At 56.9% G+C, this 57,671-nt stretch carries 52 protein-coding genes (2 of these 52 cut by a window edge); 21 read left to right on the forward strand and 31 right to left on the reverse strand.

The features are described from left to right. The 3 genes in view from AC4OVS_RS22530 to AC4OVS_RS22540 are tightly spaced (at most 19 nt apart) and all read left to right on the forward strand, a layout consistent with a single transcriptional unit that may run on beyond the window. On the forward strand, nt 1-1,463 hold the 3' portion of the coding sequence (locus AC4OVS_RS22530; RefSeq protein WP_491922728.1) for a fimbria/pilus outer membrane usher protein. Its footprint begins 1,060 nt before the window's first position; 1,463 of the gene's 2,523 nt are visible here — the last part of the coding sequence; its start codon lies beyond the left edge, outside the window; the stop codon is at nt 1,461-1,463. 19 nt (nt 1,464-1,482) lie between these two features. After that, nucleotides 1,483-2,787, forward strand: coding sequence for a fimbrial protein (locus AC4OVS_RS22535; protein WP_491922729.1), 1,305 nt, complete (start codon nt 1,483-1,485; stop codon nt 2,785-2,787). After that, entirely contained in the window at nt 2,784-3,488 is a 705-nt protein-coding gene (locus tag AC4OVS_RS22540) for a fimbrial biogenesis chaperone (protein WP_022649825.1), read from the forward strand. The genes AC4OVS_RS22535 and AC4OVS_RS22540 overlap by 4 nt, the downstream gene beginning before the upstream one ends. A gap of 31 nt (nt 3,489-3,519) precedes the next feature. Here AC4OVS_RS22540 and rhaM read toward each other — a convergent pair whose 3' ends face one another. From rhaM to rhaB, 9 genes are all read right to left on the reverse strand, one after another. Next, nucleotides 3,520-3,834 carry an L-rhamnose mutarotase gene (rhaM, locus tag AC4OVS_RS22545; protein WP_022649824.1) on the reverse strand — a complete coding sequence of 105 codons (315 nt, stop codon included), beginning with the start codon at nt 3,832-3,834 and terminating at the stop codon, nt 3,520-3,522. Then, entirely contained in the window at nt 3,831-4,979 is a 1,149-nt protein-coding gene (gene fucO / locus AC4OVS_RS22550) for a lactaldehyde reductase (RefSeq protein WP_048965901.1), read from the reverse strand. The genes rhaM and fucO overlap by 4 nt, the downstream gene beginning before the upstream one ends. 135 nt (nt 4,980-5,114) lie before the next feature. Next, on the reverse strand, nt 5,115-6,116 hold the full coding sequence (locus AC4OVS_RS22555; protein WP_271074922.1) for an ABC transporter permease: 1,002 nt from the start codon (nt 6,114-6,116) through the stop codon (nt 5,115-5,117). Beyond that, entirely contained in the window at nt 6,113-7,117 is a 1,005-nt protein-coding gene (locus AC4OVS_RS22560) for an ABC transporter permease (protein ID WP_023305096.1), read from the reverse strand. The genes AC4OVS_RS22555 and AC4OVS_RS22560 overlap by 4 nt, the downstream gene beginning before the upstream one ends. Further along, nucleotides 7,117-8,619 carry a sugar ABC transporter ATP-binding protein gene (locus tag AC4OVS_RS22565; protein ID WP_491922730.1) on the reverse strand — a complete coding sequence of 501 codons (1,503 nt, stop codon included), beginning with the start codon at nt 8,617-8,619 and terminating at the stop codon, nt 7,117-7,119. The genes AC4OVS_RS22560 and AC4OVS_RS22565 overlap by 1 nt, the downstream gene beginning before the upstream one ends. A gap of 99 nt (nt 8,620-8,718) precedes the next feature. Next, nucleotides 8,719-9,705 carry a rhamnose ABC transporter substrate-binding protein gene (rhaS, locus tag AC4OVS_RS22570; protein WP_023298909.1) on the reverse strand — a complete coding sequence of 329 codons (987 nt, stop codon included), beginning with the start codon at nt 9,703-9,705 and terminating at the stop codon, nt 8,719-8,721. Between the two features lie 82 nt (nt 9,706-9,787). Beyond that, nucleotides 9,788-10,618, reverse strand: coding sequence for a rhamnulose-1-phosphate aldolase (gene rhaD / locus AC4OVS_RS22575; protein ID WP_063148347.1), 831 nt, complete (start codon nt 10,616-10,618; stop codon nt 9,788-9,790). Between the two features lie 121 nt (nt 10,619-10,739). After that, nucleotides 10,740-11,999 carry an L-rhamnose isomerase gene (gene rhaA, locus AC4OVS_RS22580; protein WP_022649817.1) on the reverse strand — a complete coding sequence of 420 codons (1,260 nt, stop codon included), beginning with the start codon at nt 11,997-11,999 and terminating at the stop codon, nt 10,740-10,742. Next, nucleotides 11,996-13,465, reverse strand: coding sequence for a rhamnulokinase (gene rhaB / locus AC4OVS_RS22585; protein ID WP_491922731.1), 1,470 nt, complete (start codon nt 13,463-13,465; stop codon nt 11,996-11,998). The genes rhaA and rhaB overlap by 4 nt, the downstream gene beginning before the upstream one ends. Nucleotides 13,466-13,766: 301 nt before the next feature. On the opposite strand from rhaB, the gene rhaS (AC4OVS_RS22590) reads away from it, so the two are divergent. Together rhaS (AC4OVS_RS22590) and rhaR are read left to right on the forward strand one after the other, a co-directional pair. Next, nucleotides 13,767-14,603, forward strand: coding sequence for an HTH-type transcriptional activator RhaS (gene rhaS, locus AC4OVS_RS22590; protein ID WP_022649815.1), 837 nt, complete (start codon nt 13,767-13,769; stop codon nt 14,601-14,603). 73 nt (nt 14,604-14,676) lie between these two features. Continuing rightward, entirely contained in the window at nt 14,677-15,525 is an 849-nt protein-coding gene (gene rhaR, locus AC4OVS_RS22595) for an HTH-type transcriptional activator RhaR (protein ID WP_022649814.1), read from the forward strand. On the opposite strand, the gene rhaT is transcribed toward rhaR, so the two are convergent. Then, nucleotides 15,526-16,560 (reverse strand): L-rhamnose/proton symporter RhaT, encoded by a 1,035-nt coding sequence (gene rhaT / locus AC4OVS_RS22600; RefSeq protein WP_491922732.1) that lies wholly within the window; start codon nt 16,558-16,560, stop codon nt 15,526-15,528. Between the two features lie 288 nt (nt 16,561-16,848). On the opposite strand from rhaT, the gene sodA reads away from it, so the two are divergent. Both sodA and yiiM read left to right on the forward strand, forming a co-directional pair. After that, a complete protein-coding gene (sodA, locus tag AC4OVS_RS22605; RefSeq protein ID WP_003861999.1) occupies nt 16,849-17,469 on the forward strand; it encodes a superoxide dismutase [Mn] in 621 nt (206 codons plus the stop codon). A gap of 66 nt (nt 17,470-17,535) precedes the next feature. After that, the gene (gene yiiM / locus AC4OVS_RS22610; protein WP_165716208.1) at nt 17,536-18,210 is read left to right on the forward strand and encodes a 6-hydroxyaminopurine reductase; all 675 of its coding nucleotides are present in this window, start codon (nt 17,536-17,538) and stop codon (nt 18,208-18,210) included. A gap of 99 nt (nt 18,211-18,309) precedes the next feature. On the opposite strand, the gene cpxA is transcribed toward yiiM, so the two are convergent. Together cpxA and cpxR are read right to left on the reverse strand one after the other, a co-directional pair. Beyond that, nucleotides 18,310-19,683 carry an envelope stress sensor histidine kinase CpxA gene (cpxA, locus tag AC4OVS_RS22615; protein WP_022649811.1) on the reverse strand — a complete coding sequence of 458 codons (1,374 nt, stop codon included), beginning with the start codon at nt 19,681-19,683 and terminating at the stop codon, nt 18,310-18,312. After that, nucleotides 19,680-20,378 carry an envelope stress response regulator transcription factor CpxR gene (gene cpxR, locus AC4OVS_RS22620; RefSeq protein WP_003862004.1) on the reverse strand — a complete coding sequence of 233 codons (699 nt, stop codon included), beginning with the start codon at nt 20,376-20,378 and terminating at the stop codon, nt 19,680-19,682. The genes cpxA and cpxR overlap by 4 nt, the downstream gene beginning before the upstream one ends. A 150-nt stretch (nt 20,379-20,528) precedes the next feature. Here cpxR and cpxP point away from each other — a divergent pair, with 150 nt between their 5' ends. The 6 genes from cpxP to AC4OVS_RS22650 all read left to right on the forward strand — a co-directional run bounded on the left by cpxP (nt 20,529) and on the right by AC4OVS_RS22650 (nt 26,674). Continuing rightward, on the forward strand, nt 20,529-21,035 hold the full coding sequence (gene cpxP / locus AC4OVS_RS22625) for a cell-envelope stress modulator CpxP (RefSeq protein WP_023305089.1): 507 nt from the start codon (nt 20,529-20,531) through the stop codon (nt 21,033-21,035). 153 nt (nt 21,036-21,188) lie between these two features. Beyond that, the gene (gene fieF, locus AC4OVS_RS22630) at nt 21,189-22,073 is read left to right on the forward strand and encodes a CDF family cation-efflux transporter FieF (RefSeq protein WP_023298903.1); all 885 of its coding nucleotides are present in this window, start codon (nt 21,189-21,191) and stop codon (nt 22,071-22,073) included. Nucleotides 22,074-22,257: 184 nt separating this feature from the next. Further along, complete coding sequence (gene pfkA / locus AC4OVS_RS22635; RefSeq protein ID WP_003862009.1) at nt 22,258-23,220, forward strand: 6-phosphofructokinase; 963 nt, start codon at nt 22,258-22,260, stop codon at nt 23,218-23,220. 231 nt (nt 23,221-23,451) lie between these two features. Further along, nucleotides 23,452-24,441: a sulfate ABC transporter substrate-binding protein gene (locus AC4OVS_RS22640; protein WP_003862012.1), complete on the forward strand. Its 990-nt coding sequence runs from the start codon at nt 23,452-23,454 to the stop codon at nt 24,439-24,441. A 111-nt stretch (nt 24,442-24,552) separates the two neighbouring features. After that, complete coding sequence (locus AC4OVS_RS22645; protein WP_063853151.1) at nt 24,553-25,296, forward strand: CDP-diacylglycerol diphosphatase; 744 nt, start codon at nt 24,553-24,555, stop codon at nt 25,294-25,296. A 73-nt stretch (nt 25,297-25,369) separates the two neighbouring features. Further along, complete coding sequence (locus AC4OVS_RS22650) at nt 25,370-26,674, forward strand: SLC13 family permease (RefSeq protein WP_491922733.1); 1,305 nt, start codon at nt 25,370-25,372, stop codon at nt 26,672-26,674. Nucleotides 26,675-26,721: 47 nt separating this feature from the next. On the opposite strand, the gene tpiA is transcribed toward AC4OVS_RS22650, so the two are convergent. Together tpiA and AC4OVS_RS22660 are read right to left on the reverse strand one after the other, a co-directional pair. Continuing rightward, entirely contained in the window at nt 26,722-27,489 is a 768-nt protein-coding gene (tpiA, locus tag AC4OVS_RS22655; RefSeq protein WP_003862019.1) for a triose-phosphate isomerase, read from the reverse strand. A gap of 111 nt (nt 27,490-27,600) precedes the next feature. Further along, on the reverse strand, nt 27,601-28,197 hold the full coding sequence (locus AC4OVS_RS22660; RefSeq protein WP_022649805.1) for a DUF1454 family protein: 597 nt from the start codon (nt 28,195-28,197) through the stop codon (nt 27,601-27,603). Between the two features lie 112 nt (nt 28,198-28,309). On the opposite strand from AC4OVS_RS22660, the gene AC4OVS_RS22665 reads away from it, so the two are divergent. Continuing rightward, nucleotides 28,310-28,729 carry a DUF805 domain-containing protein gene (locus AC4OVS_RS22665; protein ID WP_022649804.1) on the forward strand — a complete coding sequence of 140 codons (420 nt, stop codon included), beginning with the start codon at nt 28,310-28,312 and terminating at the stop codon, nt 28,727-28,729. Here the strand turns inward: AC4OVS_RS22665 and fpr are convergent, their stop codons facing one another. The 4 genes from fpr to AC4OVS_RS22685 form a co-directional block, all read right to left on the reverse strand. Then, entirely contained in the window at nt 28,730-29,476 is a 747-nt protein-coding gene (gene fpr / locus AC4OVS_RS22670) for a ferredoxin--NADP(+) reductase (RefSeq protein ID WP_022649803.1), read from the reverse strand. Between the two features lie 96 nt (nt 29,477-29,572). Then, nucleotides 29,573-30,583 carry a class II fructose-bisphosphatase gene (gene glpX / locus AC4OVS_RS22675; RefSeq protein ID WP_023307187.1) on the reverse strand — a complete coding sequence of 337 codons (1,011 nt, stop codon included), beginning with the start codon at nt 30,581-30,583 and terminating at the stop codon, nt 29,573-29,575. Nucleotides 30,584-30,753: 170 nt separating this feature from the next. Continuing rightward, the gene (gene glpK, locus AC4OVS_RS22680; RefSeq protein ID WP_022649801.1) at nt 30,754-32,262 is read right to left on the reverse strand and encodes a glycerol kinase GlpK; all 1,509 of its coding nucleotides are present in this window, start codon (nt 32,260-32,262) and stop codon (nt 30,754-30,756) included. 21 nt (nt 32,263-32,283) lie between these two features. Next, nucleotides 32,284-33,129, reverse strand: a complete 846-nt coding sequence (locus AC4OVS_RS22685) for an MIP/aquaporin family protein (RefSeq protein ID WP_427178768.1) — start codon at nt 33,127-33,129, stop codon at nt 32,284-32,286. A gap of 400 nt (nt 33,130-33,529) precedes the next feature. Between AC4OVS_RS22685 and zapB the strand changes: the two genes are divergently transcribed. Further along, nucleotides 33,530-33,769 carry a septal ring assembly protein ZapB gene (zapB, locus tag AC4OVS_RS22690; RefSeq protein WP_022649799.1) on the forward strand — a complete coding sequence of 80 codons (240 nt, stop codon included), beginning with the start codon at nt 33,530-33,532 and terminating at the stop codon, nt 33,767-33,769. 583 nt (nt 33,770-34,352) lie between these two features. Here zapB and rraA read toward each other — a convergent pair. The 7 genes from rraA to priA form a co-directional block, all read right to left on the reverse strand. Then, entirely contained in the window at nt 34,353-34,838 is a 486-nt protein-coding gene (gene rraA, locus AC4OVS_RS22695) for a ribonuclease E activity regulator RraA (protein ID WP_022649798.1), read from the reverse strand. 92 nt (nt 34,839-34,930) lie between these two features. After that, nucleotides 34,931-35,857 (reverse strand): 1,4-dihydroxy-2-naphthoate polyprenyltransferase, encoded by a 927-nt coding sequence (menA, locus tag AC4OVS_RS22700; protein ID WP_114138782.1) that lies wholly within the window; start codon nt 35,855-35,857, stop codon nt 34,931-34,933. 62 nt (nt 35,858-35,919) lie between these two features. Continuing rightward, nucleotides 35,920-37,254: an ATP-dependent protease ATPase subunit HslU gene (hslU, locus tag AC4OVS_RS22705; protein WP_022649796.1), complete on the reverse strand. Its 1,335-nt coding sequence runs from the start codon at nt 37,252-37,254 to the stop codon at nt 35,920-35,922. A gap of 9 nt (nt 37,255-37,263) precedes the next feature. Continuing rightward, nucleotides 37,264-37,794: an ATP-dependent protease subunit HslV gene (gene hslV / locus AC4OVS_RS22710; protein ID WP_022649795.1), complete on the reverse strand. Its 531-nt coding sequence runs from the start codon at nt 37,792-37,794 to the stop codon at nt 37,264-37,266. 94 nt (nt 37,795-37,888) lie between these two features. Then, entirely contained in the window at nt 37,889-38,857 is a 969-nt protein-coding gene (gene ftsN / locus AC4OVS_RS22715; RefSeq protein WP_017383099.1) for a cell division protein FtsN, read from the reverse strand. Between the two features lie 92 nt (nt 38,858-38,949). Next, nucleotides 38,950-39,975: a DNA-binding transcriptional regulator CytR gene (gene cytR / locus AC4OVS_RS22720; RefSeq protein ID WP_491922734.1), complete on the reverse strand. Its 1,026-nt coding sequence runs from the start codon at nt 39,973-39,975 to the stop codon at nt 38,950-38,952. A gap of 119 nt (nt 39,976-40,094) precedes the next feature. Further along, complete coding sequence (priA, locus tag AC4OVS_RS22725; protein ID WP_491922735.1) at nt 40,095-42,290, reverse strand: primosomal protein N'; 2,196 nt, start codon at nt 42,288-42,290, stop codon at nt 40,095-40,097. 200 nt (nt 42,291-42,490) lie between these two features. Between priA and rpmE the strand changes: the two genes are divergently transcribed. Continuing rightward, nucleotides 42,491-42,703, forward strand: a complete 213-nt coding sequence (rpmE, locus tag AC4OVS_RS22730) for a 50S ribosomal protein L31 (RefSeq protein WP_003862040.1) — start codon at nt 42,491-42,493, stop codon at nt 42,701-42,703. 48 nt (nt 42,704-42,751) lie between these two features. On the opposite strand, the gene metJ is transcribed toward rpmE, so the two are convergent. Next, the gene (metJ, locus tag AC4OVS_RS22735) at nt 42,752-43,069 is read right to left on the reverse strand and encodes a met regulon transcriptional regulator MetJ (RefSeq protein ID WP_006179183.1); all 318 of its coding nucleotides are present in this window, start codon (nt 43,067-43,069) and stop codon (nt 42,752-42,754) included. Nucleotides 43,070-43,344: 275 nt separating this feature from the next. On the opposite strand from metJ, the gene metB reads away from it, so the two are divergent. From metB to katG, 4 genes are all read left to right on the forward strand, one after another. Beyond that, on the forward strand, nt 43,345-44,505 hold the full coding sequence (gene metB / locus AC4OVS_RS22740) for a cystathionine gamma-synthase (protein WP_045623070.1): 1,161 nt from the start codon (nt 43,345-43,347) through the stop codon (nt 44,503-44,505). 2 nt (nt 44,506-44,507) lie between these two features. Then, nucleotides 44,508-46,940, forward strand: coding sequence for a bifunctional aspartate kinase/homoserine dehydrogenase II (locus AC4OVS_RS22745; protein ID WP_023298896.1), 2,433 nt, complete (start codon nt 44,508-44,510; stop codon nt 46,938-46,940). A gap of 270 nt (nt 46,941-47,210) precedes the next feature. Then, nucleotides 47,211-48,101: a methylenetetrahydrofolate reductase gene (gene metF / locus AC4OVS_RS22750; RefSeq protein WP_022649792.1), complete on the forward strand. Its 891-nt coding sequence runs from the start codon at nt 47,211-47,213 to the stop codon at nt 48,099-48,101. A 144-nt stretch (nt 48,102-48,245) separates the two neighbouring features. Continuing rightward, a complete protein-coding gene (gene katG / locus AC4OVS_RS22755; protein WP_058677363.1) occupies nt 48,246-50,426 on the forward strand; it encodes a catalase/peroxidase HPI in 2,181 nt (726 codons plus the stop codon). Nucleotides 50,427-50,517: 91 nt separating this feature from the next. Here katG and gldA read toward each other — a convergent pair whose 3' ends face one another. The 5 genes from gldA to argE form a co-directional block, all read right to left on the reverse strand. Beyond that, a complete protein-coding gene (gene gldA / locus AC4OVS_RS22760; protein WP_046621342.1) occupies nt 50,518-51,621 on the reverse strand; it encodes a bifunctional L-1,2-propanediol dehydrogenase/glycerol dehydrogenase in 1,104 nt (367 codons plus the stop codon). A 12-nt stretch (nt 51,622-51,633) separates the two neighbouring features. Beyond that, complete coding sequence (gene fsa / locus AC4OVS_RS22765; protein WP_038416924.1) at nt 51,634-52,296, reverse strand: fructose-6-phosphate aldolase; 663 nt, start codon at nt 52,294-52,296, stop codon at nt 51,634-51,636. 128 nt (nt 52,297-52,424) lie between these two features. Next, nucleotides 52,425-53,189: a helix-turn-helix transcriptional regulator gene (locus tag AC4OVS_RS22770; protein WP_023298892.1), complete on the reverse strand. Its 765-nt coding sequence runs from the start codon at nt 53,187-53,189 to the stop codon at nt 52,425-52,427. A 102-nt stretch (nt 53,190-53,291) separates the two neighbouring features. Continuing rightward, nucleotides 53,292-55,943 (reverse strand): phosphoenolpyruvate carboxylase, encoded by a 2,652-nt coding sequence (ppc, locus tag AC4OVS_RS22775; protein ID WP_022649787.1) that lies wholly within the window; start codon nt 55,941-55,943, stop codon nt 53,292-53,294. A gap of 306 nt (nt 55,944-56,249) precedes the next feature. Then, on the reverse strand, nt 56,250-57,401 hold the full coding sequence (argE, locus tag AC4OVS_RS22780) for an acetylornithine deacetylase (protein WP_015569956.1): 1,152 nt from the start codon (nt 57,399-57,401) through the stop codon (nt 56,250-56,252). Between the two features lie 88 nt (nt 57,402-57,489). Here argE and argC point away from each other — a divergent pair, with 88 nt between their 5' ends. Then, nucleotides 57,490-57,671 carry the start of an N-acetyl-gamma-glutamyl-phosphate reductase gene (gene argC, locus AC4OVS_RS22785; RefSeq protein ID WP_063135888.1) on the forward strand. It continues 823 nt past the right edge of the window, so only the first 182 of its 1,005 coding nucleotides appear in the window; the start codon lies at nt 57,490-57,492; its stop codon lies beyond the right edge, outside the window.

Below are 57,671 nucleotides of genomic sequence, written 5' to 3' on the forward strand. Positions count from 1 at the left end.
CAGTGGGGCGCGTGCGGGACGTGGGCAACAATGACGAATTCAGTGAAATTGTCTGGCAGCACGGGGTAACGAATGCGCTCACTATCAATGCGGGCAATCAACTGGCAAACGGCTATCAGGCGTTTATGCTCGGCGGCGTTTACAGTTCCACGCTGGGCGCATGGGGGATGGACAGCACTTTCTCGCGCGCACGGCTGAACAGCGACGATTACCAAACCGGCTGGATGTCCAGGCTCAACTACAGTAAACATTTTCCACAGACGGGGACGTCGGTTGCGTTGGCGGGCTACCGCTACTCTACAGGCGGCTATGCTGAGCTGTACGATGTGCTCGGTTCACGCGCTGCGCATAATGAGGAGTGGCAATCCTCCACCTGGCGGCAGCGCTCCAGGGTTGAGCTTTCGGCCAGCCAGGCGCTGGACTGGTTGGGTAATATTAATCTTTCCTTCTCTTCACAGGACTATCGCGACCAGAAAAGCCGCGATAAGCAGCTTCAGGCCAGCTGGAGTAAGGCATTTGCCTACGGCATATCGGTGAACCTTACGGCGGCGCGCACCCGACGAATCACCCCATCTTCACAAAACGGCATGGGGAACGCCGTCGACTGGAGCGACGCCTGGCAGGCAAAAACGCAAACGCTGTGGTCATTATCGTTTTCTATTCCGCTTGGGCAGAGTCGCTACTCGCCAATGCTTTCGATTAGCGCTAACCATAGTGATGATGACGGCGGAGATTATCAGTCGACGCTTAGCGGGGTGATGGGTGAGCGCGATCCGCTGAGCTACAGCCTCAACTACGCCACAAACGATCGCGGGGAGCAGTCCGTCTGGGGAGCAAATTTTCAGAAGAATTTCCCTTGGGCCAGCGGCGGCGCGTCGTGGTCTTCCTCCAGCGATTACTGGCAGGCGTCGGCATCGTTACAGGGGGCACTGGTATTGCATCGTGGAGGTATCACGCCGGGACCGTATCTTGGTGACACCTTCGCATTGATTGAAGCACCCGGTGCGGATGGCGCACGGATATCCGGCGGGCAAGGGGCAAAGGTGAACGCGTTTGGCTATGCGCTTGCACCATCGTTGGTGCCTTATCAGTTCAATACTGTCAGCCTGGACCCGCAAGACATGGCCGACGATGTGGAACTCCAGACATCGGTTCAGCGTGTTGCGCCATTCGCCGGGGCGATGGTTCGCCTGCGCTACACCACGCTTCAGGGACAGGCCATGTTGATCACTGCGCAGAGGCTGAAAGGTGAGGTTATCCCGATGGGGGCCGCCGTTTACGATGAGTATGACAACAGCATTGGCATGATGGGGCAGGCGAGTCAGCTTTATTTTCGCGCCAGCGACGAGAAAGGCATATTGCGGATTAAGTGGGGGGAGGCCCAGCAGGAAAGCTGTCGGATAGCCTGGCAAAATACGCAGCCGTCGGAACCGTTACGGGTATTAACGTTGCCTTGCCGTTAAGCCCACCAGGGAGGAAATCATGAACAGACTACGTTTTGTCGTCGCGGCATTTTGCCTGATGAGCGTGGCGGCGTTTGCCCAGTGCGAAAAAGGGCCAAAATTCGAGCACACCGAAGAGGACGGAATGGGGACAGGGCTTGCGCTGGGGCGTATCAATGTCAGCAGCATTGACGTTCAGCCGGAAGGTACAGTTTTGGCTAGTAGCGTGGTGCGCTTCTCTGATAATCCGCTCTATAGCAGCCCCGATAATATTTTGTGGGTCTGCGATATTAGCGATAAAAATAACATCTTCGAAATCATTGCCACTAACGGAGATGACCGTTACGGCGGCTACTGGGATTTGGGGCAGGCAAGCGGTAATCCGAATGTTTACGGCACCTTATTTAAAAAAGTCGGGGTGCGTTTAACGCACCTTAACTCAGGCACTGTGTTTACCCGAAATTATCAACGGATACCGATGACCCGTTACGCGGTCTCAGACGATGGCAAAAAAATTTATATTCGGGTCAAGGATTTTAGCCCCATTCGCGCCGAGGCGATTCGTCTCAGCGCAGATGTTCCCACCAACACGGGAGCCGGAACCTGGTGTGGCGCTCCGGTGAGTAGCGGCAGCTATAGCTGTAATCAGCCCAATGGCTACGTCAGTTTTTGTTCGCCGGGCAGTAAAAATAACGATGCTTACTGTGATTCCGGAGACTCGGCAACCAGTTACACCGGGTGGGGTTACGATAACTGGATGGCGTTAAACATGGGAACGGCACCTGTCTCAACGCTGACCACCATCGCTACGTGCGTGGCGAAAAACGTCACGCCTGTGGTCGTGTTCCCTTCTATTTCGCGAACTGAGCTGGAAAGCGGCAAAGCGGCGCAAGCCAATTTCAGCGTGACGGTTCGTTGTGAAAATACAGCCGTCGGCGGTGTGGCGCAAAACCAGACGGCGCTGGGGTTACAGGTGCCTTACGAAAGCTTTCTCGCCGCGCAAACTCTTGGGCTGGTCAACAGCAGCGGCGGGGTGAGCCATCTCCTTTCCGAGAATTACGGACAAACCGGTATGGCAAGGGGAGTGGGGATACAGATTGCTAATGCCAGCGACGGTATAGTTCGCCAGTTCCTCGGTTGGGATCGCTGTATGACCACCAGTTGCGCAACGGGCAATAGCGGTGGCTGGTATCCCGTCAATGTAGGGGCAACCCGAATTGCAGGATCAGGGAATACCCAGGACTACCTGATTAACTTTAATGCTTCACTGGTGCGTTTACCTGACGAGGCGATCGCTGCCGGTAAGGTAGATGCCAGGGCGTATGTTTGGGTGAAAGTGCAATGATGCGTATTTCTCTGTTATTGCTATGGATGCTTGTGTCCTGGCCCTGCGCAGCGGGCATTATTGCCTCCGCAACGCGTGTGATTTTTCATGAAGGCGAAGCGCAACAGAGTCTGATGCTGGTGAATACCAATCCGTGGCCGGTAGTCGTGCAAACCTGGGTGGATGATGGCGATATCAATCGCGAACCGGGAAGTGTTAAAACGCCGTTTGTTGCGGTGCCGCCGTTGTTTCGTCTGGAGCCTAAGGGCGTACAAGGGCTACGTATCATGCACAACAAAGCGCGTATGCCCACTGACCGGGAATCGGCATTCTGGCTGAACATCTATGAAATCCCGCCTACCGGAAGTGTTGCCACACAACAACAAAGCATGGTGCTGACGATGAATACACAGATGAAAATATTCTGGCGTCCGGCGTCGCTCAACAATCCAGAAAGCGCGTGGGCGCGATTAACCTTTCATCGCGAGGGTTCTGTGCTGGTTTGTCATAATGATTCGCCTTACTTTGTCTCTTTTGCGGGCATTAACTTTAAGGCAGGCGAAAAGCTGTATCCGGTGACACAACTACCCGACATGATGGTTGCCCCCTTCGGGGAGAAGCGCTACGCCTTTGCCGCCAATGCCCCCTTCTCCGGGCAGGTGCAGGGGGAGTTAATCGACGACAACGGTAATAGCGCTGTTTATAACTGGCCGGTTAAATAACGCGACCCGACACAATATGCCGGGCCATGGCTCAGTCCAGGTAAAACACCTCGTTCAGCTCCGCACTCACCGGGCTGTTGTCCGGGTTAGACGGCATAACGTCAGCCATATGTTTCCACCAGCGCTGGCAGACGTCGGTGTTTGCCACCGCGTTCCAGCGCTCTTCCGATTCAATCTCCACTGTCGCAAACAGCAGGTTGCGGGCTTTGTCGAGGTAAATGGCGTAGTGGTGCGCGCCGTGGGCTTTCAGTACCGCTTCCAGCTCAGGCCAGATCGGGTTGTGGCGGCGCGCATACTCCTCGTGCGCATCCGGGTTTACCTGCATCACAAACGCTTTGCGGATCATAATGCCTCCAGGTACAGCTCGCGGACCTCATCGCGGCTGGCGGTGCGCGGGTTGCACGGCGCGCACGGGTCAGCGAGCGCTTTATCCAGCCAGCCTTCAATATCGGCTTTGGTCACGCCGAGCTGGCTAAATCCGGACGGAATGCCGACCCGGGCGCTCAGATCGCGAATCGCCTGAATGGCGGACATGCTGGCCGCTTCGTCGCTCATGCTGCGCGTGTCAACGCCCATCGCCTGTGCCACACGGGCGAATCGGGCGACCGCGTTCGGGCGGTTAAAGTTTTCGATGATCGGCAGCAGGATGGCGTTGCAGACGCCGTGCGGCAGGTTGTGCGTCGCGCCCGGCTGGTGCGCCAGAGCATGCACCAGCCCCAACCCGGCGCTGTTAAACGCCATGCCCGCCAGATACTGCCCAAAAGCCATCTGCTCGCGCGCTTCCAGGTTGTGACCGTCGTCGACCGCTTTCGGCAGCCAGAGGTTGATCAGACGAATGGCTTCCAGCGCGTTGGCATCGGTCAGCGGGTGTGCACCTACGGACACGTAAGCTTCAATGGCGTGGGTTAGCGCGTCCATGCCGGTTGCGGCGGTTACGGAGGCCGGAATATCGAGCATCACGCTGGCATCGTCCACGGCGATATCCGGGATGATGTTCGGGTCGATGATCACCTCTTTCACCTGACGCGCGGCGTCGATGATCACCGCGTTGCTGGTCATCTCCGCTGCCGTGCCTGCGGTGGTGTTGATCGCTACCAGCGGCACGCCCGCGTTTTTCACCTTGCCGACGCCGGAATAATCGGTTGACGGACCGGGGTTGGCGGTGAGGATTTTGATTGCCTTGGCGGTATCAATCGGGCTGCCGCCGCCAAAGGCAATCAGGTAATCACACTCTGCATCCTGATATGCCGCATAGCCTTTTTGCACCAGCGCTTCCGTCGGATTCGGGAATACTTCATCGAACAGGTGATACGACATCTGATGGGCGTCCAGCGCGGAAAACAAACTGTCGAGCAGGCCCAGCTTCACCAACTGGCCGTCGGTGACAATCAGCGCTTTTCCCCACTGTTTGTTTGCCACCAGATTGACCATATCGCCGATCGCGCCCGCGCCGTGCAGGCTGATTTTGGGGAGTGCCAACATAAAGCTCATGATAATTCTCCTTAATATGCTTTTGAGGTAATCCGTTCCCCTCACCCTAACCCTCTCCCCGGAGGGGAGAGGGGACTGCTTGGTGCGGCTTTTCACCCTCTCCCCTCAGGGGAGAGGGCAGGGGTGAGGGGCAATTTAATTCCGTCTTCGCAGCATCATCCGGCGGGTAATAATCGGCAGCGAAATCACCACGATCAGCATCGCGCCGATAATCACCGACATCACAATGCCGGGCACGTTGAGCAGGCTTAGGCCGAAGGTCACCAGCCCCATCAGGAAGGCGGCGATAATCACGCCCACCATGCTGCCGGACCCACCGAGAATATTGACGCCGCCGAGCACCGCCATCGTCACCACCGCCAGCTCCCAGCCCATCGCGATGGTCGGGCGGGTGCTGCCCAGACGCGAGGTAAGCAGCACCGACGCCAGGCCGGACATCAGCCCAACCAGCGCGAAGAGGATCAGGTTGTGGCGCTTCACGTTGATGCCGGAGTACCACGCGCCGGTCGGGTTGTTGCCGATGGCGTAGGTGCGGCGGCCAAAGTTCGTGCGGTGCAGCACAAAGGCAAACAGAGCGGCCAGCACGATAAACAGCGCAAACTCAAACGACAACGCGCCCCAGACGTAGCCCTGGCCGAACCAGGCGAAGCTCTCCGGGTAGCTGTTCAGCGCCTGGTCCCCGAGCAGGATGTAGGTGATCCCGCGGTACAGGCTCATGGTGCCGATGGTGATGACGATGGACGACAGGTTAAAGCGCGTCACCAGAATGCCGTTGAACAGCCCGCACAGTAGCCCGACGCCTAATCCGACGCAGACCAGCAGCGGCGTATCGACGCCCGCCGCAGCGCAAAAGCCCATCACCGTGGAGCTGAGCGCGATGGTGGAGGCTACCGACAGGTCAATTTCCCTGGCGATAATCAGCATCGCCATCGGCAACACGATGATCGCTTTTTCGGTGAAGTTGAACGTCGCGTCGGAGAGGTTCCAGATATTGAGGAAGTAGGGTGAGGCGAGCGCGTTCACCACAAACACCGCCAGCGTCACCGCCAGCAGGAAGCCCTCCCAGCACAGCAGACGCTGGAAGAAGCCCGGCGCAGAAGTGGGTTTGATTGCTTCAGATGTCATCATTTTGCTCATGATTTCACCGCCAGTTTCTGACGTGCCAGCGCCGCATCGCGCAGTATCAATCGGCCTTTACGTTTATTGCCGCGCTCGTTCAGCAGCACCGCTATCACAATTACCGTGCCGGAAATCGCCATCTGCCAGAACGGGGAGACGCCGATCACCGGCAGGGCGTTGTTAATCACCCCGAGGAACAGTGCGCCAAACAGACAGCCGAGCACGCGCCCGGTGCCGCCCATGGTGCTGATCCCCCCAATCACACAGGCTGCCACCACCTGCAATTCAAAACCGTTAGCGACGTCAACATACGCAACGGCAAAGCGCGATATCCACAGGTAGCCGCAGAACCCGGCCAGCAGACCGGAAAGGCAGAAACTAATGAACTGCATTTTTCCGGCGTTGATCCCGGTGTAGTACGCTGCCGTGGCATTACCGCCTGCGGTGTAGAGCGCTCGTCCGGTGCGGCTGTAGCGCAGGAAGTAGCCCACCAGCAGCAGCGCGGCGATGGCGCACCAGCTCAGCACCGGCAAGCCCAGCACTGACGCACGTGGCAGGCCGAGGAAATCTGTACCCATCTGGTTTGAGTTCACCCAGCCGCCGCCGGAGAGCAAAAAGATCATTCCACGGTAGATGCTCATAGTACCGAGCGTTACCACAATCGCCGGAATGCCCAGCTTCCACACCAGCAGGCCGTTTATCGCGCCCATCAGCAGCCCAAGCACGCTGGCAAGGATCAGCAGCGCCCAGACGGGCACGTCCGGGTAATGGAAATTAATCAGGGCGACAATCATCCCGGTCAGGGCCAGATTGGCCGCCATCGACAGGTCGATGCCTTTCGTGAGAAGCACCATCATCTGCCCGAGCGCGAGGACGATCAGAATGGCGGTGTCGTTAAACATCTCCACCAGGTTGCCCGGCGCGATAAACGATGGCACGCGGCTACCAATGGCGACGATCATCAGGATAATCACCGCGCCCAGCAGGGCTTCGCGGTGTTTTAAGAGTGAGCTAAGCATTATGCCGCCTCCTGTTTTGCACCGCTGGCGGCGCTGACGATGGTTTCCGCCGTCGCGTCTCCCGCCTGGTACTCGGCCACCATCAGCCCCTCGTGCATGACGATAATGCGATCCGCCATGCCCATCACTTCCGGCAGTTCGGACGAGACCATAATTACCGCCAGCCCCTGACTGACCAGCTCGGACATAAACTGATGCACGGCTGCTTTTGAGCCGATATCGATGCCTTTTGTCGGCTCATCGAGGATAATCACGTCAGGGTGCGTCGCCAGCCATTTGCCGATCACGACCTTTTGCTGGTTGCCGCCAGAGAGGGTCTCCACCGCCTGCTTCCAACTGAAGGCTTTCACTTGCAGGCGTTTGGCGTACTCGTCCGCCAGCTTCCATTCACGGTCGTCATGCAGCACACCGTTCGGATTGAGCTTGCTGAGCTGAGGCAGGCTGATGTTCTGGGCAATCGGCAGGGCGATAATCGCCCCCTGTTTCTGTCTTTCTTCCGGCACGCAGACGATACCGGCTTTGATCGCATCCGCAGGCTGGCGGAAGCGCCGGGGCTGTCCGTTGAGGATAATTTTCCCGGACGATGGCCGCGTGACGCCGGAAAGCGCCTGCATCAGCTCGGTACGCCCGGCCCCCACCAGCCCGTAAAAGCCGAGGATTTCCCCTTTACGCAGGGAGAACGAGATATGCGCAAACTCGGTCGGATGGCAGAGGTTTTTCACCTCCAGCACCGTCTCGCCTTTTTCGCAGTCGATGTTAGGGAAAGTTTGGGTAATGGCGCGCCCGACCATCATCGACACCATGCGCTCCTCGGTGATCTCATTTATTGCACCTGCACCGACGAACGCGCCGTCGCGCAAAATAGTGTAGTGATCGGCCAGCTCAAAAATCTCGTCGAACTTGTGGGAAATAAACAGGATGGCTTTGCCCTCCTGCTTTAAGCGCTCCACAATCTGGTAAAACTCGAGGATTTCATGCTGCGACAGCGCCGCCGTCGGTTCATCGAGGATCACCACCTGCGCCTCAAACGACAGCGCGCGGGCAATCGCCACCATGTGACGCTGGGCGATGCTCAGGGTTTTCAGCGTCGCGCGCGGGTCGATTTGCACTTCCAGCCGCGTGAGGATCGCCTGCGCCCGGCGGTGCATTTCCGGCCAGTCGAGCTTTTTCAGGAAGCCTTTGTGAAGGTACTGACCGACAAAAATATTCTCGGTGACCGAGAGTTCATCAAACAGCACGGTTTCCTGGTGAATGGCGGTGATGCCCATTTTATGCGCCGACTCCGGCGTCGGGAGATGAACGGGGATCGCTTTATAGAGAATTTCGCCCTCGTCGGGCTGGTAAATGCCGGTCATCACTTTGACCAGCGTCGACTTGCCCGCGCCGTTTTCGCCGATAAGCGCCGTCACTTTGCCGGGCCACAGCGCAAGCTGCACGTTCTCAAGAGCACGCACGCCGGGGAACACCTTGGTGATGCCAGAAAGCTGTAGCAATGGGGTCATGATAGTTCTCCTGGACAGAGGAATTTGTAGGGCGGGTAAGCGGCAGCGCCACCCGCCTTTTGCCGGATGGCGCTACGCTTATCCGGCCTACAAATTGCATCAAAAGATTTTCGAGAACTTATCAATATTGCTGGCATCGTAGACGAACGGCTCGGCCATCGCGCCGTTGCCGTCAGCATCCAGCTTCACTTTGCCCAGTCTGCCCATGCTGGCCTCGCCTTTCGTGGCCGTGCCTTTCACCAGGTCATCCGCCAGGTAGGTTGCCGCATAGCCGAGGTCGATCGGGTTCCAGATGGCAAAGCTCTTGCTCGCGCCGGACTTCACCGCGCCCGCCATCTCGGACGGCAGGCCTAAACCGGTGACGTACACTTTGCCAATCTTGCCCTGGTCCTTCACCGCCTGCGCAGCGGCCACAATGCCCACGGACGATGGCGAAACAATCACTTTCAGTTCGGGGTAGGTTTTCAGCAAGCCGACCGCTTCGCGGTAGCTTTTGTCAGAGAGATCGTCTCCGTAGGCCACGGTCACCAGATTGACGGACGGGTACTTCGGCAGCACCTTTTTCATCTCCGCAATCCATGTATTCTGGTTGGTGGAGGTTGGCGTGGCGCTCAGCACCGCCACGTCGCCCTTCTCCACGTTCAGCGCTTTCAGCGCGTCGGCGGCGAGCTTCACGTTGGTTTCGCCAATCAGGGCATTATTGGACGGGTTGAGGTGGATCTGGCGTCCGGCTTTCGCCACCCCGGAGTCCCACGACACAACCTTAATGCCGCGCTGCATCGCTTTTTTCAGCACCGGCACGACGGCGTCCGGATCGTTCGCGGAAATCGCGATCGCATCCACGCCCTGGGCGATCAACCCGTTCAGCACCTCGATCTGCGCTTCCGCCGTGGTGGTAGTCGGGCCGGTATAAATCACTTTTACATCGCCTAACTCTTTGGCCGCCTCCTGCGCGCCGACGTTCGCTGCCTCGAAGAATCCATTTCCTAAGGACTTCGCCACCAGGGCGATTTTCACTTCTGCTAAAGCGGAACCGGACAACGCCAGAGCGGCAACGGTGAGGATCAAGCTTGCTTTTATTTTCATTGCTTTTACTCCACTGACTTGAGTTAGTTGTAGGGATTGCAGGTGGTTTTCGCCCCGTCTCAATGAGCGGGGCGCGATGTTGTTATTGGTACAGATCTAACGCCGACTGCATGGGGGTGACGCCAAAGCGTTTGCCCAGGGCGATCAGCTCTTCCCGGGTGATGGTCTGCTTCATGCCGCCCATGGAATAGACCTTCACCAGCACTTCCGCGGATTTCTCGGCGGTGTCGATCAGGCCGAAGGTTTCATCCAGCGTCGGGCCGCTGCCGAAGACGCCGTGGAACGGCCACAGCACCAGTGAGTGCTTCTGCATGTCCGCTGCGGTTGCCTGACCGATTTCGTCGGTGCCCGGCACCATCCACGGCAGAATGCCGACGCCGTCCGGGAACACCACCAGACACTCGGTACTGCCTTCCCACAGTTTGCGAGTGAAGAAATCAGAATTATTTTCCAGCACGTAGGTCAGGGCGATCAGGTTGGTGGCGTGGCAGTGCATGATCACGCGGTCCTTGCCATTGGTCGCCTTGATGCGCTCGCAGTGGGAGAGGAAGTGCGCCGGCAGTTCAGAGGTAGGCACCGCGTCGTCCGTTAGCCCCCACAGAATGTGGTAGCCCGCGCCGTCGCTGTCCACTTTCACCACGCCAAGGTTGGCCTGCGGATCGAGCTGGACGTTGCGGAAGAACTTCCCGGAACCGGTGACGATAAACGGCGTGTTGGCGAGCAGCGGCATCGGCTGGCTCAGGGCGATATAGCGCGGCTTCTGGTGGAAATCGGCGGCAAATGGCTCGATATCCGCGTCGTCCAGGCGTAGCGTTAGGTTGCCGCCGTTGCGCTCATCCCAGCCTTTGAGCCAGGCGTCAGAGGTGGCTTTGATCATGCCCTGGACGAACCAGGAAGTGGTGATGGTCTGCATAGTTTTCATTTCCAGTTATCGCGGTGAGGTTGAACCCCTCACCCTAACCCTCTCCCCAAAGGGGAGAGGGGATGGTTTGCTCCCTCTCCCCTTTGGGGAGAGGGCAGGGGTGAGGGGGCAGTTACCCGCGCTGACTCAACACGTCTTCCTCATATGCCCGCACGTTGTCCAGCCACTGGCTGCCCGCAGGCGCATCGTGACGCTGGCAGTACATCTCCCACACCGCCTGCCACGGCAGGGATTTCTGCTCTTCCAGCAGCGCCAGGCGCGCGGTGTAGTCGCCGTTTTCTTCCAGCTGTTTCAGGGCGGCGACAGGCTCCAGCAGCGCGCGCAGCAGGGCTTTCTTCATGTTGCGGGTGCCGATAACCCACGCCGCGATGCGGTTGATGGAGGCGTCGAAGAAGTCGAGGCCAATGTGTACGCGGTCAAAGAGGTCGTGGCGGATGATTTCGCTGGCAATGGCCTGGGTTTCGTCATCCAGCAGCACCACGTGGTCGCTGTCCCAGCGCACCGGGCGGCTGACGTGCAGCAGCAGGCGCGGCACGTAGAGCATGGCGGCGGAGATTTTGTCGGAGATCACCTCGGTTGGGTGGAAGTGGCCGGCATCCAGGCACAGCGCGGTCTGGCGGCTGGTGGCGTAACCCATGTAGAACTCGTTTGAGCCCACGGTGTAGCTCTCTGCGCCAATGCCGAACAGCTTGCTCTCGACGGCGTCGATGTGGTGCGCCGGGTCCAGTTTTTCGCTGATAGCTTCATCCAGCGCGGCCAGCAGACGCTGACGCGGGGCCAGTCGGTCTACGGTGATGTCTTTCATGCCGTCCGGGATCCAGATATTCATTACCGATGGCGTGCCAAGCTGCTCGCCGAAATACGCCGAGACCCGGCGGCTGGCTTTGACATGGTCGATCCAGAACTGGCGGATTTCGTCGTTGGCGTGCGCAAGGGTAAACCCGTCCGCGCTCAGCGGGTGCGAGAAGCAGGACGGGTTAAAATCCAGACCCAGCCGGTTGGCCTTCGCCCACTCCACCCAGTTCTTAAAGTGTTCCGGTTTGATTTCGTTACGCGCGACCGGCTCGTCGGATTCGAGATAAATGGCGTGCAGGTTCAGGCGCTTTGGCCCGGGGATCAGGCTCAGCGCCAGTTCCAGATCCGCACGCAGTTCGGTGGCGTTGCGCGCTTTGCCCGGGTAGTTACCCGTGGCCTGAATACCCCCCGTCAGGGAACCGCCCGGGTTCTCGAAACCGGCGACGTCATCACCCTGCCAGCAGTGCATGGAGACGGGCAGACGGTCGAGCTGGCGCAGCGCCTCTTCGACATCCACGCCGACGGCGGCGAAACGCTGTTTAGCCAGGTCCCAGGCTTGTTCAAGTTGAGTGGTCATGCGCAAAGCTCCTTAGTCAGTCGTTTTTGCTGAAACTGCGCCCGGTAGCGGGCAATTTCATGGCAGGGATGGGGGGTGAAGGTGGTCAGGCTGTTATTCGCCGTCACCACCGAACGGAAATCGTCGACGTTTGAAAGTTCGTCCAGGGTCATCAGCTGAATGCCGATATTGCCGAGCGTGGAGGCTTCAATCGGACCTGCCACCACGGTAATGCCGCAGGCATCCGCGCAGAGCTGGTTCAGCAGCTGGTTCTGGCAGCCGCCGCCCACGATATGCAGTTGTGTGAACGGTTTGCCGCGAAGGTCAGCCAGCTCGCTCAGGATGTCGGCATACAGCAGGGCGAGGCTGTCAAAAATGCAGCGTGCCAGCTCGGCGGGGCGGGAAGGTACCGGCTGCCCCGCTTCAAAACAGGCGGCCTGGATTTCGGCGCTCATGTGCACCGGGTTGATAAAGCGATCGTCGTTCGGGTTGATCAGGAAGGTGCAGGCCTTCAGCGTTTCGGTTTCCGCGATAAGCGCGGGCAGGTCGGTGATGTTCTGCTCTTTCAGCACCCGCTGGAGCAGCCACAGCCCCATGATGTTCTTCAGCACCCGGTAGCGGCCTTCGGCACCGCCTTCGTTGGTGATGTTCGCCGCCATCGCGGCATCGCTGGTGTACGGGGTTTTGCTCTCGAAGCCCATCAGCGACCAGGTGCCGGAAGAGAGATAGGCCGCATCTTTGTCGGCGAGCGGCGAGGCAATGATCGCGCTCGCGGTGTCGTGACTGGCGACGGCGACAACAGGGATTTCATTCCCCTGCGGGCAAAGCCAGTGACCGATCACATTGCCCGGATGGGTTGGCGCGCCGAACCAGGACGGCGAGGCGCCCGTCCAGGCCAGCAGATGTTCATCCCAGTTATCGGTGTTGATGTTGACCAGCTGCGTGGTGGTGGCGTTGGTGTATTCCCAGTTCATATTGCCGGTCAGACGGTAGCTTAAGTAGTCCGGGATCAGCAGCGCATGCGCCACCTTTTCGACCAGCTCAGGCTGTTGCTCAACCAGCGCACGTAGCTGATACAGCGTGTTAAACGGCAGAAACTGGATGCCACTGCGACCATAGATGTTCTCCTTGCCAAGCTGCGCGATGGCGTGCACCATCAGCCCATCGGTGCGGCTGTCGCGGTAGGAGACCGGCAGGCCGACGCGTTCGCCGTGACTGTCCAGCAGCACGTAATCCACACCCCAGGTATCAATGCCGATACTGTCGATGCGAATACCGTCTTCGCAGACGTTGTGAAGTCCGGTGCGGATCTCTGCTTCCAGGGCGTCGATATCCCAGGTAACAAAACCGTCCTGTTTTTGCAGACAATTGGCGAAACGGTGCATTTCGCGAAGCGTAAGGGTGTGCAGGTCGCAGTCCCATGTGGCGAGCATTACACGGCCGCTGGATGCGCCTAAATCGACAGCCACACAATGGCGAAAAGTCATGGTCGGGTCCTTTCTTAAGTCATTAGCGAGGAGTGTAAGAAAGGGAAGAAATAGCCACCTTCTCGCCACTGACAGCCCAAATCTCGCGCTGGCAAGAAAGCAAAGATGAACGTGAGGGAGTTCACAGTTTCCAGTAATCGCGGGGTTTGCAGGCAGTGTGACGCTGACCGCATTTCCCGATCTTTCCGCCTGTTTCTTGAAAAACCGGCAGCTTTTGCGCGGTTTGCTGTCAAAAATTTAAGGTGAGCGGGGAAGGCCTTAATTACTATTTTGAGAACTTTTCTCATTGGTAGAGGCCGTTATGACCGTACTGCACAGCGTCGATTTTTTTCCTTCGGGGGCTTCGCCGGTTGCGATTGAGCCACGGCTGCCTCAGGCTGCGTTCCCGGAACATCATCATGATTTTCATGAAATTGTGATCGTTGAGCACGGAACGGGCATCCACGTGTTTAATGGTCAGCCGTATACCATCAGCGGCGGTACGGTGTGCTTCGTGCGCGATCACGACAGGCACCTGTATGAACATACCGATAACCTGTGCCTGACCAATGTGCTCTATCGTTCTCCGGATGCGTTTCAGTTTCTCTCCGGGCTGAATCAGCTGTTGCCGCAGGAGAAGGACGGCCATTATCCGTCGCACTGGCGGGTGAATCAGTCCACGTTGCAGCAGGTGCGTCAGCTGGTAAGCCAGATGGAGCAGAGCGAGGATGGACAGGAGACGCACGCCATTGCTACCCGCGAGATGCTGTTTATGCAGCTGCTGGTGCTACTGCGGCGCAGCAGCCTGGTGGAAGGGCTGGAAAATAACGACGCGCGCCTGAATCAGCTGATGGCCTGGCTGGAAGATCATTTTGCCGAAGATGTCTGCTGGGAAACGCTGGCGGATGACTTTTCGCTCTCGCTGCGCACGCTGCATCGTCAGCTCAAGCAGCATACCGGGCTGACGCCGCAGCGCTACCTCAACCGTCTGCGCCTGATCAAAGCGCGTCACCTATTAAGGCACACGGATGAAAGCGTCACGGATATCGCCTATCGCTGCGGTTTCGGCGACAGTAACCACTTTTCAACGCTGTTTCGTCGGGAATTTAGCTGGTCGCCGCGCGATATCCGTCAGGGGAAAGACGCGTTGCTTCAGTAACGCGAGGGCAGTCACCGTTTTTTTACCGCAGAAAGGCTAATAATGTCCGGTTATTCGCCGTCGAGGTTGTGGTGTGGCTGCTCAGTTAATTCTTCGTAAAGATGATTTTTTTGCCTCCGCGAGTCAGGCCGTTGCGGTGGCGGACCGCTATCCGCAAAACGTCTTTGCCGAGCATACCCACGAGTTCTGCGAGCTGGTGCTGGTGTGGCGGGGCAACGGCCTGCACGTCCTCAACGACCGTCCCTACCGCATCACGCGCGGAGACCTGTTCTACATCCGCGCCGAAGATAAACACTCTTACGCCTCGGTTAACGATCTGGTGTTGCAGAACGTCATCTACTGCCCTGACAGGCTTAAACTGAATGTCGACTGGGCGGGCAATATCCCCGGTTTACATGATGCCAGAGGCGAACCGCACTGGCGCTTAAGCAGCAACGGCATGGCTCAGGTGCGCCAGACGATTTCCCAGCTGGAGCAGGAGAGCCAGAAGAGCGATCCGGTGGCAAACCAGATGTCGGAGCTGCTTTTTGCCCAGCTGGTGATGACCCTGAAGCGCCATCGTTACGCTACGGATAATCCCTCTGCCACCACGCAGGAAGCGCTGCTGGATAAGCTCATCACCCGGCTTGCGGGCAGTCTTAACAAGAGTTTCGTGCTGGAAAAATTCTGCGAGCAGGAGCAGTGCAGCGAGCGCGCGCTGCGCCAGCAGTTCCGCACCCAGACGGGGATGACGGTCAACCACTATCTGCGCCAGCTGCGCATCTGCCACGCCCAGTACCTGTTACAGCATACGGAGCTGATGGTGAGTGAAGTGGCGATGCGCTGCGGCTTTGAGGACAGTAACTACTTTTCGGTGGTGTTTAACCGTGAGGTGGGGATGACGCCGGTTCAGTGGCGTCATCGCAGTCGAAAGGCAGCGTAATCAGTTCGCCATGCCGAGGCCGACGATATTGGCCGCAATAATAATCACCACACAGCCCAGGCTCAGCACGCTAACCGGACGACGCCCGGCATTGTTCCACTCTTTCAGCACCAGCCCAACCAGCCCGCCGCACAGCACGTAGAAGCTCATGTGCAGCATCCAGCTCATGTAGTCATACTGCGCCGGAATACTGGCGTGACCCCAGGCGTAGAAGAAGAATTGCAGATACCACATCAGACCGCCGAGGGCGGAGAGCAGGACGTTGGTGACGATCAGCGGTTTTGCCAGCGAGAAGTCGGCTTTTACCGACAGGTTGTTCACTTTTGCCAGACGAATAAAGCAGAATCCGAGGTTTACCAGCGCGCCGCCGCCCATGATCACCACGTAGCCTGGCAGGGCAACGTACAGCGGGTCGACGCCCAGCGCCGCAGCGGCGTCGTGCATCGGTTTGGCGGCGTTCATCGCGAACGACATGCCCGCCGAGAAGACGCCGCACATCACCGCCAGTAGCAGCCCTTTCTTCAGGTTGAACTCTTCGGCTTTGATGCCCATCTTGCGTTCTTTCAACTGGCCCGCGCGGGTGACAATTCCCACGCCGATCACCGCTACCAGCACGCCCAGCAGCGTCATTCGCCCACCCTGGGTGTTGATCAGCACATCGAAGTTGCCGTTGAGGATTGGCGTCATCAGGGTGCCAACAATCAGCGTAATGCCGATCGCGATGCCAATCCCCATCGACATTCCGAGGTAGCGCATGGTGAGGCCGTAGTTGATATTACCGATACCCCACATCGCGCCGAACAGGAATACCGGCAGCAGGGTGGAGGCGTTGAAGGAGGAGAAGTAGCCCCAGAAATCGGGCAGCAGCATGGCGCTGATTGTCCACGGCAAAATCAGCCAGGACACGGTACCGCCAACGGACCACATGGTTTCCCATGACCAGCCTTTCACCTTTTTAAACGGGGCATAGAAACAGGCTGCACTGGCCGCGCCTATCAAATGCCAGAAAATACCCATCGTAATCGCATGATTCATTTTTACATCCTCATCGTTTTTATAGCCGGAGGCTTCCCGCCGACTTGATGAGTGTAAAAATTAGGCGGTTTGGGAACCTTCAGAAGGTTGCCGCACTTTTGTTTTGAATGGCAATCAGCACGTTAACCACGTGAGCAGACTCACAATTCCTTCATTTCTCAAAAACCGAATAACCTTATAAAAACTACGGCATTGATAATCATTTTCAATATCATTTAATTAACTATAATGAACCAACTGCTTACGCGGCATTAACAGCTGTGCCGCCCGACAATAATGGAGAGGATTATGAGTTATACACTGCCATCCCTGCCGTATGCCTACGACGCACTGGAACCGCATTTCGACAAGCAGACGATGGAAATCCATCACACTAAACATCACCAGACCTACGTGAATAACGCGAATGCTGCGCTGGAAAGCCTGCCAGAGTTCGCTAATCTGCCTGTTGAAGAGCTGATCACCAAACTGGACCAGCTGCCAGCAGACAAGAAAACCGTGCTGCGCAACAACGCGGGCGGTCACGCTAACCACAGCCTGTTCTGGAAAGGCCTGAAAACCGGCACCACCCTTCAGGGCGACCTGAAAGCGGCTATCGAGCGTGACTTCGGTTCCGTTGACAACTTCAAAGCGGAATTCGAAAAAGCCGCTGCAACCCGTTTCGGCTCTGGCTGGGCGTGGCTGGTCCTGAAAGGTGACAAACTGGCGGTCGTTTCAACCGCAAACCAGGACTCCCCGCTGATGGGTGAAGCTATCTCTGGCGCATCCGGCTTCCCAATTCTGGGTCTGGACGTGTGGGAACACGCTTACTACCTGAAGTTCCAGAACCGTCGCCCTGACTACATCAAAGCCTTCTGGGATGTAGTGAACTGGGACGAAGCAGCAGCGCGTTTCGCCGCTAAAAAATAAGGTTGCATTGACGCCTGTGAGAAGCGAGTCTGATGACTCGCTTTTTTTGTATCTGAAGGAGTGGAGATGCATTACCCGGTGAATGTGTTTACAGGCAAGGTAAGGGAGTACGAAGGCAGTCGCCCGAGCGCTATCGCCAAAGTGCAGGTCGACGGTGAGCTGACGCTTACCGAGCTTGGTCTGGCGGGCGACCAGCAGGCCGAAAAGAAAATCCACGGCGGGCCCGATCGCGCGCTGTGCCACTATCCGCGCGAGCACTATCAGCACTGGAAAACCGAATTTCCTGAACAGGCGGACCTTTTCGTCGCCCCCGCGTTTGGCGAAAATCTCTCAACGGAAGGGCTGACGGAGAAGAACGTCTTTATTGGCGATATTTATCGCTGGGGCGATGCTCTGATTCAGGTCACCCAGCCGCGCTCGCCGTGCTTCAAACTTAACTACCATTTTGGCATTCAGGATATGTCGGCCCAGCTGCAAAACGCGGGTAAAACCGGCTGGCTGTATCGCGTTGTGCAGGCGGGACAGGTTTCGGCGGATGCGCCGCTGGAGCTGGCTTCGCGCCTGAGTGAGGTGTCGGTATTCGAGGCCTGTGCCATTGCCTGGCATATGCCGTTCGACGATGAACAGTTTCACCGCCTGCTGTCAGCGGCAGGATTATCCACCAGCTGGACCAGAACGATGCAGAAGCGGCGGATAAGCGGCAAGATCGAGAGCAGTTCGCGGAGATTGTGGGGGAAATAATTGCCCCTCACCCCGGCCCTCTCCCCAGAGGGGCGAGGGTGAAAAGACCGCACCGAGCCGTCCCCTCTCGCCCATGGGGAGAGGGTTAGGGTGAGGGGATTACGAACGCTTATACAGCGGCAGCCACAGCGTTAGCCGCAGCCCGCCCAGCGGGCTGTCATCGGCTTTCACCCAGCCACGGTGCTGCTGCATGGCGGTTTCAACAATCGCCAGACCCAGCCCCGTACCGCCAGATTCACGGTCGCGCGCCTCGTCGGTACGGTAGAACGGACGGAAAATCTGCTCGCGATCTTCCGGGCTGACGCCTGGACCGTCGTCGTCCACGATGATAGTGATCCCGTCTTTATCCACCGAGAACGCCACTTCAATCTTCGTGTGCGAGTAGCGCAGGGCGTTACGCACGATATTCTCCAGCGCGCTTTCCAACGTGTTGGGGTTACCGTACAGCGGCCACGGGCCCGGCGGGAAATTGACGGTGAAGGATTTGCCCATCTGTTCCGCTTCGAAGGCCGCGTTGTCCAGCACCTCATGCCAGAGGTGATTGGCTTTCACCGTTTCGCTCACCAGCGCGTTTTTCTGCTGATTGCGCGACATCACCAGCAGATCGTTGATCATGCTGTCCAGGCGATGCGCTTCCGTCTCAATACGCTCCAGCTCTTTGCTCTCACCGCTGCGACGGCGCAGCAGGGCGGTACCCAGCTGTAAACGCGTGAGCGGCGTCCGCAGCTCGTGGGAGATATCCGACAGCAGACGTTGCTGGGCCGTCATCATTCGATCAAGCGCGCTCACCATCTGGTTAAAACTGGTTCCGGCGGCCAGGAACTCCTGCGGCCCGGATTCCAGCTCCGGATGCTGCCTCAGGTTGCCCTGCGCCACTTCGTCCGCCGCGTTTTTCAGCTTACGCGCCGGTTTCGCCAGGCTCCACGCCAGCCATAACAGCAGCGGGGAACTAACCAGCATGGTGACAATCAACAGCAACAGCGGACGGTCAAACAGCAGGTTGATGAAGTCGGACTGGGAACTGCTCGCGGGGCGAATCAGGTAGAGCTGGTAGTTATCTTCCCCATCCCGCACCGAGAAAGGGCCCACCATTTCTACCCGACCATATTTCTTTTTCTGCGGGTGATCGGCGTTATCCGCCTGGCCAATAAAGTTGCGGATAATCTGCATTTCATTGCGATCGGCCCCAATCACGCGGCCTTCACTAGTGACCAGTAAAAGACGTTGTCCGGGGGGCGCCCACTTGTCGATAGCGCGAAACAGCCTGCGCCACCACATTAAATCGTTCGGCGGATCGTTTGCCAGCTCCGCTTCCACGTGCTGCTCGATCATCACGCCCTGACGTTGCTCGCTGTCGAGCAGCTCCGTCATCTGGCGTGAGTCGAGTTTTGGCAACATCAAAACGAGCATTAAAACCAGTGCCAGCGTCAGCCAGAAGATGGCGAAGATGCGGGCGGTTAAGCTGCCTATCATGAAGCGGAAACCATCAGATAACCGCGACCACGCAGGGTTTTAAACCAGGGGTGACCGTCTTTACGCTCCGGCAGCTTACGGCGCAGGTTCGAGATATGCATATCGATGGCGCGGTCAAACGGGGTGAGGCGTTTGCCCAGCACTTCCTGGCTCAAGTGTTCACGCGACACCACCTGGCCGAGATGCTGCGCCAGCAGATACAGCAGGGTGAACTCGGTGCCGGTTAGCTCCAGCGTTTCACCGTCGAAGCTCGCTTCCTGGCGGCCCGGGTTCAGGCTCAGGGAGTCCACTTCCAGCGTAGGTGAGCTGTTGTCGGTATTCTGCTGCTGCTCGCTCCAGTGAGAGCGGCGCAGGATCGCGCGAATACGGGCCACCAGTTCACGGTCGTTGAACGGCTTAGGTAAATAGTCATCCGCACCCAGCTCAAGGCCGAGTACGCGGTCAAGCTCGCTGCCGCGCGCGGTCAGCATAATGACGGGGGTCTGGTGTGTCTGGCGAAGCTCTTTCAACGTATCAATACCGTTTTTCTTCGGCATCATGACGTCGAGCAAAAGTAAATCGATGCTGTCGTCAAGGAGACTCAGCGCCTGTTCCCCATCATGGGCAACCAGGACGTTGAAACCTTCCATGTCGAGCAACTCCTTTAAAAGAGATGTGAGCTCTCGGTCATCATCAACTAACAGGATTTTATTCATTGTTTAAATACCTCCGAGGCAGAAATTACGACATCAAGGCTATCTAATCCATGACTTTACGTTGTTTTACACCCCCTGACGCATGTTTGCAGCCTGAATCGTAGACTGTCTCTCGTTGAATCGCGACACGAAAGATTTTGGGAGCAAGTGATGCGCAAAGTTACCGCTGCCGTCATGGCCTCAACGCTGGCCTTCTGTGCGTTTAGCCAGGCTGCTGTAGCTATCAACAGCGATAACGGTTCCTCAGCAGAGGGCGCAACGCAGCACAGCAGCCAAAGCCATATGTTTGACGGCATAAGTTTAACCGAACATCAGCGTCAACAGATGCGAGATCTGATGCAGAGGGCAAGACACGACCAGCCCCCTGTTAATGTTAGCGAAATGGAGACAATGCATCGCCTTGTCACCGCAGAAAATTTTGACGAAAGCGCTGTACGCGCTCAGGCAGAAAAAATGGCGCAGGAACAGGTTGCCCGCCAGGTAGAAATGGCGAAGGTTCGCAACCAGATGTTCCACCTGCTAACGCCCGAGCAGCAAGCGGTTTTGAATACCAAACATCAGCAACGTATGAACCAGTTGCGTGAGGTTGCACGGATGCAGCGAAGCTCAGATATGACGCTTTTCAGTAGCAATAGCAGTACCCGTAGTAACCAGTAAACCCTGTTTTCCTTGCCATAGACACCATCCCTGTCTTCCCCCACATGATGTGGGGGTTTTTTTTGCCCATCGTTCAGTGTTGTTAACGCTTTATTCATCCTTTCACTCCACCGCCATCCGTTATACTAGCGCCATGGCATGACAGGAGTGTTTATGAATCAATCCTATGGACGGCTGGTAAGCCGGGCCGCAATAGCCGCGACGGTGACGGCGTCGTGTTTGCTGATCATTAAAATTTTCGCGTGGTGGTACACCGGGTCGGTTAGTATTCTGGCGGCGCTGGTGGATTCACTGGTGGATATTGCCGCCTCGCTGACCAACCTGCTGGTGGTGCGCTATTCGCTGCAACCGGCAGATGAAGAGCATACGTTTGGCCACGGCAAAGCGGAATCGCTGGCCGCGCTGGCACAAAGTATGTTTATTTCTGGCTCCGCGCTTTTCCTGTTTTTGACCGGCATTCAGCATCTTATTTCGCCTTCTCCGATGAACGATCCGGGCGTTGGTGTGGTCGTAACCGTAGTTGCACTTATAAGCACACTTGTTCTTGTAACGTTCCAGCGCTGGGTTGTACGCAAAACACAAAGCCAGGCTGTACGGGCCGATATGCTTCATTATCAGTCTGATGTTATGATGAATGGGGCTATTCTTATTGCGCTCGGTCTGGCCTGGTATGGCTGGCATCGTGCCGATGCGTTGTTTGCGTTAGGGATAGGGATCTATATTTTATACAGCGCGTTGCGGATGGGGTATGACGCGGTACAGTCGCTTCTTGACCGTGCGCTTCCGGATGCAGAACGTGATGAAATTTATGCCATCGTGACCCACTGGCCTGGCGTCAGTGGTGCTCACGATCTTCGTACGCGGCAGTCAGGGCCGACCCGCTTTATTCAGATTCATTTGGAAATGGAAGACAACCTGCCACTGGTTCAGGCGCATATGGTCGCTGAACAGGTGGAGCAGGCGATTTTGCAGCGTTTCCCTGGGTCAGACGTCATTATTCACCAGGATCCGTGCTCTGTCGTCCCCAGGGCGTTTTGAGCTTTCGTAATTCGTTGTAAAAAAGTGAGCCAGACCAGCATTTTGTGGATAAATTATCACCATATGGCCTGACCTGAATCAATTCAGCTGGAAGGGATTGATATACTATTTGCAGTATTCGACGGTTGAACAGTTTCTTCCGGCAGCAGATTTCAATTTTGCATTCCTAAGTTCAGAGGTAGTCATGATTAAGAAAATCGGTGTGTTGACAAGCGGCGGTGATGCGCCGGGCATGAACGCGGCAATCCGTGGGGTTGTCCGTGCAGCGCTGACGGAAGGTCTGGAAGTTTTTGGTATCTATGACGGTTACCTGGGTCTGTATGAAGACCGCATGGTTCAGCTCGACCGCTACAGCGTGTCTGACATGATCAACCGTGGCGGTACTTTCCTCGGTTCCGCGCGCTTCCCGGAATTCCGTGACGAACACATCCGTGAAGTGGCTATCGAAAACATGAAAAAACGGGGTCTGGATGCGCTGGTGGTTATCGGCGGCGACGGCTCGTACATGGGTGCAAAACGTCTGACTGAAATGGGCTTCCCGTGCATCGGCCTGCCTGGCACTATCGACAACGACATCAAAGGCACTGACTACACCATCGGTTACTTCACCGCGCTGGGTACCGTTGTGGAAGCGATTGACCGCCTGCGTGACACCTCTTCCTCTCACCAGCGTATTTCCATTGTTGAAGTGATGGGCCGTTACTGCGGTGACCTGACCCTGGCAGCGGCCATTGCCGGTGGCTGTGAGTTCGTGGTAGTTCCGGAAGTAGAGTTCAGCCGTGAAGATCTGGTCGCAGAGATCAAAGCCGGCATCGCGAAAGGTAAGAAACACGCCATCGTTGCTATCACCGAGCACATCTGTGACGTTGACGAGCTGGCGAAGTACATCGAAACCGAAACCAAACGCGAAACCCGCGCGACCGTTCTGGGTCACATTCAGCGTGGCGGTTCCCCAGGCCCGTACGACCGTATCCTGGCGTCCCGCATGGGTGCGTACGCGATCGAGCTGCTGCTACAGGGCCACGGCGGCCGCTGCGTCGGTATTCAGAACGAGAAACTGGTTCACCATGACATCATCGACGCCATTGAAAACATGAAGCGTCCGTTCAAAGGTGACTGGCTGGACTGCGCGAAAAAACTGTACTGATCGGCTCTGTTGCCCGGTGGCGGCAAGGTAAATGCAAAACGGTAACCCTTGGGTTACCGTTTTTTATGGTTGCTCCCTCTCCCGTGGGAGAGGGTTGGGGTGAGGGCATCAGGCCGCTCATTCACTTTTTTTATTCCTCCACGTTATAGCCAATCTTTTTTTATTCTTTAATCATCGGTTAGCTTTCTGGCACGCTGCATTCATCAAAACACTAAACAAGAGAGCCGGGCGATGAATAAATGGGGCGTGGGGTTAACATTATTGCTGGCATCGACCAGCGTTCTGGCAAAGGACATTCAGTTACTGAACGTGTCGTACGATCCGACGCGTGAACTGTACGACCAGTACAACAAAGCTTTTGCGGCGCACTGGAAACAGGAAACCGGCGATAACGTGGTGGTTCGCCAGTCTCACGGCGGTTCAGGTAAGCAGGCGACATCGGTGATCAACGGTATCGAAGCCGACGTGGTGACCCTGGCGCTGGCTTATGACGTGGATGCGATCGCGGAGCGTGGCCGTATCGACAAAAACTGGATCAAGCGCCTGCCGGACAACTCTGCGCCATACACCTCGACCATCGTCTTCCTGGTGCGCAAAGGCAACCCGAAACAGATTAAAGACTGGAACGACCTGATTAAGCCGGGCGTGTCTGTCATCACGCCGAACCCGAAAAGCTCCGGCGGCGCACGCTGGAACTACCTGGCGGCCTGGGGCTACGCGCTGCACCATAACAACGGCGATCAGGCCAAAGCACAGGACTTCGTCAAAGCACTGTTTAAAAACGTCGAAGTGCTGGACTCCGGCGCGCGCGGCGCAACCAACACCTTCGTCGAGCGCGGCATCGGCGACGTGCTGATTGCCTGGGAAAACGAAGCCCTGCTGGCGACCAACGAGCTGGGTAAAGACAAATTCGAGATCGTGACCCCGAGCGAATCCATCCTGGCTGAGCCGACCGTCTCCGTCGTCGATAAGGTTGTTGATAAGAAGGGCACCAAAGCGGTGGCGGAAGCCTACCTGAAGTACCTCTACTCACCGGAAGGGCAGGAAATTGCGGCGAAAAACTTCTACCGCCCGCGCGATGAGGCCGTCGCGAAGAAATACGAAAATGCCTTCCCGAAACTGAAGCTGTTCACTATCGATGATGTTTTTGGCGGCTGGACCAAAGCGCAAAAAGAGCACTTCTCTAACGGCGGCACCTTCGACCAGATCAGCAAGCGCTAAGCGTTTTACAAAGAACGACACGGTAACCCGGTGTGAGAAATCCACCGGGTTTTTTATTTGGTCATCATTTTGCGTTACTCTTTTGCCTCTATTGAAAACAGGGAACGCGTTGTGAAAAAAATTATCTTACTGATTCTGATCGTTATCGCCCTTGCCGCAGGCGGCGTGTACTGGATGAAAGCGGGTAATCCGAATGCGTTGCGTCATATCGTTCTCGACCAGTGTGTGCCCAACCAGCTGCATAACCGTAACCCGGCACCGTGTGCGCAGGTGAAGCCAGATGCGGGCTACGTGGTGTTCAAGGACCGCAACGGACCGCTGCAATACCTCCTGATGCCCACGTACCGTATTAACGGCACCGAAAGCCCGCTGCTGACTGAGCCTCAGACACCGAATTTCTTCTGGCTGGCATGGCAGTCTCGTCATTTTATGAGCATGAAGCGGGGGGCCGACGTGCCTGACAGCGCTGTTTCTCTGACCATCAACTCCCCGACCGGGCGCACGCAGAACCATTTTCATATCCACATCTCCTGCCTGCGCCCGGACGTGCGCGAGAAGCTGAACGCGGCGCAGGGGCAAATCAGCACCCAGTGGCTACCGCTTCCGGGCGGGCTGGAAGGGCATGAGTACCTTGCCCGTCGGGTGACGGAGAACGAACTGGTGCAGCGCAGCCCGTTTATGATGCTGGCGGAAGAGCTGCCGGAAGCGCGCGACCATATGGGACGCTTCGCGCTGGCGATGGCGCAGCAGTCAGACGGCTCGTTTGTATTGCTGGCGACAGAGCGTAACCTGCTTACCTTTAACCGCGCGTCGGCTGAGGAATTGCAGGATCATCAATGCGATATCCTGAAGTGACCCCACCATAAATAGCGTTTACTCGCCCTGCCTGTCGCCGTAGACTTGCTGAAAAATTCTACAGGAGACAGGTATGTCGCTCTGGTTAACGCATCCTCTGCTGCTTCCCTCGCTGATCGTCGGCGTCACCATCGTGCTGTGGGCGACGTCGCTGTTGCCGGAATTTATCACCGCGCTGCTGTTCTTTACGGCGGCGATGACCGCCAGAATCGCCCCGCCGGAAGTGATCTTTGGCGGCTTCGCCTCGTCTGCCTTCTGGCTGGTGTTCAGCGGCTTTGTGCTGGGCGTGGCGATTCGGAAAACCGGCCTGGCGGACAGGGCCGCCCGGGCGCTGTCGGCAAAGCTTACCGACTCCTGGGTGCTGATGGTGGCAAGCGTTGTGCTGCTGAGCTATGCCCTGGCATTCGTGATGCCGTCGAACATGGGACGTATTGCGCTGCTGATGCCGATTGTCGCCGCGATGGCGAAGCGGGCCGGCATTCCTGATGGCTCGCGGGCCTGGTTTGGCCTGGCGCTGGCGGTCGGGTTTGGCACCTTCCAGCTCTCGGCCACTATTTTGCCCGCTAACGTGCCAAACCTTGTGATGAGCGGCGCGGCGGAGGGCTCATACGGCATCCACCTCAACTATGTCCCGTATCTGCTGCTGCACACGCCGGTGCTGGGTATTCTCAAAGGCCTGATTCTGATTGGCCTGATCTGCTGGCTGTTTCCCGGCAACCCAAAACCGGCGAAGGATCTCGCGCCATCGGAACCGATGGGGCGTGACGAAAAACGACTCGCCTGGCTGCTGGCGGTGGTGTTGACGATGTGGGTAACGGAGAGCTGGCACGGCGTGGGCCCAGCGTGGACAGGGCTGGCGGCCTCGGTCATCGTTATGCTGCCGCGCATCGGATTTATCACCGGCGAGGAGTTCTCGGCGGGGGTGAATATGCGCACCTGTATTTACGTCGCGGGTATACTCGGGCTGGCCATTACGGTGACGCAGACCGGTATCGGTGCGGCCGTAGGTGAGGCGTTGCTCCATATCATGCCGCTGGATGCAGACCGCCAGTTTACCAGCTTCCTGGCGCTGACGGGGATCACCACGGCGCTCAACTTCATTATGACCGCCAACGGCGTTCCGGCGCTGTACACCACGCTGGCGCAGAGCTTCTCCGACGCGACCGGCTTCCCGCTGCTGTCGGTGATCATGATTCAGGTGCTGGGGTATTCCACGCCGCTGCTGCCGTATCAGGCGTCGCCGATTGTGGTGGCGATGGGCTTAGGGAAAGTGCCTGCGAAGGCGGGGATGCTGCTCTGCCTGGCGCTGGCGATTGCGACGTATCTGGTGCTGCTGCCGCTGGATTATTTGTGGTTTAGCGTATTAGGACGTTTGTAGTGGTTTTGTAGGGCGGGTTAGCGAAGCGCCACCCGCCCCAAAGGCAATTACGCCTGCTTAGCCGCTTCTGCCGCTTTAACGATCACCGCGAAAGCGTCTGCTTTCAGGGATGCGCCGCCAACCAGCGCGCCATCGATGTCTGGCTGGGTGAACAGCTCAGCTGCGTTTGATGCGTTAACGGAACCGCCGTACTGGATGATGACCTGCTCAGCCACTTTCGCGTCTGCTTTTGCAATGTGGTCACGGATGAACTTGTGCACCGCCTGTGCCTGCGCTGGAGTTGCAGATTTGCCGGTACCGATCGCCCAGACTGGCTCGTAAGCGATAACCGCGCCTTCGAACGCTGCCGCGCCCTGGGTTTTCAGCACAGCGTCGATCTGACGTGCGCACACTTCTTCGGTTTTACCCGCTTCGTTTTCTGCTTCGGTTTCACCGATGCACAGAACCGGGATCAGACCCTGCTCTTTCAGCACAGCGAATTTCTTCGCGATGAACTCGTCAGATTCTTTGTGGTAGGTGCGACGCTCAGAGTGGCCGATGATGATGTATTTCGCGCCGATGTCTTTCAGCATTTCAGCGGAGGTTTCACCGGTAAACGCGCCAGACAGGTTAACGTCAACGTTCTGCGCGCCCAGAATGATGTGGCTGCCGTCAGCGGCACGTTTAGCCAGATCCAGGTACATATCCGGCGGAGCGATGGCAACCGCGCAGCCGGTCACGCCAGCCAGCTCTTTACGCAGGTTAGCAACCAGTTCGTTTACCATGTGGCGGCTGCCGTTCAGTTTCCAGTTACCCATCACTAAAGGATGTCGCATTTCAATTCTCCACGCTCAATAAGCGAATTAAGGAATATGGCCACCCTTAAGGGCAGCATGGTCTGTGAATCAGTATAGAGATTTTCCCTCGAAAGGCTTTGCTTTTTGTCATTAATTCGCCCCCTCGAGTGCGTCTGATAGGGCCAGCTTAATCGGTTCAACCGCGAAGGTCAGCCCCTTTTCGCCGTTATCTGCGACAACATAGCGAACGGCACCTTCCGTATCGGCGTAATAGCGTTTGTTTTTCCCGGCGGTAAGCAGTTTTTGCAGCTTTTGCTGGCTTTGCGCTTTCGTGAAGGTGGGGGTAAAGGCGCGCAAAATAGCACTCATATACTCCAGCGCTTTCGCTTTCGCTGCTTTCTGCTCTGGGCCCTGAATCGGCAGCCAGGTGATCTGCATACTTTTGATTTTTAACGTTCCGCGCTCAAGGGCAGTGGAAGCATATAGATTCTCGTTAATTTTGCTGGCAGCGCGGGTCAGGGTTGGCGTATCGCGGGCACCGTCAATCGCACGGAACTCCCCCAGCGCAAGCGAGGGGTTTTCTTTATTGAAGGCTTCGCGGAACTGGCTGATAGATTGATCGAAAGAGGGGGCGCCCGCCAGAAGGTAGGGGGCGGTGACCGGGGAAGCCGGTTCCGCGGCGTGCAGAGAAAAACTGGCGCTCAGCATCGCTAAACACAAATAAAGAGAGTGTGCCGAACTTTTCATCAACATTGCCCCTGGCCGTTATTGCCCATGATTAAAACGATATCTGGTCGGCTTGTCAAAAGGTCACAACTCCAGGGTAAAATGCGGGCTAAACAATAATAAGGAACCTTACATGACCATACAGCAGTGGTTGTTTTCATTCAAAGGGCGTATTGGACGCCGTGACTTCTGGATCTGGATGGCAGCGTGGGTTGTCGCCATGCTGCTTCTGTTTTTTGTTGCCTATAACGCCTGGCTGAGCACGCAAACTGCGGCTTTTGCGCTGGTCTGTTTACTGTGGCCAACCGCTGCCGTGGTGGTGAAACGTCTGCACGATCGCGGTCGCTCCGGCGCTTGGGCTTTTCTGATTATTCTGGCGTGGATGCTAGTGGCGGGGAACTGGTCAATGCTGCCCTCCATCCTCCCGTGGGTGGTGGGCAGACTGCTGCCGACGGTTATCTTTGTGATGATGGTTGTCGAACTGGGTGCGTTTATTGGCACCCAGAGCGAGAACAAATACGGAAAAGATACCCTTGAGGTGAAGTACCGCTGATCACCAGTAGTGTTCGGCGGTCATATGGCCCGGTCGGCGGCGAAGGTGTTTCGTCATCTGCCGGGTATCCTTCAGCAGTTGCTGCGTATCGCGCACCATCTGCGGATTACCGCACAGCATCACATGGCTGGTTTCGGTATTCATCGGTAAACCCACCGCCTCTTCCAGCGCGCCGCTTTCAATCAACGCCGGAACGCGACCGGTTAACGAGCCAGCTGCGGTTTCGCGGCTGACCACCGTCTGAATTTTTAACTTCCCGCCATATCGCTGTTCCAGCGCCTGCATCTGCGGCAAATAGCTCAGGTCTGCGGCGTAGCGCGCGGCGTGAACCAGCACGATATTCTTAAAGCGCTCCAGATCTTTGCCGTACTCCAGGATAGAGAGATACGGGCCGATGGCCGTGCCGGTCGCCAGCATCCAGAGCGTGTCACAGTCGGGGATTTCATCCAGCACGAAGAACCCCGCCGCGTCGGAGACAATCTGCACCTCATCGCCCGGTTTCAGCGCGGCGAGGCGCGGGCTGAGCTTACCGTCCGGGACGGTGACCAGATAGAACTCGAGATCCGGGTTATCAGGCGCGTTAACGTAAGAGTAGGCGCGCTGTACGCGTTCACCGTCGATATCCAGCCCGAGCTTGGCAAACTGCCCGGCGGTAAACGGATGAACGGGCGCGTGCAGCGTGAGGCTAAATAGCGCATCGGTCCAGAACTGTACCTTTGTGACTTTACCTGTTACCCAGTCCGCCATGATCTTCTCCTGTGCTGTTTCTCTCTTCTATCTTCCGTACTTGTGGGAAACATTTCCAGCCCATTCGGGCCGGAAAGCTCTATCGATCAAACGGTTTTACAGAATGTGCGTCTGTACGTCCGGGTCTTTGCGGTCGAGATAATGAATGGACTGAATGCGGCGAATGGTGCGGGATTTGCCGCGGATCAGCAGGGTTTCAGTGGTGGCCATGTTTCCCTTGCGGGTGATGCCATCCAGCAGATCGCCTTTGGTGATGCCGGTTGCGGAGAAGACCACGTTATCGCTGCGAGCCATCTCGTTCAGCGCGAGCACTTTATTGGCCTCGATGCCCATCGCCGCACAGCGCGCCAGTTCGTCTTCACCAATGCGAAGGTTCTCGTCGCTGTCGCCTTTGACCTCATGGCGTGGCAGCAGACGCGCCTGCATATCGCCGTCCAGCGCGCGGATCACTGCCGCAGAGACCACACCTTCCGGCGCGCCGCCGATGCCGTAAAGCACGTCGACCTCGCTGTCCGGCATGCAGGTCAGAATAGAGGCGGCAACGTCGCCATCAGGAATGGCAAATACGCGCACGCCGAGTGCTTGCAGATAAGCGATGGTGGCGTCGTGGCGCGGTTTCGCCAGGATGGTCACGGTGAGTTCGTTGAGCGGTTTACCCAGCGCCGCTGCGATATTGCGCAGGTTGGCATCCAGCGGCAGGCTAAGGTCGATAGCGCCTTTAGCACCAGGACCGACAATCAGCTTTTCCATGTACATATCTGGCGCGTTGAGGAAGCAGCCCTTATCGCCCACCGCCAGCACCGCCAGCGCGTTGGCCTGGCCCATCGCCGTCATGCGCGTGCCTTCGATCGGGTCGACCGCGATATCCACCGCATCGCCTTTGCCCGTCCCGACTTTTTCACCGATGTAGAGCATCGGGGCTTCGTCGATTTCGCCTTCGCCAATGACGATAGTGCCATCGATATTGACCTGATTAAGCACAATGCGCATGGCGTGGACGGCTGCGCCGTCTGCGGTATTTTTGTCACCACGACCCAGCCACTTATAGCCTGCAAGGGCAGCTGCTTCGGTGACGCGGGAAAACTCGATAGCAAGTTCACGTTTCATGAGGTACTCGTACAATCAAAAGGAATTGCACGAAGTTTATCACAGAGTGGGGAGGGGGAGGGGTGGTGCGGTCTGAGCCCCTCACCCCGGCCCTCTCCCCAAAGGGGAGAGGGTGTTTTAAGTCCCCTCGCCCCTTTGGGGAGAGGGTTAGGGTGAGGGGTGAGTCTGTCTTACTCGTCGTGCTCTTCCCATGCCAGGGCACGTTTCACCGCTTTCTTCCAGCCGCTGTAGCGGTAGTTGCGCTCGGTGGTTTCGATGCCTGGACGGAATTCGCGTTCGATCACCGCTTTTTCCTGAAGCTCGTCAAGGTTTTGCCAGAAGCCAACCGCCAGCCCTGCCAGATACGCCGCGCCCAGCGCCGTTACTTCTCGCACCTCAGGACGTTCAACGCGGGTACCCAGAATGTCGGACTGGAACTGCATCAGGAAGTTGTTGGCTACCGCACCGCCGTCCACGCGCAGGGCGTGCAGACGAATGCCGGAGTCCGCCTGCATCGCTTCCAGCACGTCGCGCGTCTGGTAGGCGATGGATTCCAGGGTCGCACGAATAATGTGGTTTGAGTTCACACCGCGCGTCAGGCCGAAAATCGCGCCGCGGGCGTACGGATCCCAGTACGGTGCGCCCAGACCGGTAAACGCTGGCACCACGTATACGCCGTTGGTGTCTTTCACTTTGGTCGCGAAGTATTCGGAGTCAAACGCATCGCTGATCAGCTTCATCTCGTCGCGCAGCCACTGAATGGAGGCACCCGCCATGAATACCGCCCCTTCCAGGGCATAGTTCACTTCACCGCGTGGGCCGCAGGCGATGGTGGTCAGCAGACCGTTTTCTGATTTCACCGCTTTCTCGCCGGTGTTCATGAGCATAAAGCAGCCGGTGCCGTAAGTGTTCTTCGCCATCCCTTCCTTGACGCACAGCTGGCCGAACAGCGCCGCCTGCTGGTCACCGGCAATACCGGCGATAGGAATACGGGTGCCGCCTTTACCGCCGATGTTGGTCTGGCCGTAAACTTCTGAAGATTTGCGCACGTCTGGCAGCATCGCACGCGGAATGTCCAGCGCGTCCAGCATCTTGTCATCCCACTCCAGGGTGTTGATGTTGAACAGCATGGTGCGCGAGGCGTTGGTGTAGTCGGTGACGTGAACGCGTCCCTGAGTCATCTTCCAGATAAGCCAGGTATCGACGGTGCCAAACAGCAGCTCGCCGCGTCGTGCACGTTCGCGTGAACCTTCCACGTGATCGAGGATCCACTTCACTTTGGTGCCGGAGAAATAGGGGTCAATGACCAGACCGGTTGTACTGCGCACGTACTCTTCCATTCCGTCGCGCTTCAGTTTTTCGCAGATCTCTGAGGTGCGGCGGCACTGCCAGACAATGGCGTTGTAGATGGGCTTACCGGTTTCGCGCTCCCAGACAACGGTGGTTTCACGCTGGTTGGTGATACCGATAGCGGCAATCTCGTCAGAACTGATGTCGGCTTTCGCCAGCACTTCCACCAGCGTGGAGCTTTGTGATGCCCAGATCTCCATCGGGTCGTGTTCAACCCAGCCTGGACGCGGATAGATTTGCTCAAATTCGCGTTGAGACACGCTGACAATGTTCGCGTCATGATCCATTACGACAGCGCGGGAGCTGGTAGTGCCCTGGTCGAGCGCAACGATATATTTTTTTTCGGTCATGGTATGTGTCCCGTAGTCAGATTACAGCGAAGCTTTTTGTTGTGTGGTGGAAGTCGACTCTTTTTCCTCTTCCACACAGGTGTCGCACGGTAAGTGGCGACCAATTAATTTGCGATAGCCGAATGCGCCCAGCGCCGCCCCTACGATAGGCCCGAACAGCGGAACCAGGAAGTAAGGAATGTCTTTGCCGCCGGTAAAGGCGACATCGCCCCATCCTGCAAAGAAGGCGAAGGTTTTTGGACCCAGGTCACGCGCCGGATTCATCGCAAAGCCGGTCAGCGGACCCATGGATGCGCCAATTACCGCAATCAGAAGGCCAATCAAAAGTGGTGCCAGCGGGCCGCGCGGAATGCCGTTTCCGTCGTCGCCCAGCGCCATAATGACGCCCATCAGAATAGCGGTAATCACCATTTCAACTGCGAACGCCTGCACAAAATTAATATGCGGATTCGGATACGTTGAGAAAATGCCTGCCAGTTCCAGACTTTCGACACTGCCACGCACCATATGATGCGTCTGTTCGAAGTCGGTGAAAAGATTGTAATAAAGCCCGTAAACTAACGCCGCTGCGCAAAAGGCGCCGGCAAATTGTGAAATGATGAAAGGGACAACTTTGCGTCCGTCAAAGCACGCGAATAGCCACAACGCGATGGTCACCGCCGGGTTAAGATGTGCGCCGGAAACCCCTGCGGTCAGGTAGATGGCCATCGCCACGCCCAAACCCCAGATAATACTGATTTCCCACTGACCAAAACTGGCACCTGCCACTTTCAGTGCAGCGACACAGCCTACTCCGAAGAATATCAACAACCCGGTACCCAGGAACTCGGCAATGCACTGGCCTTTTAAGGTTGATGTCTGACTCATAATCGGAATCCTGCAAAAGAGTAATGTTTATTGTTTGCGTGACCGCCCGTGACAGCCACGATGCCCTGTAGACATAGTGTTAATTTATCGTTAACGAGCACAAACGAGAAATATCGAAATCAAAATGTGTGGTCTGTGTCAATAAAATGAGCGTTTTCGCGCCATAAAGCGCGTTTTTGCATCAACGGTATAATGTGAGCTGAATCATTTCATTAACTAAAGAGTTAACAATTTAGGGGTATATGCCGCGAACGCACCAGGACCAGACCTAAAAGTGTTGCAAACCGCGATCTGCGCGGTGTGTCGCTGGACACAGAGCGCCGCGCTCCATACAATCGACGGTATATGTCGTGCGCGTTTACGTTAAAGCGTCGCCTTGCAATTCAGGAGAGGTAGCATCATGTCTTTAGAAGTGTTTGAGAAACTGGAATCGAAAGTACAGCAGGCGATCGACACCATCACCCTGCTGCAGATGGAAATTGAAGAGCTGAAAGAGAAAAACAACTCCCTGTCCCAGGAAGTTCAGAATGCTCAGCACAGCCGTGAAGAACTGGAGCGCGAAAACAACCAGCTGCGCGAACAGCAGAACGGCTGGCAGGATCGCCTGCAGGCACTGCTGGGACGTATGGAAGAAGTTTAATTCCGGTGGGGTTAACTGATTAGGCCGGGTAAGGCGAAGCCGCCACCCGGCTTTTTTATGGTTTTCGCTAACCGATATCAAACCATAAAAAAGGCCGCCTGAGGCGGCCTTAACGCTACTTGTCCTGCGCTGTCGTAGCAAAAGCAACAAACCCAACAGGTTCATCGCTCTTTACAACGAGTACGCTGGCGACAATGAACGCGATACATAAATAGCGTTTCATTATGCGGTCCCTGCTGCTTACCGCTCCACCGTTCACCACCGGTGATAAGTCGGTGGACACAAGCCCGGTTAAAGGTTGCTTTACGGTTGTGAATACACCTTTCCCTGGACCGGCGCCCATTTGCGAGATGGCGGAAAGGGACACAGCATCATAATGAGCAACAGCTGCGGAGTTAAGGTTCCCACACATAATTAGGAATTCATAAAGGGTCGACAGGGGTTACCTGAGGAATGAATCAGGGTAAGATAAAAATCCTGGTTAAAGGTTGCAATATCACCCAACGGACCGCGAATCCCGAGGGACAAAAAAACCGCCACATTGCTGTTGGCGGTTTTTTTATGCATCTCGCTTATCGATTAACTACTCAATGTCCAGCGCATCCTCGGAAAGGATAATGCCGGTATTGTCAGCATAAAGGTGGTCGCCCGAGAAGAAGGTCACGCCGCCGAAATTGACGCGCACGTCGCTTTCGCCGATGCCGTCGCCCGCTGCGCCTACCGGTATGGCCGCGATGGCCTGAATCCCGATATCCATGTCTTCGAGATCGTCCACCTGACGCACGGAACCGTACACCACAATGCCTTCCCACTCGTTCTGGACGGCAATTCCCGCCAGTTCAGCATCAATCAATGCACGGCGCACGGAACCGCCGCCGTCGACCACCAGAACGCGGCCACGGCCGTTCTCTTCGAGCAGATCGTACAGCAACCCGTTGTCCTCGAAACATTTCACCGTGATGATTTGTCCGCCAAACGACGACCGTCCACCAAAGTTGGAGAACAGGGGTTCAACGACGTTGACATCTTCCTGGTAGATGTCACAAAGCTCGGAGGTATCGTATTTCATAGGTTTAACGCTCTGTTGCTGCGAATGTGTTCAGTATATCGTGCGAAATGCCTTGTTGGCAAAATCATCAATTGTTAATTGATATTTGTCAGCTAACTCAGCGTCTGGCTTAAAACAATCCCGATGACGAACAGCAGGTTAGTCAGCAACGCGCCTTTTACCGTGCGCTCCAGCATCGGCGGCATGGCAGCCGGGCTGAGTTCACGCATGACATAGCGGGCCTGCTTAAACAGCAGCGGTGCGGCGAGCACAAACAGCCAGCCCCACAGGCTGTGCAGAGAGATCAGATTGAACAGCGCCAGGCAGACCAGCGCGCCGATGAGCAGGCAGGCGTGATAGCGGCGGGCATTCACCGGGCCCAGACGCACGGCCAGCGTGTTCTTACCGTTCTCACGGTCGCTGTCGATGTCGCGCAGGTTATTGATATTCAGCACCGCCGTCGCCAGCAGACCGCAGGCGGTCGCGGGCAGGAACAGGGCGGGGATCACCGTATGCGCCTGCAAGTACCAGCTTCCCATGACGCTCAGCCAGCCGAAGAACACCAGTACGGAGATGTCGCCCAGACCAATATACCCGTAAGGACGCGTCCCGACGGTATAGGTAATTGCTGCAATAATGGCAAGCAAGCCCAGCACCAGGAAGCCAATGAAATCGCTGGTGGTTTTCGAGGCGACCGTCACCAGCGCCAGGCCGGACAGGCAAATCAACACCACGGTGATAATCAGCGCCCGCTTCATCTGTGCCTGGGTAATTACCCCTTTTTGCATCCCGCGCAGCGGCCCGATACGATCAGGTTTATCGCTGCCTTTTACCGCATCGCCGTAATCATTGGCGAGATTAGAGAGGATTTGCAGTAGCCCGGCGGTGACAAGCGCCAGACCAGCCACCAGGGGATCGAAATGCCCCTGCCACCAGGCAAGTGCGGTACCGACGATAATGGCGGCAAAAGCCAGAGGAAGCGTTTTTGGACGCAGACTTTCGAGCCACGCCTGCGTACGGCTGATATCAGTCATAGTTATTTAGCCAATAAAAATGGGGGCCATAGCCCCCATCAACAGTGATGAAAATGCATTGAACGCGATTATAGAATAAAACGGCTCAGATCTTCATCTGCCACTAACGCATCCAGGTGTTTGCCCACATACTCTGCGTCAATGGTAATGGTTTGACCGTTAAGGTCGCTCGCATCGTAAGAGATATCTTCCACCAGGCGTTCCAGCACGGTGTGCAGACGACGCGCACCGATGTTTTCGGTGGTTTCGTTGACCTGCCATGCGGCCTGAGCGATGCGTTTGATCCCATCGTCGGTGAACTCGATATTCACGCCTTCGGTCGCCATCAACGCTTTGTACTGTACGGTCACAGAAGCGTTTGGCTCAGTCAGGATACGTTCGAAATCTTCAGTGGTCAGCGCCTGCAGCTCAACGCGGATTGGCAGACGACCCTGCAGTTCCGGAATGAGATCGGATGGGCTGGCAACCTGAAACGCACCTGACGCGATAAACAGAATGTGGTCAGTTTTCACCATGCCGTGCTTGGTAGAGACGGTGCAACCTTCCACCAGCGGCAGCAGGTCGCGCTGAACGCCTTCGCGGGAAACATCCGGGCCGGAGCTGTTGCCGCCGCGCTTACAGATTTTGTCGATTTCGTCGATAAACACGATACCGTGCTGCTCAACCGCGTCGATAGCGTCCTGTTTCAGCTCTTCCGGGTTAACCAGCTTCGCGGCTTCTTCTTCAATCAGCAGCTTCATCGCGTCTTTGATTTTCAGCTTACGCGCTTTCTGTTTCTGCCCGCCCAGGTTCTGGAACATGGACTGCAACTGGCTGGTCATCTCTTCCATGCCCGGAGGGGCCATGATTTCCACGCCCATTGGCGCGGCAGCGAGATCGATCTCAATCTCTTTGTCGTCCAGCTCGCCTTCGCGCAGTTTTTTACGGAATGCCTGACGCGCAGCAGAAGGTTCAGGCTGCTGTTCAGCCTGTCCCCAGTTATTTTTTGCCGGTGGGATCAGCACGTCGAGAATACGCTCTTCGGCCATCTCTTCGGCGCGATAGCGGTTTTTCTCAATCGCCTGGACACGCACCATCTTAATCGCTGAATCGGTCAGGTCGCGGATGATGGAGTCCACTTCTTTACCCACATAGCCCACTTCGGTGAACTTGGTGGCTTCAACTTTGATGAACGGCGCGTTAGCCAGTTTGGCCAGACGACGAGCGATTTCGGTTTTACCCACCCCGGTCGGGCCGATCATCAGAATATTTTTTGGTGTCACTTCGTGGCGGAGCTCTTCGTCGAGCTGCATGCGACGCCAGCGGTTACGTAGTGCGATAGCCACGGAGCGCTTGGCGTTGTCCTGGCCGATAATGTGTTTGTTCAGTTCGCTGACAATTTCGCGTGGGGTCATTTCAGACATGGGCGATCCTTACGCTTTGGAGGTCAATTCTTCGATGGTGTGATTGTGGTTGGTATAGATGCAGATATCACCTGCAATATCCAACGCTTTCACCGCGATATCGCGCGCGTTCATGTCGGTATTTTCCAACAGCGCACGGGCTGCGGCCTGGGCGTACGGGCCGCCAGAGCCGATGGCAATCAGGTCGTTTTCAGGCTGAACCACGTCGCCGTTACCGGTGATGATCAGCGAGGCGTTTTCGTCAGCCACGGCCAGCAGTGCTTCGAGCTTGCGCAGCATGCGGTCGGTACGCCAGTCTTTTGCCAGCTCAACGGCGGCTTTCACCAGATGACCCTGATGCATTTCCAGTTTGCGTTCAAACAGTTCAAACAGCGTGAAGGCATCAGCCGTGCCGCCTGCGAAACCGGCGATCACTTTGTCGTTATAAAGACGACGTACTTTCTTCACGTTGCCTTTCATGACGGTATTACCCAGCGTGGCCTGGCCATCACCGGCAATTACCACCTGGCCGTTACGGCGTACACTTACTATTGTTGTCACGAGCAGACCCCCTGGTTACAGATTCGGGAAACAGAAGCCCTGAGCCTGTGCTCAGGGCTGAATTAAATGATAGATGGGGGGGATTTTGGGGGTTTCAACCCCCGGAGGCGAGTCGAATGCAGTTTGTGTGGCCAGCCACTTTCAAACGGGAAATGGTGCCGTCTGCGTTTTCTTTGCCTTTGACCGGTCCAATCACCACGCGATTCCAGCCGTTATTGGTGGTAATGCGTGAGTCAAATCCTTCAAATGCCAGCTGAGCTCGCACCGTTTCTGCCTGCTCAGCGCCTTTAAACGAACCGCACTGAACCATCCAGCGGCGTTCATCTTTTTTCTCAGCCGTCTGCTTTGGTGCCTCGGTCTCTTTAGTGACCGGCGCAGCCTGCTGCGTTTTTGGCTGTTGCGCAGTGGTATGTGCAGGCGTCTGCAACAGATCCTGATACGGCTGTGCTGTTTGCTTCTGCGGCTGGGCTTTCGGCTGCTGCTGAACAGGCTGCGTTTGTACGGTACGCGTCTGCTGCTGCGGTTGTGTACGCGGCTGTTGTACCGGCTGCGTCTGCGTCCACTGCTGCTGTTGCGTTTGCTGCTGTGCCTGACGCTGGCGCTGCAACGTTTGCTGACGCTGCGCCGGGGTTTGTTCGTTCCACGGTACTTCGTTCAACTGCGTAGGCTGCTGGCGCATGTCCGCCTGCATCTGAGCGAGCAACTGGCGCTGTTCGTCCGTCAGCTGATCGGCATTCTTCACTTCACCCCCGGCAGAAGGCTCGGTAGGCGCACGTACGCCAGGCTGGCGGCTTTCCAGCTCTTTAATGTAGCGCCAGCGCTCTTCAGGCTTCGGAGGAAGGCCGTTGCCGACGACCTTGTTACCCTGAAGGGCTTCAGACTCTTCTTTTTTATGATGCGTAATGAAGTAGAGGCCGCCAATAAAGGCCACCAGCACAGCCGCAGCAATGGCGACCATGGCTGGGGAGACAGCAGACAGGCTACGTTGCTTGCTTTTTGAACTACTCTTTTTGCGTCGCGAAGGTGCCGGCTGGCCGCGACGTACATAATCTCGTTGTGCCACTATCGTTTCGCTGTATTTATTCGTTCGTCAGCCCGCCATGTTACTTAAGCGACGGGGCTTTGACCAGATAAGGGTGTCGAAAGGTATTTACTTTAAGTTAATGCCTGGGTAGAGCCGCGCACAATCAGCTCACAATCCAGTAGTCGTGACCCACTGCTAACTGTTTGACCGTGCAACTGATCCAGCAAAAGCAGCATCGCTTCCCGGCCAATGTCATACCGCGGCTGCGAAACAGTCGAAAGCGGCGGATCGCAAAACTCCGAAAGCGAAATATTATCAAAACCGATTATCGACAGGTCCTTCGGCACGCGCAGGCCGTGACGTTTGGCGTAGGATAACGCCCCCAGCGCCATCACGTCGCTGTGGCAGAAGACCGCGGTAGGCGGTTCTGGCAAGGTAAGCAATTTTTCCAGCGCCTGCCCGCCCGCTTCAAAGGTGAAATCACCGCGCGCAATGTAGTGCGGATCGACAACAGCCCCGGTACGGCGAAGCGCCTGAACGTAGCCCTGCAACCGGTAATGACACAGCGGCATCTCTTCTGGTCCGGCAATACAACCGATACGCTTATGCCCCAGCTCCTGAAGATAGTTCACGGCGTTGAACGCGGCGGTGAGGTTATCGATATGAACGGTCGGCAGCTCCAGCTCCGGCGCGAATTCGTTCGCCATGACCATTGGCGGTAAATTGCGCTGTTCTTCAATGCTGGCATCAAACGGCAGGCGTGAGCCAAGCAGCAGCATGCCATCAATCTGCTTGGTGATGATCAGGTCGATGAACGTTTTTTCCTGCTGGTTCTGGTGGGCACAATCACCAATCAGCACCAGATAGCCCTGGGCGGCGGCCGTGACCTCAATGCCGCGGATGATTTCGCTGAAGAAGGGATCGCAGATGTCCGGCACGATCACCAGGATGGTGCGGGATTCGTTGCGTTTAACGTTGCGCCCCATGGCTTGCGGGAAATAACCGACCTCAAGCGCCGCCTTTTCAACCCGGTTTCGGGTCGCCTGGGAGACTTTGTCAGGGTTCATCAATGCGCGGGACACGGTTGCTGTTGAGACTTGTGCTTTCTCGGCAACGTCTTTCATGGTCGCCGAGGCAACCTCTTTCCTGGACTTCAACGTCTTCTCCTCGCCTGAACACCGAACTGCGGACCGCACCATTTTTACAGATAGTTAATGGAATCGGTTACAGAATTTTCATAAAAAGTGTGAGGCGCATTAAATTTTTCGATCCGTCTTCAGCCTTCAATCGGATCGACGTCCAGAACCCACTTCACTTTTCGTGCTTCCGGCAGGGTATTAATCAGCGCCAGCGTGCCGCTGACGATCTGCTGTAAACGGATACGCGAAGGGTGCTGAAGTAAGAGTTGCCAGCGGAAACGGCCGCCGCGTTTCGGGGCGAGCGCGGGTACCGGGCCTAAAATCCACAGCTGATTATCCACCAGTGGGCTGGCCTGCAGGAGATTTCTCAGCTGTTGCAGGAATAGCGGCGCCTGCTGGTTGTTATGATCTTCCGCACGGATGATGACGTGGCTGGTCCACGGAGGAAGCTGCATCGTCTGACGTTCGGCCAGCGCCTGGTCGGCGAAGGCGTCATAGCCTTTGTGCAGCAGCGTTTGCAGCAGCGGGTGCTCAGGATGGTGCGTTTGCAGCACTACTTCGCCCTGCTTACCCGCTCGACCGGCGCGACCAGCAACCTGGGTATAAAGCTGTGCGAAACGCTCGGCGGAGCGAAAATCCGCGGAGAACAGCGCGCCGTCGACGTCCAGCAGGGCGACCAGCGTCACGTCCGGGAAGTGATGCCCTTTCGCCAGCATTTGAGTGCCAATCAGGATGCGCGCGCCGCCGCGATGCACTTCCGCCAGCTGCTGCTCCAGTGCCCCTTTGCGGCTGGTGGTGTCCCTGTCGATACGCGAAATGGGCACATCAGGGAAGAACGGCGCCAGCGCCTGTTCGAGCTGCTCCGTCCCCAGACCCACCGGCACGATGTGCGTTGAGCCGCAGGACGGGCACTGACGGGGTACCGGACGCTGGCTGTCGCAGTGGTGGCAGCGTAAATGGCGCTGAGCCTGGTGGAAGGTGTAGTAGTGATCGCAGCGCGGGCACTCGGCAATCCAGCCGCAGTCGTGGCACAGCAACGCAGGCGCGAAGCCGCGGCGGTTCAGGAACAGGATCACCTGGTTGCCCGCCTGCAAATGTTGGCGCATGCGGTTAATCAGCGCAGGCGCTAACCCGGCCTGCACCTGCTGGCCTTTCAGATCCAGCACATGCTGAATGGCCGGACGGGCATTTCCCGCGCGGCGCGTCAGGCGCAGCATGTGGTATTTACGCTGGCGAACGTTGTGCAGCGTTTCAAGCGCGGGGGTGGCGGACCCCAGAATAATGGGGATTTGCTCGCTGTGGGCGCGGTACACGGCTAAGTCGCGGGCGTGATAGCGCCAGCCTTCCTGCTGTTTATAGGAGCTGTCATGCTCTTCATCGATCGCGATAACGCCGAGATTTTTAAACGGCGTAAAGAGTGAGGAACGGGTGCCAATCACAATCGCCGCTTCGCCGTTTTTCGCTTTCAGCCAGGCGCTGAGGCGCTCGCTGTCGTTCAGGCCGGAGTGCAGAACCTCAACGGGCGCATTAAAGCGTTCACGGAAACGGGCGATGGTTTGCGGCGTCAGGCCGATTTCCGGCACCATTACCAGCGCCTGTTTACCCTGCGCGAGCACATTTTCCAATACGCTCAGATACACTTCGGTTTTACCGGAGCCAGTGACGCCCGCCAGCAGCCAGGCGGAGAAACGATCGGCGGCGCTGTGAATCGCGCCCACGGCGGTGGCCTGTTCGGTATTCAGACGCAGGCGATCGCCCGAGACGGAAAAGCCGTCGCGCCAGTCGTGAAGGGCAGGTGCTTCGCTGGCCAGCTCGCTCAGCCCTTTCTTCCTTAATGCCTGCAACGCGGTTTCGCTCACCTCGAGCTCGTCGACCTGATGGCGCCAGATTTTCCCCTGGCGTAGCGCGGCCAACGCCTGCTGTTGTTTTTGCGAGCGCTTCAGGCTGTTAATGTCGACCGCCTGACCCTGCTCGGTGGCAAACCAGTACCACATTGGCGCATGGCTGGCGCGCTTACCCTGACGCAGCATAATCGGCAGGGCGTGGAACAATACGTCGCCAATAGGATGGTGATAATAATCTGCCGCCCACAGCAGCAGTCGCCAGGTGCTGTGAGAGTAAACAGGTTCATCATCCAGCACTTCAACGATCGATTTCAGCTCGGTAAGCGGCAGCTCGCTTTTATCGCTGACGGAGACGACGATCCCCACGCGCTGCTGTTTACCGAACGGCACGGTCACGCGACAGCCCGCTTTGGCGCTCATGCTGTCGGGCAGCAGGTAGTCAAAGGTGCGGGGAAGCGGAACGGGCAGGGCAACGTGAGCGACGGGCATCGAATCTTCCTGACTTGAAAAGTGGCGCGTTAGTATACACATTAGTGAAAGCGGCGTGCGGATCAGTTTGCATACGTTGGTTAAATTCTGTATGATTCGCCGCCTTTGGTGTACTTTACGCCAAAGAACTTACATTCAACATCGCGTGGTGTCTGGCGTTAGGGCTGGAAGAGCGACGCGGCCTTAACTGAGGTTCTCCCATGAAAAAAGATATTCACCCGAAATACGAAATGATTACTGCAAACTGCTCTTGCGGTAACTCTATCCAGATCCGCTCTACCGTGGGTCACGATCTGAACCTGGACGTGTGCGGCAAATGCCACCCGTTCTACACTGGTAAGCAGCGTGATGTTGCAACCGGTGGCCGTGTTGACCGCTTCAACAAGCGTTTCAGCATCCCGGGCGCTAAATAAGTTTCCCGAAAAAAAGGCACCGCAAGGTGCCTTTTTTGTATCCGCTTATCAGTATTCCCACGTATCCGGGTCGATACCCAGTTCACGCATGATCACCTTCGCCTCTTCTGGAATTTCGTCACTGCGCTCTTTGCGCAGATCGTCATCGTTCGGCAACGGTTGGCCGGTAAACGCATGCAGGAACGCTTCGCACAGCAGTTCGCTATTGGTGGCGTGACGCAGGTTGTTCACCTGACGACGCGTACGTTCATCGGTGAGGATCTTCAACACCTTCAGAGGAATGGACACCGTGATTTTCTTGACTTGCTCACTCTTCTTACCGTGCTCAGCGTATGGGCTGATATATTCGCCGCTCCATTCAGCCATGAGATACCTTTAATCCTCTCAGTCATTAATCTAAAGGTGCAAAACCGGTAACCATCAGTTTTGAACCGTAATCTTTCGTAGTTTACCGTAGAGACGATACCGAGGCACGGATATTGCCGCTGTAGCGTGTCCTAAAGCATATAATTTTAACGGCTATTTGCGCATTGCTCAATCTATACGCAAAGAAGTTTAGATGTCCAGATGTATTGACGTCCATACTTTCAATGTTTACTCTGGTGCCTGACTTTTCACCTCATTCGCCAGGAAGCCTCACCATGACGCGTAAACAGGCCACCATCGCAGTGCGTAGCGGATTGAATGATGACGAGCAGTACGGCTGCGTTGTCCCGCCAATTCATCTCTCCAGCACCTATAATTTCACCGGATTTAATGAACCTCGCGCGCATGACTACTCGCGTCGCGGCAATCCTACGCGTGACGTCACCCAGCGCGCGCTGGCGGAACTGGAAGGCGGCGCAGGTGCGGTATTAACCAATACCGGCATGTCTGCCATTCATCTGGTGACCACGGTGTTCCTGAAACCTGGCGATCTGCTGGTGGCGCCGCACGACTGCTACGGCGGCAGCTATCGTCTGTTTGATAGCCTGGCGAAACGTGGCTGCTACCGCGTGTTGTTTATCGATCAAAACGACGAACAGGCGCTGAAACAGGCGTTAGCCGAACAGCCGAAGCTGGTTCTGGTGGAAAGTCCAAGCAATCCATTGTTGCGCGTAGTCGATATTGCGAAAATTTGTCAGCTCGCAAGGGATGCGGGAGCGATAAGTGTAGTGGATAATACGTTCCTCAGTCCGGCCCTTCAGAACCCACTGGCACTGGGTGCCGATCTGGTGTTGCATTCATGCACGAAATATCTGAACGGCCATTCTGACGTGGTAGCGGGTGTGGTGATTGCCAAAGATCCTGATGTTGTCACTGAACTGGCATGGTGGGCCAATAACATTGGCGTCACCGCGGGCGCGTTCGACAGCTATTTGCTGCTGCGTGGTATCCGCACCCTGTCACCGCGTATGGACGTGGCGCAGCGTAATGCCCAGGCGATCGTGGATTTCCTGAAAACCCAGCCGCTGGTGAAGAAGCTTTATCACCCGTCGCTGCCGGAAAACCAGGGGCACGAGATTGCCGCGCGCCAACAGAAAGGATTTGGCGCGATGTTAAGTTTTGAACTGGACGGTGACGAGCAAACGCTGCGTCGCTTCCTGAGCGGGTTGTCATTGTTTACGCTGGCGGAATCCTTAGGGGGAGTTGAAAGCTTGATCTCCCACGCCGCAACCATGACGCACGCAGGTATGGCACCCGAAGCACGTGCCGCCGCCGGGATTTCCGAGACGCTGCTGCGTATCTCGACCGGTATTGAAGATTCTGAAGATTTAATTGCCGATCTGGAAAATGGCTTCCGGGTCGCAGCCAAGGGGTAATCATGAGTGTGATAGCGCAGGCAGGGGCGAAGGGTCGTCAGCTGCACAAGTTTGGTGGTAGTAGTCTTGCTGATGTGAAATGTTATCTGCGTGTCGCAGGGATCATGACCGAGTATTCACAGCCGGGGGACATGATGGTTGTCTCTGCGGCGGGCAGCACCACCAACCAGCTGATTAGCTGGCTGAAACTGAGCCAGACCGATCGCCTCTCTGCGCATCAGGTGCAACAGTCCTTACGTCGTTACCAGAGTGAACTGATTGCCGGTTTGCTGCCTGCGGACGTGGCGGACGGACTGATAAGCGCCTTTACTCACGACCTTGAGCGTCTGGCAGCTCTGCTGGACAGCGGCATTACCGATGCGGTGTATGCGGAAGTGGTTGGCCATGGTGAAGTGTGGTCTGCGCGCCTGATGGCCGCCGTGCTGCAACATCTTGGCGTGGAAGCCGCCTGGCTCGACGCGCGTGATTTCCTGCGTGCCGAACGCGCCGCACAGCCGCAGGTGGACGAAGGGTTGTCCTACCCGCTGCTGCAACAGCTGCTGGTGCAACATCCGGGTAAACGTATTGTGGTGACCGGCTTTATCAGTCGCAGCAACGCAGGTGAAACCGTACTGCTGGGCCGTAACGGCTCTGACTACTCGGCAACGCAGATTGGCGCCCTGGCGGGCGTGTCCCGCGTCACCATCTGGAGCGACGTGGCCGGTGTCTACAGCGCGGACCCGCGCAAAGTAAAAGATGCCTGCCTGCTGCCGCTGCTGCGTCTCGACGAAGCGAGCGAGCTGGCGCGTCTGGCGGCACCAGTGCTGCACGCGCGCACGCTACAGCCGGTTTCCGGCAGCGACATCGACCTGCAACTACGCTGTAGCTACACGCCGGATCAGGGTTCCACTCGCATCGAGCGCGTGCTGGCATCCGGTACGGGCGCGCGCATTGTCACCAGCCACGATGACATCTGCCTGATTGAGTTCCAGGTGCCTGCGGGCCAGGATTTCAAACTGGCGCACAAAGATATCGACACCATCCTGAAACGTGCCCAGGTGCGTCCGCTGGCCGTTGGCGTGCATAACGATCGCCAGCTGTTGCAGTTCTGCTATACCGCTGAAGTGGTGGACAGCGCCCTGAAGATTCTGGATGAAGCGGGACTGCCGGGCGAGCTTCGCCTGCGTCAGGGACTGGCGCTGGTGGCAATGGTGGGCGCGGGCGTCACCCGTAACCCGCTGCACTGCCACCGCTTCTGGCAGCAGCTGAAAGGGCAGCCGGTGGAGTTCACCTGGCAGTCGGAAGAGGGCATCAGCCTGGTTGCCGTTCTGCGCAAGGGGCCAACCGAAAGCCTGATTCAGGGCCTGCACACCTCCCTGTTCCGTGCGGAAAAACGCATCGGCCTGGTACTGTTCGGGAAAGGGAACATCGGTTCCCGCTGGCTGGAGCTGTTCGCCCGCGAGCAGGTCACGCTTTCGGCGCGTACCGGATTTGAGTTTATTCTGGCAGGCGTGGTGGACAGCCGCCGCAGCCTGTTGAACTACGAAGGGCTGGACGCCAGTCGGGCGCTGGCCTTCTTTAACGATGAAGCGGTTGAGCAGGACGAAGAGTCGCTGTTCCTGTGGATGCGCGCGCACCCGTACGACGATCTGGTGGTGCTGGACGTTACCGCCAGCGAGCAACTGGCCGATCAGTATCTGGATTTTGCCAGCCACGGGTTCCACGTCATCAGCGCCAACAAGCTGGCAGGCGCGAGCAGCACTGATAAATATCGCCAGATCCACGACGCGTTCGAAAAAACGGGTCGTCACTGGCTGTATAACGCCACCGTTGGCGCAGGTCTGCCGGTTAACCATACCGTGCGCGATCTGATTGATAGCGGCGACAGCATTCTGGCGCTGAGCGGGATCTTCTCCGGCACGCTCTCCTGGCTGTTCCTGCAATTTGACGGTACCGTGCCGTTCACCGACCTGGTGGATCAGGCGTGGCAGCAGGGCTTAACCGAGCCGGATCCGCGCGTCGACCTTGCCGGTAAAGACGTGATGCGCAAGCTGGTGATCCTGGCGCGTGAAGCGGGCTACGACATTGAGCCGGGTCAGGTACGCGTTGAGTCTCTGGTGCCTGCGGGCTGCGAGGAAGGATCTGTCGATCACTTCTTTGAGAACGGCGACGAGCTGAACGAGCAGATGGTGCAACGTCTGGAAGCGGCAAACGAGATGGGCCTGGTGCTGCGTTACGTGGCGCGCTTCGAGGCGAACGGTAAAGCGCGCGTGGGCGTGGAGGCGGTACGTCCTGAACATCCGCTGGCGGCGCTGCTGCCGTGCGATAACGTCTTCGCCATCGAAAGCCGCTGGTACCGCGATAACCCGCTGGTGATCCGTGGCCCGGGTGCGGGGCGCGATGTGACCGCCGGAGCCATTCAGTCCGACATTAATCGCCTGGCTAAGCTACTGTAACCCCTCACCCTAACCCTCTCCCCTTAGGGGAGAGGGGACTGCTCGGTGCGGTCTTTCCCCCCTCGCCCCTTTGGGGAGAGGGCTGGGGTGAGGGGCCTTCTCACCCCCCATCATGAATCCCCTTCATCTTCCCTGAACAAACCTCACCGTTAATGTTGATTATTTCTGTTGACGTCATCCCGCTTTTCCGTCATTTTTACATCTGGACGTCTAAACGTATAGAAGTTCACAACACAACAAACAATGACACGCGAAAGATAGAGGTAAGGTATGAGCTTTTTTCACGCCAACCAGCGGGAAGCCCTGAATCAGAGCCTGGCCGAAGTAAACGGCCAGATTAACGTCTCTTTTGAATTTTTCCCGCCGCGCACCAGTGAAATGGAGCAAACCCTGTGGAGCTCTATCGATCGCCTGAGCAGCCTGAAGCCGAAGTTCGTCTCCGTGACCTACGGCGCCAACTCCGGTGAGCGAGACCGCACGCACAGCATCATTAAGGGCATTAAAGACAGAACCGGTCTGGAAGCGGCACCGCACCTCACCTGTATCGACGCCACCCCTGATGAACTGCGCGCGATTGCTCAGGACTACTGGAACAACGGCATTCGTCATATCGTTGCCCTGCGCGGCGACCTGCCGCCGGGGAGCGGTAAGCCGGACATGTACGCCACCGATCTGGTTGCCCTGCTTAAAGACGTTGCTGACTTTGATATTTCCGTTGCCGCTTACCCGGAAGTTCACCCGGAAGCGAAAAGCGCCCAGGCGGATCTGCTCAACCTGAAGCGTAAGGTGGACGCAGGTGCCAATCGCGCCATTACTCAGTTCTTCTTTGATGTGGAAAGCTATTTACGCTTTCGCGACCGCTGCGTCTCGGCGGGTATTGATGTCGAAATCATCCCTGGCATTCTGCCGGTCTCGAACTTCAAACAGGCGAAGAAATTCGCGGATATGACCAACGTGCGCATTCCGCTGTGGATGTCCAAAATGTACGAAGGTTTGGACGATGACCCGGAAACACGCAAGCTGGTGGGGGCCAATATCGCGATGGATATGGTGAAGATTTTAAGCCGTGAAGGGGTGAAGGATTTCCACTTCTATACGCTTAACCGCGCGGAGATGAGTTACGCCATTTGCCATACGCTGGGTGTCCGCCCGGCGTTATAAAGTAAAAAACCCTCATAAAGTGAGGGTTTTTTACTCGAACAGAAAGTTAAAAGGTATTAGCTATCGAATCTGTGGATTAATTCAACTATCTCTTATCGCTAGTGGTGTATATCGTAACGGTAACACTGTAAAGGGAGCATAGCGATGAGCATGTCAGACGAGACCAATAACGCGGCATCCGCCGGCAAATGTCCGTTCCACCAGGGCGGCGTCGATCACAGCGCGGGTGCAGGTACCGGCAGCAAAGAGTGGTGGCCTAAACAACTCCGCATCGATTTACTTAATCAACACTCCAGCCGTTCAAACCCTCTGGGTGAAGACTTCGACTACCGTAAAGAATTCAGTAAGCTCGACTATTCCGCCCTTAAGGGCGATCTCAAAGCACTGTTAACCGACTCACAACCGTGGTGGCCTGCCGACTGGGGCAGCTATGCGGGCCTGTTTATCCGTATGGCCTGGCACGGTGCGGGTACCTATCGCTCCGTTGATGGTCGCGGCGGTGCCGGTCGCGGTCAGCAGCGTTTTGCGCCGCTGAACTCCTGGCCTGACAACGTCAGCCTGGATAAGGCTCGCCGTCTGCTGTGGCCAATTAAGCAAAAATACGGACAAAAAATCTCCTGGGCCGACCTGTTTATCCTCGCGGGTAACGTGGCGCTGGAGAACTCCGGCTTCCGCACCTTTGGTTTCGGTGCCGGGCGTGAAGACGTCTGGGAACCGGATCTGGACGTGAACTGGGGCGATGAAAAAGCCTGGCTGACTCACCGTGACCCGGAAGCGCTGGCGAAGCGCCCGCTGGCCGCCACAGAAATGGGCCTGATTTACGTTAACCCGGAAGGGCCAAACGCCAGTGGTGAACCGCTGTCTGCGGCGGCGGCGATCCGCGCTACCTTTGGCAACATGGGCATGAATGACGAAGAGACCGTTGCGCTTATTGCAGGCGGCCATACGCTCGGTAAAACGCACGGTGCAGGCGAAGCCACGCACGTGGGCACTGACCCTGAAGCGTCGCCTATTGAAGCGCAGGGCCTGGGCTGGGCCAGCACGCACGGCACCGGTATTGGCGCTGACGCCATCACCTCCGGGCTGGAAGTTATCTGGTCTCAAACCCCAACCCAGTGGAGCAACTACTTCTTCGAGAACCTGTTCAAATACGAATGGGTGCAGACGCGTAGCCCGGCGGGCGCAATTCAGTTTGAAGCCGTGGATGCGCCGGAAATTATGCCTGACCCGTTCGACCCGTCGAAAAAACGCAAGCCAACCATGCTGGTCACCGACCTGACGCTGCGTTTTGATCCGGAATTCGAGAAAATTTCCCGTCGTTTCCTGAACGATCCGCAGGCCTTCAACGAAGCCTTTGCGCGCGCGTGGTTCAAGCTGACCCACCGCGATATGGGGCCAAAAGCGCGGTACATCGGCCCGGAAGTACCGAAAGAAGATCTGATTTGGCAGGATCCGCTGCCTCAGCCGGTGTTCCATCCGACGCAGGAAGATATTGAAAGCCTGAAAGCGGAAATCGCGGCCTCTGGTCTCTCCGTGAGCGAGCTGGTTTCCGTGGCCTGGGCGTCGGCATCGACCTTCCGCGGCGGCGACAAGCGTGGCGGCGCTAACGGCGCGCGTCTGGCGCTGGCACCTCAGCGCGACTGGGACGTTAACGCCGCGGCGGTGCGGGCATTACCGGCTCTGGAAGCGATCCAGCGCACCACCAACAAAGCGTCACTGGCCGATATCATTGTGCTGGCGGGTGTCGTGGGCGTTGAGCAGGCGGCGAAAGCGGCAGGCGTTTACGTCAACGTACCGTTCACTCCAGGTCGTGTGGATGCGCGTCAGGATCAGACGGATATCGAGATGTTTAACCTGCTCGAACCGATTGCCGACGGTTTCCGTAACTATCGCGCGCAGGTGGATGTGTCCACCACGGAGTCGCTGCTGATCGACAAAGCCCAGCAGTTGACCCTGACCGCGCCGGAACTGACGGTGTTGATCGGCGGTTTGCGCGTACTGGGTGCAAACTTCGATGGCAGCAAGAATGGCGTGTTTACTAACCGCGAGGGCGTGCTGAGCAACGACTTCTTCGTCAATCTGCTGGATATGAACACCCAGTGGAAAGCGACCGACGACTCAAACGAGCTGTTTGCCGGTAGCGATCGCGCCAGCGGGGAAGTGAAATATACCGCCACCCGCGCCGATCTGGTCTTCGGTTCCAACGCTGTCCTCCGCGCGCTGGCCGAAGTTTACGCCAGCAGCGATGCACAAGAGAAGTTCATCCGCGACTTCGTTGCCGCATGGGCGCGAGTGATGGATTTGGATCGGTTTGACGTGAAGTAACCCTTGTGCCGGGTGGCGGCTACGCCTTACCCGGCCTACAAATTAAAGTGCCATGTAGGCCGGGTAAGCGCAGCGCCACCCGGCTTTTCTATTACTCCCACTCCTGCAAGAATCGCTGTCCATACTGGTCCGCCACCAGCAGCGCCGCATAGACCTGATCCGGCGTTACGCCGCCAGGCATGTTGTGAATGGTTTCCCCTTCGGCACAGGACGCCTCCGCGATCAGCCGCATTTTAGCCGGAATATCCTCTTTGATATTCAGCTGCGCCAGCGTAATTGGCAGCCCGACGCTATGGCACAGCGCCGCAACGGTTTCGATTTCTTCTACCGGCGCGTTCTCCAGTACCAGTTGCGTCAGCGTACCAAATGCCACTTTTTCACCGTGGTAGAAATGGTGCGCATCCGGCACCGCCGTCATGCCATTGTGAATGGCGTGTGCCGCCGCCAGCCCGCCACTTTCAAAGCCCACGCCGCTCAGATAGGTGTTGGCTTCAATAATGCGTTCCAGAGCAGGCGTCACCACGTGTTGTTCCGCCGCCAGCATCGCTTTCTCGCCCTCTTCAACCAGCGTGTTGTAGCACAGCTCAGCCAGCGCTAACGCTGCCTGCGTGCACTTGCCACCCGCCATGGTCGTGGCGCCGCTACGCGAACAGGCGCGCGCTTCAAACCAGGTTGCCAGGGCATCGCCAATCCCGGCGGCCAGCAGGCGCGCAGGTGCGCCCGCCACCACCCTAGTATCGACAATCACCATGTTCGGGTTGTGCGGCAGCATCAGGTAGCGATCGAACTCGCCGCTGTCGGTATAAATCACGGAAAGGGCACTGCACGGCGCATCGGTGGAGGCAATGGTCGGGGCAATAGCCACCGGCACGTCCATAAAGTGCGCCAGCGCTTTGGCGGTATCCAGCGTTTTTCCGCCCCCGATACCCAGCACCGCCAGGCAGTCGGTACTGTCGGCCAGTTTTTTCAGGCGATCGATTTCATTTTGCGAACATTCGCCGCCAAACGGTGCAATTTCGGCATGGAGTCCGGCTTTTTTAAAACTCTGACGCAGGGTTTCTTCGGCAAAACCCAGCACAAATTTATCGCCTACCACCAGCCAGCGAGTCGCCAGCGGCTTCAGGTAGTCGCCGAGACGAGTAAGAACATCAGCGCCCTGGATGTACTTCCCCGGCGATTGAATGATACGGTCCATAACATTTCTCCCTTAGAGGTTGAGGTTACCAAACGCGTTTTTCCAGTCCTGCTCGAACTTCTCTATGGCTGACTCTACCGCTGGCGTGCCGAGCATTTGTTGCGCTACGTCTAAGGGAAGCGTGATTGCCTCACATCCTGCCAACAGGCAATCCAGCGCCTGGCGCGGCGTTTTAAAGCTGGCAGCCAGCACCATGCTCTCTGGCGCATGCTGTTCCAGCAGGGATTGCAGTTCCTGTACCGTGCGAATGCCGTCACCGCCCTGCGCATCGACGCGGTTTACATACGGTGCGACATATTTCGCTCCTGCCAGCGCGGCCAGTAACCCCTGAGCGGCGCTGTAAACGGCGGTTCCCAGCGTGGTAATTCCCTCTTTCTTCAGCGTTTTAATCGCGATGAGCCCCTGTGCAGTGACGGGAATTTTTACCACGATGTCCGGCAGGGCATTGTTCAGCCGTTTTGCTTCCGCCACCATTCCTTCGGCGTCGCGGCTCATGGTTTGGGCAAACAGCCTGCCCTCCGGGCCGATAGCCTGCTGCAGGCGCGGCAACACCTCCCAGACAGATTCGCCGCTGGCGGCTACGATGCTTGGGTTGGTGGTCACGCCCGCAATGGGAAAAATGCGCGCCAGGCGTTCAACTTCTGCCACGTTGGCGGTATCCAGGTACAGTTCCATTATTTTTCCTTAAGTCAGAAAGGTTGAATAAAGGATACGGCGCACCCAGTCGCGGCGAATACAGGTCAATTTTGCCAAATACTGGATAAATGTAATGTCCCTGGCGAAGTGAGAGAGCGATCACAATGCTACTTTTTGGCGATCAGCTGGCTGTGATACTGGCGTCGATATTCGGAAGGGGAACGTTCAGTGTGCTTGCGAAAGAGACGGCAAAAGTAGTTACTGTCCGTAAATCCGCAGCTTGCAGCGATATCTTTGATTTTGAACTCGTAGCCTTTAAGAAGCTGACGCGCGTGCTCGAGGCGTGTTTGCGTAAGATATTCGTTGAACCCCACGCTGCCTGTTTTTTGAAAAAGATGAGAAAGGTAGTTCGGTGAAATATAAAACGCCTGCGCCACCGATTCACGGGTCAGTGCAGAGGCGTGATGTTCTTCGATGTAGTGACGAATCGCTTCAAATAATGCACGGCTGCGGCTGGCGGTATGGATATCGCTGCCCAGCAGATCGCGACAGTGGCTGAGCAAACTTAATACCACCAGTCTGGCCGTTTCCCGATCGTCTGGCTGCATTTGCAATTCAGCGAGCGTCTGCAAAAGGAATGCGCCCACTCGCGGCCCGCGTCTGGCAACCTGTTGCTGTTGCAAAAGCGTGTTGTCGCGCTCGAGCTGAAGAGTCAGTTGTTGCTTGCCGAAGCTGATGTTGAGCGAAAAGGCGGGTTGAAGCGGAATATTACCGGATGAAAAAAATAACGCTTCGCAGGCCGTATCAAAGCTAAGCACGAGGCAAGGTGACGTTCGGGGGAGCGGTTTAGCCGAAGGGGGGAAATGCACCTGACGCAGCGGCAAGGTGCCGTTGATCAGGTCATTCAGGATGTGGGGGATATCGTGGTGCATGGTGTGGATACCAGGGTATTGCCCGGCGACGCTGGCGCTTGCCGGGCCTACGAAAAGCCTATTGTAGGCCGGGTAAGCGTAAGCGCCACCCGGCAAAACCGATCAACCGGTGTTACGCATCCCCGCCGCAACGCCCGCAATCGTCACCATCAGCGCCTGTTCAACGCGCGGATCCGGCTCTTTACCTTCCTCTTCCGCCAGACGCGAACGGTGCAGCAGTTCAGCCTGTAAAACGTTCAGCGGGTCGGTGTAGATGTTACGCAGTTGGATAGACTCGGCAATCCACGGCAGGTCTTCCATCAGGTGGGAGTCGTTAGCGATATCCAGCACCACTTTGATGTCGCCTTCCAGCAGCTCGCGTAGCTCTTTACCCAGCGCCCACAGCTCGGGTTTCACCAGACGCTGATCGTAGTATTCCGCCAGCCACAGGTCGGCTTTCGAGAAGACCATCTCCAGCATGCCCAGACGGGTAGAGAAGAATGGCCAGTCGCGGCACATGGTTTCCAGTTCGCTCTGCTTACCGTCTTCCACCACTTTTTGCAGCGCCGCACCGGCACCCAGCCAGGCTGGCAGCATCAGACGGTTTTGCGTCCAGGCAAAGATCCACGGAATGGCGCGCAGGGATTCAACGCCGCCAGTAGGACGACGCTTGGCCGGGCGCGAGCCGAGCGGCAGTTTACCCAGCTCCTGCTCAGGCGTGGCTGAGCGGAAGTAAGGCACAAAGTCTTTGTTTTCACGCACGTAGCCGCGATACAGATCGCAGGAGATGTCAGACAGCTCGTCCATAATCCGGCACCAGGATTCTTTTGGCTCCGGCGGCGGCAGCAGGTTGGCTTCCAGGATCGCACTGGTATAGAGCGACAGGCTGCTGATGGTCACTTCCGGCAGGCCGTACTTGAAGCGGATCATCTCGCCCTGCTCGGTCACGCGCAGTCCGCCTTTCAGGCTTCCTGGTGGTTGGGAGAGCAGCGCCGCGTGTGCAGGCGCACCGCCACGACCAATGGAGCCGCCGCGTCCGTGGAACAGGGTCAGTTCAATACCGGCTTTTTCGCAGGTTTTAATTAGCGCATCCTGCGCCTGATACTGCGCCCAGGAGGCTGCCATCACGCCCGCATCTTTCGCGGAGTCGGAATAGCCAATCATCACCATCTGCTTGCCCTGAATAAAGCCGCGATACCAGTCGATGTTCAGCAACTGGGTCATCACGTCGTTGGCGTTGTTCAGGTCGTCGAGAGTCTCAAACAGCGGTGCTACCGGCAGAGCGTAGTCGATGCCCGCTTCTTTCAGCAGAAGGTGAACGCCCAGCACGTCGGACGGGGTTTTCGCCATGGAGATCACATAGGCGGCCACCGATCCTTTCGGGGCATCCACGATCGCTTTACAGGTGTTGAGCACTTCGCGGGTGTCATTGCTTGGCTCCCAATTGCGCGGCAGCAGCGGGCGCTTGGAGTTCAGCTCGCGGATCAGGAACGCCTGTTTGTCGGCTTCGGACCAGCTTTCATAGTCGCCAATGCCGAGATAGCGGGTCAGCTCGCCCAGCGCTTCGGTATGACGGGTGCTTTCCTGACGGACGTCGATACGCACCAGCGGCACGCCGAAACACTTCACGCGGCGCAGGGTGTCGAGCAGTTCGCCATTGGCAATGATGCCCATCCCGCAGGCCTGAAGCGATTTATAACAGGCGTACAGCGGTTCCCAGAGCTGTTCGTTCTGGCTCAGCAGACCTTCCGGCTTCGGCAGGCGCTGGCCTTTCAGGCGCGCTTCCAGCCAGGCCTGCGTGGCCATCAGCTGACCGCGCAGTTTTTTCATCAGGAAACGGTACGGCTCACTGGCACCTTCTTCACCGGCCAGCGCGCGCAGTTCCGGCGTCGCTTCTACCATCGACAGCTCGGAGATCAGCACCTGAATATCTTTCAGGAACAGGTCGGTTGCTTTCCAGCGGCTCAACAACAGGACGTGACGGGTGATTTCCGCCGTCACGTTCGGGTTGCCGTCGCGGTCGCCGCCCATCCAGGAAGTGAAGCGAACCGGCACAAAGTCGACCGGCAGGCGATAGCCCAGATTTTCTTCCAGCTGTTCGTTCAGCTCGCGCAGGTAGTTTGGCACCCCTTCCCACAGGCTGTTTTCCACCACCGCAAAGCCCCATTTGGCTTCGTCGACCGGGCTTGGGCGATGCTTACGAATTTCATCGGTGTGCCAGGACTGAGCAATCAGCTGGCGCAGGCGGCGCATAAGCTGGTTACGTTCGTAGTCGGCAATGTCTTTGTTATCCAACTGCTTCAGACAGTTGTTCACTTCCACCATTTTGTGGATCAGCGTACGACGCGTGATTTCGGTTGGGTGTGCGGTCAGCACCAGCTCCAGCGAAAGGGATTCCACCGCTTTTTTGATGGTCGCTTCGTTGAGGTTGGGCTGGTCTTTGAGTTTACGAAGGGTGCGGGCAATGACTTCCGGGTTGCTGGCCGCTTCGCCTTTTGGCGAAATGCTGTGGTATTGCTCAGCGGTGTTTGCCAGGTTCAGAAACTGGCTGAAGGCGCGGGCAACGGGCAGTAGCTCATCATTAGAGAGGTTCTGCAAGGTGGTGAGCAGCTCCTGACGATTGGCCTCGTTACCGGCGCGGGAAGATTTGGACAGCTTGCGGATGGTTTCAACACGGTCGAGGATGTTCTCCCCCAACGCATCTTTGATGGTATCTCCAAGCACTTTGCCGAGCATACTGACATTACTACGCAACGCGGAATATTGTTCGTTCATAAAAACCCAGTCACCCCATCATTTTTGTTTATGCCCAGGCGAAAATTTTCTGGACATTATTTTGTCATCTCCCTTTATAAAGCCACGTAAAACCCCCGTCGTCAATTGCTGCGAAAACGGTTCAGCAGATGAATAAATGCGGGCAATTTACGAAATTTAATTCGTATTGCGTCAGATAAGAGATGCTTATGGGAATGTGACGGAGATCGCGGGATTTACTCCCCTCACCCTAACCCTCTCCCCAAAGGGGAGAGGGAACTTGAACACCCTCTCCCCTTTGGGGAGAGGGCAGGGTGAGGGGCCGTTTTAATGCCAGCAGAAGTGATGCACAACCTGGGTAATGAGTTCGCGGGTGGGCTTGATGAAGCGGGTTTCGAGATATTCGTCCGGCTGGTGGGCCTGGTTGATGGAGCCAGGGCCCAGAACCAGCGTCGGGCACAGGGTCTGAATAAACGGCGCTTCGGTGCAGTAGTTCACCACGTCGGTTTTCTCTCCGAGCAGTTTTTCCACCACCTGAACCAGCTGGTGGTCAGGCGGGCATTCGTAGCCTGGAATCGGCGGATGCAGTTCGGAGACCGTCAGACGTCCCGGCCAGCGCTCGCTGACCGGGGCCAGCGCTTCGTTCAGTAAGCCATCCAGATCGCTCAGCGTCATACCCGGCAGAGGACGGATATCCATATGCAGTTCGCAGCAGGCGCAGATACGGTTGGACGCATCACCGCCGTGCAGGCTGCCGAGATTCAGCGTCGGATACGGCACGGTGAACGCCTCGTAGTGATAGCGCTCTTTCAGATCGTCGCGCAGGGTCATGATGCGGCCAATCGCGTCATGCATCAGCTCAATGGCGTTCACGCCGCGCGCCGGATCGCTGGAGTGACCAGACTGGCCCAGCACGCGCACTGCGGTAGAAATATGGCCTTTGTGCGCCCGAATCGGTTGCAGAGAGGTAGGTTCACCGATGATCGCGCAGTCCGGGCGAATCGACGTGTTTTCAGAGAAATACCGTGCGCCCGCCATGCTGGTCTCTTCATCGGCGGTCGCCAGAATGTAGAGCGGCTTTTTCAGCGTTGTCACGTCCACGTCACGCAGCGCGTCGAGGATAAAAGCAAAGAAGCCTTTCATGTCCGCCGTGCCGAGACCGTAGAGCTTGTTGTCGTGCTCTGTCAGGGTGAACGGATCGCGGGTCCAGCGGCCATCGTCAAACGGCACGGTGTCAGTGTGACCAGCCAGCAGCAGGCCGCCAGCGCCATGTCCGGTGCTGGCGAGCAGGTTAAATTTGTGACGTGTTCCGGGGACGGGCTGAACCTCAACGTTAAACCCAAGATCGCTAAACCAACCCGCCAGCAGATTGATTAAAGACTCATTGCTCTGATCCAGCGCTTCTTCCGTTGCGCTGATGGACGGTGTGGCAATCAGGGCGCGGTAAATCTCGATAAATGGCGGTAAGTTCATTTTCATTGTTGACACACCTTAGGTCGTGATAGTATCAATATTCATGCAATAAATGTGAATAAAAATACATTAACGTTGAGCATAAAGGAACCCGATGTTGAATACGCTGATTGTAGGCGCTAGCGGTTATGCGGGCGCAGAGCTTGTAAGCTACGTGAATCGCCACCCACATATGACCATAACCGCTTTGACCGTGTCAGCGCAAAGCAATGATGCCGGAAAGTTAATTTCCGATTTGCATCCACAACTTAAGGGCGTGGTTGATTTGCCTTTGCA

This window comes from Enterobacter sp. 4974935 (genome assembly GCF_058661735.1).

What these genes read in the sequence shown, in the direction of transcription:
- AC4OVS_RS22535 (WP_491922729.1), top strand. Translation starts at nt 1,483, where the DNA reads ATGAACAGACTACGTTTTGTCGTCGCGGCATTTTGCCTGATGAGCGTG.
- AC4OVS_RS22540 (WP_022649825.1), top strand. Translation starts at nt 2,784, where the DNA reads ATGATGCGTATTTCTCTGTTATTGCTATGGATGCTTGTGTCCTGGCCC.
- rhaM (WP_022649824.1), bottom strand. Translation starts at nt 3,834, where the DNA reads ATGATCCGCAAAGCGTTTGTGATGCAGGTAAACCCGGATGCGCACGAG.
- fucO (WP_048965901.1), bottom strand. Translation starts at nt 4,979, where the DNA reads ATGAGCTTTATGTTGGCACTCCCCAAAATCAGCCTGCACGGCGCGGGC.
- AC4OVS_RS22555 (WP_271074922.1), bottom strand. Translation starts at nt 6,116, where the DNA reads ATGAGCAAAATGATGACATCTGAAGCAATCAAACCCACTTCTGCGCCG.
- AC4OVS_RS22560 (WP_023305096.1), bottom strand. Translation starts at nt 7,117, where the DNA reads ATGCTTAGCTCACTCTTAAAACACCGCGAAGCCCTGCTGGGCGCGGTG.
- AC4OVS_RS22565 (WP_491922730.1), bottom strand. Translation starts at nt 8,619, where the DNA reads ATGACCCCATTGCTACAGCTTTCTGGCATCACCAAGGTGTTCCCCGGC.
- rhaS (WP_023298909.1), bottom strand. Translation starts at nt 9,705, where the DNA reads ATGAAAATAAAAGCAAGCTTGATCCTCACCGTTGCCGCTCTGGCGTTG.
- rhaD (WP_063148347.1), bottom strand. Translation starts at nt 10,618, where the DNA reads ATGCAGACCATCACCACTTCCTGGTTCGTCCAGGGCATGATCAAAGCC.
- rhaA (WP_022649817.1), bottom strand. Translation starts at nt 11,999, where the DNA reads ATGACCACTCAACTTGAACAAGCCTGGGACCTGGCTAAACAGCGTTTC.
- rhaB (WP_491922731.1), bottom strand. Translation starts at nt 13,465, where the DNA reads ATGACTTTTCGCCATTGTGTGGCTGTCGATTTAGGCGCATCCAGCGGC.
- rhaS (WP_022649815.1), top strand. Translation starts at nt 13,767, where the DNA reads ATGACCGTACTGCACAGCGTCGATTTTTTTCCTTCGGGGGCTTCGCCG.
- rhaT (WP_491922732.1), bottom strand. Translation starts at nt 16,560, where the DNA reads ATGAATCATGCGATTACGATGGGTATTTTCTGGCATTTGATAGGCGCG.
- sodA (WP_003861999.1), top strand. Translation starts at nt 16,849, where the DNA reads ATGAGTTATACACTGCCATCCCTGCCGTATGCCTACGACGCACTGGAA.
- yiiM (WP_165716208.1), top strand. Translation starts at nt 17,536, where the DNA reads ATGCATTACCCGGTGAATGTGTTTACAGGCAAGGTAAGGGAGTACGAA.
- cpxA (WP_022649811.1), bottom strand. Translation starts at nt 19,683, where the DNA reads ATGATAGGCAGCTTAACCGCCCGCATCTTCGCCATCTTCTGGCTGACG.
- cpxR (WP_003862004.1), bottom strand. Translation starts at nt 20,378, where the DNA reads ATGAATAAAATCCTGTTAGTTGATGATGACCGAGAGCTCACATCTCTT.
- cpxP (WP_023305089.1), top strand. Translation starts at nt 20,529, where the DNA reads ATGCGCAAAGTTACCGCTGCCGTCATGGCCTCAACGCTGGCCTTCTGT.
- fieF (WP_023298903.1), top strand. Translation starts at nt 21,189, where the DNA reads ATGAATCAATCCTATGGACGGCTGGTAAGCCGGGCCGCAATAGCCGCG.
- pfkA (WP_003862009.1), top strand. Translation starts at nt 22,258, where the DNA reads ATGATTAAGAAAATCGGTGTGTTGACAAGCGGCGGTGATGCGCCGGGC.
- AC4OVS_RS22640 (WP_003862012.1), top strand. Translation starts at nt 23,452, where the DNA reads ATGAATAAATGGGGCGTGGGGTTAACATTATTGCTGGCATCGACCAGC.
- AC4OVS_RS22650 (WP_491922733.1), top strand. Translation starts at nt 25,370, where the DNA reads ATGTCGCTCTGGTTAACGCATCCTCTGCTGCTTCCCTCGCTGATCGTC.
- tpiA (WP_003862019.1), bottom strand. Translation starts at nt 27,489, where the DNA reads ATGCGACATCCTTTAGTGATGGGTAACTGGAAACTGAACGGCAGCCGC.
- AC4OVS_RS22660 (WP_022649805.1), bottom strand. Translation starts at nt 28,197, where the DNA reads ATGAAAAGTTCGGCACACTCTCTTTATTTGTGTTTAGCGATGCTGAGC.
- AC4OVS_RS22665 (WP_022649804.1), top strand. Translation starts at nt 28,310, where the DNA reads ATGACCATACAGCAGTGGTTGTTTTCATTCAAAGGGCGTATTGGACGC.
- fpr (WP_022649803.1), bottom strand. Translation starts at nt 29,476, where the DNA reads ATGGCGGACTGGGTAACAGGTAAAGTCACAAAGGTACAGTTCTGGACC.
- glpX (WP_023307187.1), bottom strand. Translation starts at nt 30,583, where the DNA reads ATGAAACGTGAACTTGCTATCGAGTTTTCCCGCGTCACCGAAGCAGCT.
- glpK (WP_022649801.1), bottom strand. Translation starts at nt 32,262, where the DNA reads ATGACCGAAAAAAAATATATCGTTGCGCTCGACCAGGGCACTACCAGC.
- AC4OVS_RS22685 (WP_427178768.1), bottom strand. Translation starts at nt 33,129, where the DNA reads ATGAGTCAGACATCAACCTTAAAAGGCCAGTGCATTGCCGAGTTCCTG.
- zapB (WP_022649799.1), top strand. Translation starts at nt 33,530, where the DNA reads ATGTCTTTAGAAGTGTTTGAGAAACTGGAATCGAAAGTACAGCAGGCG.
- rraA (WP_022649798.1), bottom strand. Translation starts at nt 34,838, where the DNA reads ATGAAATACGATACCTCCGAGCTTTGTGACATCTACCAGGAAGATGTC.
- hslU (WP_022649796.1), bottom strand. Translation starts at nt 37,254, where the DNA reads ATGTCTGAAATGACCCCACGCGAAATTGTCAGCGAACTGAACAAACAC.
- priA (WP_491922735.1), bottom strand. Translation starts at nt 42,290, where the DNA reads ATGCCCGTCGCTCACGTTGCCCTGCCCGTTCCGCTTCCCCGCACCTTT.
- rpmE (WP_003862040.1), top strand. Translation starts at nt 42,491, where the DNA reads ATGAAAAAAGATATTCACCCGAAATACGAAATGATTACTGCAAACTGC.
- metJ (WP_006179183.1), bottom strand. Translation starts at nt 43,069, where the DNA reads ATGGCTGAATGGAGCGGCGAATATATCAGCCCATACGCTGAGCACGGT.
- metB (WP_045623070.1), top strand. Translation starts at nt 43,345, where the DNA reads ATGACGCGTAAACAGGCCACCATCGCAGTGCGTAGCGGATTGAATGAT.
- AC4OVS_RS22745 (WP_023298896.1), top strand. Translation starts at nt 44,508, where the DNA reads ATGAGTGTGATAGCGCAGGCAGGGGCGAAGGGTCGTCAGCTGCACAAG.
- metF (WP_022649792.1), top strand. Translation starts at nt 47,211, where the DNA reads ATGAGCTTTTTTCACGCCAACCAGCGGGAAGCCCTGAATCAGAGCCTG.
- katG (WP_058677363.1), top strand. Translation starts at nt 48,246, where the DNA reads ATGAGCATGTCAGACGAGACCAATAACGCGGCATCCGCCGGCAAATGT.
- gldA (WP_046621342.1), bottom strand. Translation starts at nt 51,621, where the DNA reads ATGGACCGTATCATTCAATCGCCGGGGAAGTACATCCAGGGCGCTGAT.
- fsa (WP_038416924.1), bottom strand. Translation starts at nt 52,296, where the DNA reads ATGGAACTGTACCTGGATACCGCCAACGTGGCAGAAGTTGAACGCCTG.
- AC4OVS_RS22770 (WP_023298892.1), bottom strand. Translation starts at nt 53,189, where the DNA reads ATGCACCACGATATCCCCCACATCCTGAATGACCTGATCAACGGCACC.
- ppc (WP_022649787.1), bottom strand. Translation starts at nt 55,943, where the DNA reads ATGAACGAACAATATTCCGCGTTGCGTAGTAATGTCAGTATGCTCGGC.
- argE (WP_015569956.1), bottom strand. Translation starts at nt 57,401, where the DNA reads ATGAAAATGAACTTACCGCCATTTATCGAGATTTACCGCGCCCTGATT.